The sequence below is a fragment of the Mesorhizobium sp. M0894 genome (assembly GCF_040319725.1).
Taxonomy (GTDB): Bacteria; Pseudomonadota; Alphaproteobacteria; order Rhizobiales; family Rhizobiaceae; genus Mesorhizobium.
Genome location: NZ_JAMYOG010000001.1, coordinates 163062 through 217720 on the forward strand (window position 1 = coordinate 163062; position 54659 = coordinate 217720).

Genomic DNA, 54659 nt, shown 5'->3' on the forward strand with positions numbered 1-54659 from the left:
AGGAAGCGCCCGGCCTGATCGCCGAGGCCATCCGTCGCAATATGCGACGCCGCAGCAGGCGGCTTCGTCCGGGATTCGCCGCTGCGGCGAGCTGATCGGTCTTCGCACAGGCACGGCGGCGGCGCTGGTGCTGCTCCAGCGAACCCTTGCCCACCCATCGATCTCGCAAGTGCATTTTGCCGGCGGCTGTGTTAATTCGGTGTTAACCAAACCCGCGAGGCAACGCCGATGAAGGATGCAGGCGAGAACATCACCCAGATCGATCAGTCGCGAAAACTGTCCGATGCCATTCGCGACGTCAAGAACGCCTTCGCCGACCGCGACGACGTCGTCATCGACATGCGCGAAGCGCATCGCATGCGGCTCGATTTGCTTGCCGCCGAACTCGCCCCGGTGTTCGGCGACGTACCCACCGACATGGACAGTTTCGACTTCGCCGTCTCGTCCGGCCTGCAGCCAAGGCTGTGGATCGACGCCGTCAGCCATGTCGCCATGGGACGCGACCGCCGCACCTACCGCTTTCTCAAGGACACGCGCATCGGCCGCGTCGTGCTCGCCGAGTCGACCGAGATGAAGGTCGTTGCCGATCAGGTGACGCGCTATGTCGCCGAGCGCGTCGTCGAACGCCAAAGGATGATGGAATGCGGCATCGAGCAGGCCGTCGCCGGCCTGAAACGCGCCCTAGTGGTGGAAGCCGAGCCGCCGCTGCATGTCCCTGCGCGCAGCAACGGCTGGTCGGCCTTCTTCTCGGGCCTGGGCCTGATCGCCGCCGGCGCCCTGGTCGGCCTGGCGATTTCGCTCGTGCTGTTCTGGGACCGTATTGTCGCAATGAAAATCAGCTTCTAGAGCCGTTCAGCGTTTCACGGAAACGCTGAACCGCTCTATCTCTTTGTTTTGACGCAATTCCGGACGGAAAACCGTTTCACACTTTTCCTGGAATTGCTCCAGCCATCGACGCCTCGGCTTCGACGCCAAGCTCCATTGTCTGCAGGTCGCTGGGCGGCAATGCCGGCCCGGTCAGGCCGCGGCGCGTCAGCCTGATCCGCCAATTGTCCTTTTCACCGTCGATGTCGAGCAGATTATATTGCGCCGGTGCATGCGAACTGCCGGGGGCCTGCCCGGCGGCGGCGACCCCGACCACCGGGATTTTGGCCTTGCGGGCGCCGATGAAGAAGAGCGACGGCACATGCGAATGGCCGTGCAGCACAAGCTCGGCGCCGTGCCGGTGAAGAACCTTGTGGAAGCGCGAGATGCCAAACAGCCGCTTGTTCTGCGAAACGGCGCCGCGCACCGGCGGGTGGTGGATCATGATCACCCGGAACAGGCCGCGCTTGCCTGTGGCGTCGAGCATGTCGCGCAGCCTTTCCGCCTGGCCTTCCAGAAAGAAGCCGTTGGCCATGAACGGAGCCGTGGCGCGCGCCGTGGAGACGCCGATCAGCGCAGCATCGCCGCGCACGCGCAGATAGGGAAAGGTGTTGCGGTCGACCGGCGTATTGACGCCGTCGCCGGTCATCCATGCTGCCCAGGACCGGCAGGTCTTGTCGAAGGCGCCCGGCACATAGGCATCATGATTTCCTGGCACGACCGACACGTCATTCGGCGAGCCCAGCGTCTCCAGCCAGTGCTTGGCCATCTCGATCTCTCCGTCGAGCGCCAGATTGACCAGGTCACCGGTGATGGCGAGATGGTCCGGCCCGCTGGCCTTCATGTCGGCGACGATCGTGTCGATGACGGCGTCGTGCATGTGGCGGCGGCGGTTACGCTGCCAATTGACGTAACCGACCACGCGCTTGGAGGCGAGATCGCGATAGGTTACATCGGGAAGCGGCCCCAGATGGACATCGGAAATATGCGCGAGCCTGAACATCTTTTCTTCATAGGCGAGGCGCGCGCGGCTTTCCACTCACGGTTTCGCGGACGATGACGCCGGATCCGGAGCAAGCCCTGCGCCAGACCGGCTGGCCAGGCTTCAGGGCAAGGCTGTTTCACCTGTACTTCGTACTGCGGCGGCCGATGACGCTCGGCGTGCGCGGCTTGATCCACGACCGCCCCTCCAATTCCATCTTCCTCATCCGCCACACCTATGTCCCTGGCTGGCACCTGCCCGGCGGTGGCGTCGAGTTGGGCGAGACGATGATCGAAGCGCTGACGCGCGAAGTCTTCGAGGAAGGCAACATCGCGCTGACCGGACCGCCGGTGCTGAAGTCCCTGCATTTCAACCGCCGCGCCAGCCGCCGCGATCATGTCGGTCTCTATCTGGTCGAGGAGTTCGACCAGCCAGCACCCAAGCTGCCCGACCGCGAGATCGCCGAAGCCGGCTTCTTTCCGCTCGACCGCTTGCCGGAAGGCACGACACCGGCGACGCTGCGGCGGATTGCCGAAGTTTTTGAGGGGAATTCGGCATCGCCTTACTGGTAGATCATCTCTCCAACAGCTTTGGCTGCTTCGGTTTAGGCCGGCAACATCCATTGTTCTCCGAGAGAACTATATATATTAGGCGATAAGAGAAAAATGAAACATAGCCAAAACGACAGGTTTAGAATCGTACTATATATCTCACTTTACACGGCAATTACTGTGACAACAATTCTTGCTACAGCCTTAATTTCGACAATGGTCCTTGGGATAGATCCATCAAGGTTGGAAAAAAGTGGAAGAGGCATCCAGTTCGCAATACAACTTTTTGCGGCATTCGTGACATATTTTGTTTTTATAAAGCGACATGCTCGGCTTTTTACTCGCACTGAATTCTGGAAAATGGTCGGCTTCTCAAGCCTGATAGAAATGGGTTTGGGAATGGCCGTGCTTCTGCTGTCGGGATCGTTTCGCGCAATCCCGCTCCAGATGTCGGTCCAGATCGTCATGGTCGGCGGCATCGTGGCGTTCCTGGCAACGTCGCTCGGCTACTCCAATCGATTTGGAAATACCACATTGAAAGCTGATCTCGTCAGAAGGGCAAAGATGGACTCAGAAACCTTCCGCTAGGGCGCCGGTCTCACGCCGCCTTCCTGAACCTGTCGCGGTCGTGCAGCGCGCCATAGTCGAGCTCAGGCCCGACCGGCACGATGCGTGTCGGGTTGATGGTCTCGTGGCTGCCGTAATAGTGCGACTTGATGTGGTGCAAATTCACCGTGCCGGCGACGCCTGGCACCTGGTGGAGGTCGCGCAGATAATTCGACAGGTTCGGATAGTCGGCGATGCGGCGCAGATTGCACTTGAAATGGCCGACATAGACCGGGTCGAAGCGGACCAGTGTCGTGAACAGCCGCCAATCCGCCTCGGTGATGCGGCCGCCGACGAGATAGCGCTGCCTTGACAGACGGTCCTCCAGCATGTCGAGCGTCGAGAACAATTCGCCGAACGCCTCCTCGTAGGCTGGCTGCGTGGTGGCGAAGCCGGCACGATAAACGCCGTTGTTGACCGCGGGATAGACCAGCGCATTGACCGCATCGATCTCGCCGCGCAGCGGTTGCGGATAGAAATCGAGCTTGGCATCGCCCCATTCGTCGAAGGCCGAATTGAGCATGCGGATAATCTCGGAGGATTCGTTGGAAACGATGGTCTGCTCGCGTTTGTCCCACAGCACGGGAACGGTGACCCGGCCCGAATAGCCGGGATCGGCCCTGGTGTAGATCTGGTGCAGGAAATCGAGGCCGTAGAGCGTGTCGCCGGTCGCGCCGTCCTCGGCCAGGAACGTCCAGCCGTCGGCGCCCATGAAATGATGGACGACCGAGACGGAAATCACGTCCTCGAGTTTTTTGAGCACGCGAAAGATCAGCGTCCGATGCGCCCACGGGCAGGCGAGCGAGACATAGAGGTGATAGCGGCCGGGCTCGGCCTTGAAGCCACGTTTTCGCCCTTCGGCCGGGAAGCCGTGGCGGGTCACCCAGTCGCGCCACTGCGACTGCGCCCGCACGAATTTGCCGCCGCTCTCCCCGGTATCGTACCAGCGGTCCTGCCATTGGCCTTCGACTAGCAATCCCATGAAATGTCCTTTCGCGTTCCTGCCTGATGTAGGGCATGAAATGGACCTGCCGAAATCGCCAGCGCTGAACAGATCGTCAACAGCTGCGTCGTCGAGCGCAACCGGCCGATTGCGGCGGCTGAAAATTGGTGCTAGCGGACAATCCGCATGTTCGACTTTGCCCTGATCCGGTTCGACCGACGACGAAAGAGCGCCCGCGCTTGATGAAGCGCTGACTGGCGAACGCTGCCGCTTGCAGCAAACCTTTCCTCGCATACCGGAACGCAAAGACCATGAGCCTTGCCGACGTGAAATACCTGCCGGAAACTCCGGCGCATGATCCTGAAATCGAAGCCATCAATGACGAAGCCTTCGGGCCGGGCCGTTTCGTGCTTGCTGCCTACAGGATCCGCCAAGGTGGCCCGCATGAACGGGCTTTGTCCTTCGTGGCCGTCGACGGCGCAACCGTCGTCGCCTCGGTACGGATGACACGCATCGCCGCGGGCGCCGGCCGCGCGCTGATGCTAGGGCCGCTCGCCGTGCAGCCGGCCTTCAAGAACCTCGGCATCGGCCGCCGGCTGGTGGCAATCGCGCTCGAAGCCGCTGCCAAAGCCGGCGCGCCGGCCGTGATGCTGGTCGGCGACGAACCCTATTACGGTCCGCTCGGTTTCAAGAGGCTGCCGCGTGGGCAGATCTCGATGCCGCGTCCGGTCGACCTCGACCGGCTTTTGGCGCACGAGATCGTGCCCGGCGCAGTGGCAAGGCTGGTGGGCGAGGTTTGCCACGCCGACCAGGCGAGGATTGGCGAGCACATCGCGGCGATGGCGTGACCATGCCGGCGCTGTCGCACGGTGGCTTGGCAGAATAGTCTGGGCTCGGAGGAGGACGTCGAGATGAACCCGAACGGCCAGATTGCGATCGTCACCGGTGGCGGCTCCGGCCTTGGCGAGGCGACGGCGCGCGCTCTTGCCGCCGGCGGCGCCAGGGTTGCCGTCCTCGATCTCGGCATCGAGCGGGCGGCCAAGGTGGCGGCCGACATCGGCGGCATTGCCGTCCGATGCGATGTGAGCGACGCGGAAAGCGGTGCCGCTGCTGTCGCGGAAGTGGCTGAGACGCTCGGCGAGCCGCGCATCCTGGTCAATTGCGCCGGCATCGTTATCGGCATGAAGACGATCGGCAAGGACGGACCACATCCGCTCGACCAATACCGCAAGGTGATCGAGGTCAATCTGATCGGCACCTTCAACATGATCCGCCTGGTTGCCGACCGGACCGCGAAGCTCGAGCCGCTGCAGGGCGGCGAGCGCGGCGTCATCGTCAACACCGCATCGGTCGCCGCCTATGACGGCCAGATCGGCCAGGCGGCCTATTCGGCATCCAAAAGCGGCGTCGTCGGCATGACGCTGCCGGTGGCGCGCGATCTCGCCCGCTCCGGCATTCGCGTCTGCACCATCGCGCCCGGCATCTTCAGGACGCCGATGATGGCCGGCATGCCGCAGGAGGTGCAGGATTCGCTCGGTGCGGCAGTGCCCTTCCCTTCCCGTTTGGGCGAGCCTTCGGAATATGCCGCACTTGCCTTGCACATCATCGAGAACCAGATGCTCAACGGCGAGACCATTCGCCTCGATGGCGCCATCCGCATGGCGCCGAAGTAAACGCGACGGTGGTGCTTTGGACGAACCCAGGAAAGACGTGATCCGCGCGACCGACGCCGAGGCGATCAGGCTGGCAAAGACGCTGATCCGCAGCGCCCGTTTCGGCGCGCTGGCAGTGCTCGAGCCAGGAACCGGTTCGCCGCTGGCCAGCAGGGTCGGTGTCGCCACCGACATCGACGGCACGCCATTGATCCTGGTGTCGATGCTGTCCGCCCATACCGGCGCTATCCTTGCCGACCCGCGCTGCTCGCTGCTCGTCGGCGAACCCGGCAAGGGCGATCCGCTGGCGCATCCGCGATTGACGCTCGTCTGCCGCGCCGTACGGCTCGAACGCGGATCGAACGAACACGCCCGCGCCGAGCGGCGCTACCTCAACCGCAATCCCAAGGCGAAGCTCTATGCCGGGCTCGGCGACTTCTCGATCTTCCGGCTCGAACCGGAGCGCGCCAGCCTGAACGGCGGCTTCGGCAAGGCCTATCTGCTCGAACGCGCCGATCTGGTCGCGACGGGAGCAATCGTTGAAGAGCTTGCCGCCGGCGAGCAATCGGCACTCGACCACATGAACGCCGACCATCTCGATGCGATTGCCCTCTACGCAAGTCATTTCGGCGGGGCCGAGCGCGACGGCTGGATCGTCACCGGCTTCGACGCCGACGGGATGGATCTCGTATCCGGCGACAATGTCTGCCGGGTCTTTTTTCCCAATCCGCTGCAGGCGGCACGCGACCTCAGGCCTGTCCTGGTCGACATGGCAAAGGCTGCCCGATCGGCAAATTGATCACAGCCGCACAGTTAATCGGCTTGCATGGAAAGCAAGCCTTGAGATTTGAGCGAAATGTTCTACCTTTGCGAGTGACGCTGAATCGCTGGCGTGCATCTATAGGGAAAGTCTATGGAATCCGACGCTATTGCCCCCATAGCGGCGGATGAGCAGGAAGGCATGGGGGATCTATGGTCTCGAACAAGCTAGTCGCCAACGCCGGAGCCGCGGCCGCGTTTCTGACGCTGATGGGCAACGAAAAACGTTTGTTGATCATGAGCTATCTGGCCGAGGGCGAAATGTCGGTCGGCGCCATAGCCGAGAAAGTGTCGCTCAGCCAATCCGCTTTGTCGCAGCATCTGGCCAAGCTCAGGGCTTCCGACCTTGTCGAGACTCGCCGCGATCGGCAAATGATCTATTATTCCTGCAAATCCGGCGCGGTGCGCGAATTGCTGCACATGCTGGACGGCATTTTCGGCGAAGGTGAACTGTCGCAGATGGCTCACCGGCTGCGTCGCGCCGGGACCTGAGCGGCCGGAGCGGCCGGAGCGGAGGATGCCCCGCCAAGTCCGTTTGGCCGGCAAGTCCGCTTTGCTGCCAAGTCCGCCTGCTACTCAGCGCGCTCGTCGGCGGCCTGCGCAATCTCGTCCTTGAACTCGATCTTCGTGCCCGGCTGCACCATGGAAGCAAGGTCTTCGCCATCCCAATTGGTCAACCGGATGCAGCCATGCGAAAAGGTCGTGCCGATCTTGCCCGGTTCGGGCGTACCGTGGATGCCGTAGCTTTCGATGGAGAGATCGATCCAGACCAATCCCACGGGATTGTTCGGCCCGGCAGCGATGGTGAAGGGCCGCTTGGTCTTGACCCCCTTGAAAGCGAAGTCCGGATCGTAGTGATAGGTAGGGTTGTGCACCACGCGCTTGACCTCTGCCGTGCCGCTTGGCGCCGGCTTCTCATCGCTCCCAATCGAGGCGGGGTAGACCGCCAGCCATTTGCCGGCACGGTCGAGCACACGCACCAGGCGAGCGCCCTTGTCGATCTCGACGGCGGCAACCCCGGCGGCAGGGTCGCCCCTGCCGACATCAGGCACCACCAACGTCCTGCCTGGTTTCCTGAGACTGGTGCCAGGATTAAGCATTCTCAACAATTGTTCGCTGATATGGAAGCGCTCGGCCAACTTCTCCACCGCATTGCGGTAACCGAGCCGCCGCAAGCGGGCCATCCTCTCCAAGCGGGCCGGAATACGCTTGGTGAAAGGTCCGCGCACGTCCTTGCGCATCACCTCATAGGTCACCAGCACCGGCCTGGCGGAGGTTGCGATGAGTTTGCTCCAGGTCGGTGGATCGAGCTTGCCGTCGGGCGGAAGTCCGTTTGCCGCCTGAAACGCGGCGACGGCCTTGGCGAAGTTCTGGGAAAGACGACCGTCGATCAGGCCCGGCGAGAAGCGGGCGCGATCCAGAAGGATCTGCGCCTTCAGCAGCATCGGATCGACACCCTTCGGTTCGCCGATAGTGAATTGGGCCTGATTGACGGTGGCTGGATCGAGCTTGGCTGCGCGAGCCACGCCGCATGCGAGGGCAAGCGTGGCGGCGAAGACGAGGAGGAGCCTGATCATCGATGTCCTCCCAGGACTGCAGCAGGAGCCCGCTTCTATGACGCGGCATGGCCCTGTGTGGTTCCTTCGCCCGATCGAAATTCTGAATTGAAGCGGCTTGGCCGAAGGGCCGTGCCGCGGGAATCAAGTATTTCTCGTCGCCAGGGGGCCTCGGCCCGGCGTCCAGTGATTGGGCTTGACCGTTCGAACGGCGTGCATCCATTTGGACGCTGAGATACGGTCCGAGCTTCGGATCCGGCATCATGCCTTCCGAAACCGAATCCCGATTCGCGGCCGATGCCATGGTCGGCCGAGGAAGCCATGAATCCGATCCGCATAGACGACCCGCAGGATCCCCGCGTCGCCGCCTATCTCGACATCCGGGAGCGAGATCTTGCCGGCCGGCAAGGCCGTTTCGTCGCCGAAGGCAAGGTGGTGCTCGACACGCTGCTCGCCGCCCGGCGCTTCGAGGCAGAATCGGTGCTGGTACTCGAAAACCGGCTGGCCGGCCTCGATGACGTCCTGCGCAAGGCGCCTGCCGGGCTCCCGATCTATGTCGCATCCAGCGAAATCATGGACAGGATCGCCGGATTCCACATGCATCGCGGCATATTGGCGATCGGCCGCAAAGGTGCGGCCATCTCCGCTGAGGCCTTGCTCGGCGCGCTGCCCGCCCGCGCGCTGATCGTTGTGCTGGTCGGCATCGCCAATCATGACAATATGGGCTCGATCTTCCGCAATGCCGCCGCCTTTGGCGCGGATGCCGTGCTTCTCGATCCGACCTGCTGCGATCCGCTGTATCGCAAGGCAATCCGCGTCTCGGTGGGCGCCGCCTTGAAAGTCCCCTTCGCCTCCTTTGCCGACGCCGCCGGCTGCATCGCCATACTCGACCAGCAAGGCTTCAGCCAATTCGCGTTGTCGCCGCGCGGGCAAATCGACATTCGCGATGCCAAGACAAACGAGCGGCTGGCTCTCTATCTCGGCACCGAGGGCGAAGGCCTGCCGGAAAGCCTGCTTGCTCGCCTGCAGACGCTGCGGATCGGTATGGCGCAGGATTTCGACAGCCTGAACGTCGCAGCGGCGTCAGCCATCGCACTTCATCATTTTTCCGGGGCCTGATGCATGTCGCGCAAAAGTGTGCAGCGGTTTTGCGGTAACGACATGCATCAAAACAAGAACATAAAGCGCGTCGCATGAGGCCGGTCGAACACGACGCGCTTTAGGCCGGGGGCGTCCCGCTCTTGCGCTTGCGGCGTCTCAGTTGGTCGATGCGGCCTTCTGCAGCGCCCGCACCCGATCGGCAAGGCTGCGTCCGCCGCTCTCCGGCCGCGCATCCTCAGGCGCTGCAAGCGCCTGGGCGATCGGCGAATCCGGGCCGTCGAGCTTGGCCGTCAAGGCGACGACTTGCGCTGCCAGATCGTTCATCTCTTCGCGCAATGCCGCGCTGGCGCTGCCGGTATCGTCTCCGGCGTGTGATTTCGATGTTTCGACGGCAGCAAGATCTGTCTTCAGCCTCCTGTTCTCGCGTGCCAGCGATGTCAGCCTGGCCTCCAGCCGCTCGCGGTCGGCATTGAGCTTGGCGCTTGCCTTTTCGATGTCGCCGTTGGCGGTCGCATTGACCTGGCTTCCTGGCATGCCGGCAAGGGCCGCCGCAGGCGGGCTTTCAGCGCCTTTCGCCCTTTCGCGAAGGCGCACCAGTTCCTTTTCGCGGCGCTCCAGCCTGTCCTCGCGATCGGCCAGCGTGGCGAGCAGGCGTTCGACCTTCTTTTCCAAGTCGCCGGTTCTTTTCTTCTCGGCCTTCAGCGCGTCCCGCAAAACCTTGCTTTCGGCTGTCAATTCCTGGCTGCGCCTGTCCGCCTCCTTGCGCTGGCCGCGCAGCAGCGAAATGTCGCTTGCCAGCTTCTGCAGCTCGGATTCGCGCGCCACCAGCTCGATCTGCCGGCTGCTGGACGAAAAACTGGCGTCGTCATACATGTGCTCCAGTTTTCGCAGTTCGAGCCCGCGCTTTTCGAGCGCGCGCTCGGTCTCCGCAAGCCTCTCCGACAGCTGCTGCAGCTGCTCATCGCGCTTGCGAAGCTCCTCGCTCCTGGTTGTGAGGTCGGCGACGACCCGGTTCTTGTCCTGCCGCTCGGCCGCCAATTCCTTCAGGGCTTCGCGGTCGCGGCCGATCTCGACCAGCTGTTCGGCGGCTTTCTCGCGCAATGACTTGATGGTCATTTCGAGCCGGCGTGCCGAAACGGCGAACTCGGCGCGGACGCGATCCTTGTCCGCCTGGATCTCGGCCAGCGTCAGCGGCATCGAACCCTCGACGCGCCTGCGCGTCAGCGCCACCGCCCGCCGCCAGACGGCCGGGGCAATCATCAGCGCCAGAAAGCCCGCGCAGAGAAAGCCGAGGACAAAGAACAGGATCGACTGGACCAAGATGACTATCCGTTATGCATGGCCGGCCGTTATGGGCGGCAGGCAATGGTCAAAGTTCGACTTTGCCATCTTCGCATGACGGAAATCCGGCACCACGGCAAGGGTCTGCCGCGGCAAAGCTCAGACCGTGGGATCACAGGGCCAACCGCAGTGGCGCCATCGTGCAGGTCAGAACGGATTCCAGGTCGCGCGTTGGGTGAGCTTGAGGTAGCCGAGATTGACGCCAAGACGGGCGCCCACGCCGGTACGGATCGGCACGAGCAGCACATTGTTGTTCTTCAGCACGTTGAAACCGACGCCGGCGATGACATAGGCGGAGCCGGCGACGCCGCCAAAGCGGTTATAGAGGCTGCTCACATCGTCGAGATTGTAGACCAGCATCATCACGCGCGAGCCCTCGCCGCCGAAATCCCAGCCGAGCGACGGGCCTTGCCAGAACACTTTGTGATCGCCGGCATTCTTGGTGTAGAGCGTGCCTTCGCCATAGGTCAGGCCACCGATCAGCGCCCCGGACCCCTCTTCGCCGAGCAGGTAGCCGTTCGGCAGGCCATAGGTGGCGAAAATCTTCTCGACGACCGTGGCCAGCCCACCCGATGTCGCGCCGAAGAATTTATGACCGGAATCAACGATCTCCTGGGCGGTGTACTCTTGCGCCCGCGCGGCCGATGTCGAAAAGGCGACAAGGCCGATGAGCGCGATCGTCATTGAGATGACACGGAAAAAAGTCCGGTCGTAGAATCGGGAAACCATGCTTCCAATCTCCGTCAGGGAGCACTTTCGCCGACGCCTCGCACCCGCACGGCTCTTTGGCGGCCGTCAAGGATGACTGTTAGGGGCAAACTATGCCGTAATCCTTTTTCAACCATTAAACTCTCACATGAACATGGCGGTTCGAAGGCTGTTTTCGCATGCCCGCGCAGCACCCAGGCTGCGTGAACACACCATTTTCGACAATGATAATTTTGGATTTGTTGCTGCACGCACAAGCGCTGTGTATTCACAATGCTTGGGAGAGAGGGTGATTCGTGTGGACAGGCGTGATCATGATCGCCCGGTCATTTTGTTGTGAAATTTGCAGGGATTTTTGCCGATGGCCGAGCTTTTCACCCTTTCCGCACCCGACCTGGCAGCGCTGCTGTGCAGCCGGGTCTGCCACGACATCATTTCGCCGGTCGGCGCCATAAACAACGGGCTTGAGCTGCTCGACGAAGGCGGCGCCGACGAAGACGCCATGAAGCTGATCCGCCAAAGCGCCAAAAACGCCTCCGCCCGCCTGCAATTCGCCCGCATCGCCTTCGGCGCCGCCGGTTCGGCCGGCATGCTGATCGACACCGGGGACGCCGAGGCCGTGGCCATCGCCTTCCTGAAGAACGAGAAGCCGGAACTGGTCTGGAACGGAACCCGCGCCCTATTGCCCAAGAACAAGGTCAAGCTGCTGCTCAACCTCATCCTCGTCGCCAACGCCGCCATTCCGCGCGGCGGCAGGCTGGTGGTCACGCTGGAGAACCTCGAGACCGAGCCGCGCTTTGCGCTCGCGGCGAGCGGCCCGATGCTGCGCGTGCCGCCCAAATTCCTGGAATTGCATTCCGGCCACAGACCGGAAGAGCCGATCGACGCGCATTCGGTGCAACCCTATTACACGCTGCTTTTGGCCCGCGAAGCCAACATGACGATATCGATCCATGCGACCGCCGACGAGATCGTCCTTTCCGTAGCCTGAAGTTCTCCAAAAGAGCGCGAAGTATTTCTCCAGGTCATATTTGCGGCACTGTCTTAACATCTGCGAGACGGGCTTGCGGATTGATTGGATGAAGCATTGCGAAAGAAGATTTCGCTTACAACACCTTCAGGAAAATTTTACCTAACGGCTTTTCGGCTTCTTTACCAGATCGGCCTATGTTCCCCGGCAGATGCCACGACGCTGCCGGTTCGCCGCATGGCAAAGAGGGTCCGGGAATGAAACGCTGCATGTTCGTCGACAATTCGAGCGTCATCAGGAAGGTTGCAAAGCGTATCCTGGGCGGCTCCGGCATGATGGTGATCGAAGCCGCCAGCGGCCATGAGGCGATCGAGATGTGCACTGCCGACATGCCGGACATCATCGTCGTCGACGGCGCCTTGCCGGACATGCAGGCGCAGGACCTCATCCGCCGCGTGCGCTCCATGGAAAGCCCGGTATTGCCGCAAGTTCTGATTTCGCTGGTCGAGGTCGACGTCGGGGCGATCATGCGGGCAAAACGCGCCGGCGCCCAGGGTTACCTGCTGAAGCCGTTCAACCGGCCGCAATTGCTCGAGTGCTTCCGCGCCTTGAAGATTGCCGCCTGATCAGGGGTCGTTCCATTCCGATGAAATCGGGATGAGGCTCTATCTTATTGTTTTACTGTGTTCTTTTCCGAAAACCGGCATCCACTTTTCGGGATCAGGCGCTGACGCGGATATCTTCCGGCTCACGCAGCACATAGCCGCGGCCCCAGACGGTCTCGATGTAATTCTGCCCGCCCGATGCGGCGTCGAGCTTCTTGCGCAGCTTGCAGATGAAGACGTCGATGATCTTCAGCTCCGGTTCGTCCATGCCGCCATAGAGATGATTGAGGAACATTTCCTTGGTCAGCGTGGTACCCTTGCGCAGCGAGAGCAGCTCCAGCATCTGATATTCCTTGCCGGTCAGATGCACGCGCTGGCCACCGACTTCAACGGTCTTGGCATCGAGATTGACCACCAGGTCGCCGGTGGTGATGACCGACTGGGCATGGCCCTTGGAACGCCGCACGATGGCATGGATGCGGGCGACCAGTTCGTCCTTGTGGAAGGGCTTGGTCATGTAATCGTCGGCGCCGAAGCCAAGGCCGCGCACCTTGTCCTCGATACCGGCCATGCCGGAGAGGATGAGGATCGGCGTCTTCACCTTGGACAGGCGAAGTGTCCTCAAAACTTCATAACCCGACATGTCGGGGAGATTGAGATCGAGGAGAATGATGTCGTAATCGTAAAGCTTGCCTAGATCGACACCCTCTTCACCAAGGTCGGTCGTATAGACATTGAAACTTTCCGATTTCAGCATCAGCTCGATGCTTTGTGCGGTTGCACTGTCGTCTTCTATCAGCAGAACGCGCATTTCATTCCCCTTTTCTGCTGCCGGACCATTTCACGACCCGTCCAGGACCGGAGCAGTGATTGCCTGAGCAGAGGCTGCCATCGAATGGTTAATAAAACCTAATTCCCCGTCCATGACGGTATCAGATTTTTTAACCCCTTTCTACACCTTGTTGAATCCAATAATGAATCACAGACCCAAACCGTTAATGCAGCACATTAATAAGCCAGACTAAGTGACTCTTCGGACTCGTTGGCCGGGTTTCGCGACGAGTAGCAGAATTTTTACCCGCCCTTAAGTCCTGAGCCGTATGATTAACAATGCCCGTAAACGAATGGTTACCGCCGGCAAAAAACTTTAGGAGTTTGTTTCCCATAGTTCCGGGAAAGCCGGTGGAAACGGGTGAAGCCTGGGCCTTGCCGGGTGAATTGGACGATATGTGCAGGTGTGCGTTTCCGGGAGTACCGAATCATGAAGTCACGTGAAAACCTCGTTCGGCTGAAGCAATTTCAGGTGAGCGAGAAGCGGCGGCAGCTGCTGCAGCTCGACATGATGATCGCCGAGTTCGAGCGCATGGCCGTCGAGCTGGAACTTCAGATCGCGGCCGAAGAGAAGAAGGCCGGCATCACCGACATCAATCATTTTGCCTATCCGACCTTCGCCAAGGCGGCACGCCTGCGCCGCGACAACCTCAGAAATTCGCAAAGCGACCTCGCCCAGCAGCGAAATGTCGCCGAATCATTGCTGAGCGAAGCCGAAGCGGAGCTTTCCAAGGCCGAGATGCTCGAATCGCGCGACACCAAGGCGCGCGACACGGAAGCCGGCGGCCGCAGCGCCATGATCGGCTGAAAACAAGGCTTAACGCGCGTCGCGCTTGAGCGCTATTGCTGTGCACCGAACGGTGCCGGCCTCAGGCATCCAGATCTTCTTGCTGTTCGGCCGCCCGCGCGCGGGCGTCCTTGATGTCGGGCACATGCTGCTCCGACCAGGCCCTGATCTGATTGAGCAGTCCTGCCAGGTTCTGGCCAAGTTCGGTCAGCTCGTATTCGACCCGCGGGGGAATGACCGGGAACACCTCGCGCCGCACCAGGCCGTCGCGTTCCAGGATACGCAGCGTCTGCGTCAGCATTTTCGGGGTGATGCCTTCGAGCTTGCGCGCCAATTCGCCGTTGCGGAGCCGGCCCCGGCGCAACGCACAAATCACCAGGTGGACCCATTTGCTGGCGAGCGTCTCGAGCACCGCGTGCGAGGGGCACGTCCGTCGGAACGCGTCATAACCGGAAGGGAAACAATCTTCGCTATCCATGAGGTGCGTATATATCAAAAAGGTACATACTAGACAAGAGAATATTACTATCCAAATGATAGTGGCATATCAAACCAGCAGGAGAGAGCCTCCCATGCGTGCCATTATCCAGAATTCCTTCGGCGCACCCAACGTCCTCGTCATTGCCGATCGTCCCGCGCCATCACCCGAGGCCGGCGAAGTGCTGGTCCGCATCGAGGCGGCCGGCATCAATCCGGTCGACGGCGCAGTGCGCGGCGGCCACTATCCGCTGCTTGGCGAGCCGCCCTTCATCCTTGGTTGGGACGTTTCGGGAACTGTCGAGGCGCTGGGCTCCGGCCTGTCCGGCCTTAAGGTCGGCGATGCCGTCTTTGGCATGTCGCGCTTTCCCAAACAGGCGGCAGCTTACGCCGAACTCGCCACTGTCCCGGCTGATGAGCTTGCGCCGAAACCTGAAGGCATAGACCACGCCCAAGCCGCCGCGCTGCCGCTGGCCGGCCTGACGGCCTGGCAAGGCCTTGTCCGCCATGGCCGGCTCAATCCTGGCCAGCGCGTGCTGATCCACGCCGGAGCCGGCGGCGTCGGCCATCTGGCGGTGCAGATCGCCAAGGCGCGCGGTGCTTACGTCGTCGCGACCGCCAGCCCGGAAAAGCTCGATTTCGTCCGCTCGCTCGGCGCCGACGAGGTGATCGACTACACAGAGGATGATTTCACCGGAAAGGCTCGCGACATCGATCTCGTTCTGGAGCCATTCGGCGGCGAGCATGCGGAGCAATCGCTAAAAGTGCTCAAGGCCGGCGGTGTTCTGGTGTCGCTGCTCGATGTCAGCGATGCCACCAAGGCAAAGGCCAGGACGCGAGGCATCCGCGTCGAGCGCATGTCCGTGGTGCCCGACCGTGCCGCTCTGGTGGAGCTCGGCAAATTGATCGACGCGAAAAAGCTGGCCGTCCACGTGGCAAAGGCGTTTCCGCTCGAACAGGCCGGTGCCGCCCATGCCTTTCTCGCCACCAGGCCGATCGGCAAGGTGGTGCTGACGGTCTGAAATCCCAGATCGTCGCTCCTGCAAACTTAAGGGCGCCGATCGGCGCCCTTATCGGCCTAATGCCGGTATTGCTGGATGCGCGTGGTGCGCAGCCCGGCAAGGCCGTATTCGTCGATCGACGCTTGCCAGGACAGGAATTCCTCGGTGGTGAGCTTGTAGCGCTGGCACGCCTCTTCCAGGCTCAAAAGCCCGCCACGCACCGCCGCCACCACTTCCGCCTTGCGCCGGATAACCCAGCGACGTGTGTTCGTCGGCGGCAGATCGGCGATGGTAAGTGGGCTGCCGTCAGGCCCGATAACGTATTTGACTCGCGGTCTAATTAGATCGGTCATCGTACTCTCTACAAAAAACTCAAAGACCCAATCCCCACCACATTACCGCCACAGCTTTAAAATTTGGCTAAGCAGACCCTAATGGATAGGTAAGGATCATGAACGCCGCGTTAGTCTTTTCATCGGCATTTGAGATATCTGCCGGCAAGCGCGTTGAACCCGGCTGGAAAAAATGAGCCGGCCTGCAAAGCTGGCGCGGCCGGGACGCTTGACCTATATTCCGGCCATTGGCATTGAAGCGCCGCGCAGAACGAAAGAACCATGAACAGCTTCGATCTTCCCGGACGCCCCGAAAACACCCGTGTCGTCGTCGCCATGTCGGGCGGTGTCGATTCGTCGGTTGTTGCCGGTCTCTTAAAGCACGAGGGCTACGACGTCGTCGGCGTCACGCTGCAGCTTTACGACCACGGCGCGGCAACGCACCGGGCCGGCTCATGCTGCGCCGGCCAGGACATCGACGATGCCCGCCGCGTCTCCGAGACGCTCGGTATCCCGCATTACGTGCTCGACTACGAGGAGCGTTTCCGCAAGGCGGTGATCGACCCGTTCGCCGAGAGCTATGTCGCCGGCGAAACGCCGATCCCTTGCGTCTCCTGCAATCAGACGGTGAAATTCGCCGATCTTCTGGCGACCGCCAAGGAACTCGGCGCCGATGCGCTGGCCACCGGCCACTATATCCGTTCCGGCGCCAATGGCGCCCACCGCGCGCTTTACCGGCCGGTCGACGCCGACCGCGACCAGAGCTACTTCCTGTTCGCCACCACCCAGGCGCAGATCGACTATCTGCGTTTTCCGCTCGGCGGCCTGTCGAAGCCTGAGGTTCGCGCCATCGCCGAGGAGATGGGACTGACGGTCGCCGCCAAGCAGGACAGCCAGGACATCTGTTTCGTGCCGCAGGGCAAATATTCCGACATCATCGCCAAGCTGAAGCCGGCTGCCGCCAATCCGGGCGACATCGTCCATATAGACGGGCGCGTGCTTGGCCGCCACGAAGGCATTTTGCGCTACACCGTCGGTCAGCGCCGCGGCATCGGCATCGCCTCCGGCGAGCCGCTCTACGTCGTCCATCTCGACGCCGACCGGGCCCGCGTCGTCGTCGGCCCGCGCGAGGCGCTGGAAACCCACAAGATCTTCTTGCGCAACATGAACTGGCTGGGCGATGGCCCGCTGACCGAGATCCCGGCGGCCGGGCTTGAGCTTTTCGCCAAGGTGCGCTCGACGCGGCCGCCGCGCCCGGCCGTGCTGCATCACCGCGCGGGCGTCACTTCGGTGGAGCTGGTCGACGGCGAGTCCGGCATCGCGCCCGGTCAGGCTTGCGTGCTCTATTCCGACGACGGCAACGAGGCGCGCGTGTTCGGCGGCGGCTTCATCGAGCGCTCCGAGCGCGGCGCCGAAGCCGAGGCGATGCTGACGCGGCTTGCCGTCCAGCCGGCGCGGGTTCCCGCCGAATAGACGGCGCTTTTCGCTTAGGGCCTGGTGTGGGCGACGGTGCCGGCGGTCAGGATGCGCAGCACTCGGATGGCTTCCTCGCCGCTGGTGCGCGGTTCGGCCCGCGTCTCGATGCAGTGGATGAAATGCTCCAGCTCGCGCGTCAGCGGCATGCCCTCGCCGACCGCCACATAGGACGGCTCGTTGGCGGTGAACGCCCATTGGCCGCTGTCCTGCCACACCGCGTGGCGGTAGACGGCAAGCTTGCGCTCCCACGGCTCGACATCGTCGAACACCGCCATCGCCTTGGTGCCGACCACGGTCAGCCGCCGTTCGCGGTAAGGGTTGAGCCGCGAGGCGAACAGATGGCCGCGCAGGCCGTTGGGAAAGCGCATGTGCAGATGCGCGAAGTCGCTGAGATTGTCGAGAAGGGCAGCGCCTTCGCCGCGCACCTCGACCGGCTCGGTGCCGGTGATGGCGAGGATCATCGACAGATCGTGCGGCGCCAGATCCCACAACGCGTCGTTTTCGGTGTGGAACTTGCCGAGGCCGAGCCGATGCGAATGGATGTAGCGGACCTCGCCGAGCTCGCCATTGTCGATCAGCGCCTTCAGCGTCTCGAAGGCGGGATGGAAGCGCAGCACATGGCCGACCATGAAGACACGGCCATTGTCGGCGGCAGCCTGCACCGAGCGCTCGGCGTCGGGCACCGTCAGCGCGATCGGCTTCTCCACCAGCACGTCCTTGCCGCCGAGCACGGCGCGCACCGCCATGTCGGCATGGAACTGCGGCGGCAGCGCCATGACAATGGCGTCGACATCGTCGCGGGCAAACAGCGCCTCCGGCTCGATCGCCAGGCAATCCTGCTCGCTGGCAAAACCTTCCGCACGCGCAGGGTTGACGTCCGAAACCGCGTGCAGCGCGCCGAGCGCCTTGAGGGTGCGGATGTGGTTGCTGCCCCAGTATCCGCAACCGAGGACTGCAATGCGCGGTTTCATCAATTTCTGACCATGGCTTTCGTGGGCGAGACATAGCGACGTGCCTCGCCGAACTCAACCCCGGCCTGTGCGCCCAAATGTCTGCCCGGCAAAGCTTTAGGCGCCAGCAATATGCCGGCGCGGCAGCCACTTCGATGCTTGACAGGCTTGGCCTCGCAACCTTATATCCGCGCGACCTTGGCGAACGCGCCGATATGCCTGCCGATTTAAGCTGGATTTCGGGCCTTCGCCGCCCTGGCGGGGTAGCTCAGTTGGTTAGAGCACGGGAATCATAATCCTGGGGTCGGGGGTTCAAGTCCCTCTCCCGCTACCAGCCTACCTATAAGCTATTGAAATCACAACAAAAACATGAACCTTTGGTAGCGTCCTGTCCAAAAAATCTTCAATGATTTCAGGGCCAAGCCTGCTACCTTGTGGTGCCAACGAACGTCGCCAAGGCGCCAGACGCGGTCTTTGCCAAGGAGATGTTCTGATGTCGCCTTTGGGGCCGACAGCTGACTGACAGCTTTGGTGGACAGACACCACAAAGCTGCCATTTCTCACGCTGGCGCCGAACGACAGCTATTGGCCATAGCCGAGGTGGAGCACCGCACCCCAACGTGGAGGCTTCCGATCGCGGCTAAGCTATCCTCAATCAGCCGGTCGCCAGTTGAGCGTCGAGGGCCCGCTTGTAGGCGGGCCGCGCTTCGCCACGGGTCACATAGGCGGAGAGGTTCGGATATTCGTCCAGGATACCCGACGCTCTTAACCTGAGCAGCACCGAGACCATCATCAGGTCGCCCGCACTGAACGCACCATCGAGCCAGTTGGCCTTGTCAAGACGTCGGGACAGTTGGACAAGCCGATTGCGGATGCGATCCTGGACGAGAGCCAGGCGTTGCGCGGCCCAGGACTTGCCGCCTTCAAGGGACTTGGCGGTTACAAGTTCAAGGATCGGCGGCTCCAACGTATTGAGCGCGGCGAACATCCAGGTGATGGCGCGCGCCCGGGCATTGGCATCGTCCGGCAACAGGCCCGAATGGCGTTCCGCGATATGGAACACGATCGACCCGGTCTCGAACAACCCGAGATTGCCTTCTTCGTAGGTCGGAATTTGCCCGAAAGGATGAAGCGTCAGATGCACCGGCTCCTTCATCGCCTTGAACGAAACGAGGCGAACCTCGTAAGGTTGGCCCGCTTCCTCCAGCGCCCAGCGAACGCGCATGTCACGCGCCAGTCCCTTGCCGCCATCGGGCAACCGTTCAAAGGCGGTAATGGTGGCGGTCATCGTTTCTCTCGATATCTTTGTTTCCATCCCAAGGACGAACGACCGGCGCGTTTCACGATACTGACCCCCGAACTTTGCGGCTCGACCGCTACGCCAAGCCTCCACAAGCATTTCATGGTGTGTCCTGTTCCAATACGTTTGGGAGGACGACCTTGGGATGACCGCCCATCAACAGCTAAGACGGACCAATCCAGCGAAAGGATACGTCGCCGGCATCAGGATCTGCGCCGCGTGCTTGGATAGGCCCGAGGCGGACGGGAGCCGAAATTCGGGCGAGCACGGTTATGACAGAATTGCGGACGGATCGGATTTAGTTACATTCAACTTGCCCGAACGTGGTCCGGCATTTGGCAGTGGCCTCCTCGAGCCAGTTCTCCCGTTGCTCCTCGGAACTGCCGACAACTGGCCTGAACACATGTCGTTCATGTTCCAGAACCCCGCAATATGGGAGGACGCATCGTCCCCAGATCAGTCCGAGCGGATCACCGAGGTCATTCACCTCTCGCGTCGCATCGGTATCGGAAGTATTGAAGATAATGGCTTTCTTGATCGATAGGAGGCCTTCGGGCAACCCATCCGCGGTTTTCAGGCGATAGGCAACACCAGGAACCAGAACGCGATCGAGCCAGCCCGCCAGAATCGCAGGTGGCTTCCCCCACCAGTTCGGGTGGACGATCAGTAGACCATCCGCATTCGCGACTTGCGTCCGGTGCTGGAGCAAAACGCGATCCTCGGCGCGTGAAAGCGCTTTTTCCAGCGTGTCGCCGAGCGTGTAGGCCTCTTCCGCGGTTAGGCACGGATCGAAGCCTTCCATATAGAGATCGTGATGTTCGATTGCGTGGCCGTCGCCGATCAGCGCGTTGCGAACGCGTGCGGAAATTGCGTGGCAAAAGCTGTTGGCACGCGGGTGGGCTATGATGGAGAAGATGCGCACCGTTTACTCCTCGGCTGAGAGGCGCAGGAATTGAGGGACGGGCAACCCGAGCTACCTCGCCTTGGTTGCCGTGCCGACATTGTCGATACCGCACGAGAGAACGACAGATAAATGTTCATTTATGGCCAATGACGGCAAGGGTCAAAGGTTGCGCTGCAGTTGCCGCCAGGATCGGATCGGTGCAGATCCGCGCATCTGCCGGCGACGTATCCTTTCGCTCAGTTCGTCCGTCTTAGCTGTTGTTGGGCGCGGTCATCCTGAACGTCGCCCTCCACAACGAATTGGAGCGTGACAATGAACAGCAAGCAGAGTTCAGCGAACAAGATACACTACGAAAAGCTCGCCGAGGCCTGGCGCAACGGTCGGGAATTGCCGCCGGAAGTCTCCGAGTGGTCTGTCTTGACGGCAGAACCGGGCGGCGTCGATTACATCGAGACCAAACTCGGCGACAAGACCGCGCTTTGGGTTCAGCCAAAAGCGGCGGCCAAGGATCGGGTCATGCTTTACCTGCACGGCGGTGGCTATGTCGGCGGATCGATCTGGACCCATCGCAAGATGGTCGGACACCTCGCCAAGGCGATCGGCTGTTACGCTCTGCTCGCCACCTACGACTTCGTTTTCCAGAGCAAGTTTCCGCGCCAAATCGAGCAGGCCGTGACCGCGTTCGAGTGGCTCGCCGAGCAAGGTATCGCGCCGAAGCACACCATAGCTGCAGGCGATTCCGCTGGCGCTGGCCTGATCGTTGCGGCCGCGATGAAACTCCGCGATGCGGGACGTCCGCTGCCCGCAGCTATCCTCAGCATCTCTGGCTGGCTCGATTTTTCGGCGAGCGGGCTCTCTTATGAAGCCAATCGCGAGAAGGACGCCTTCTTCCAGAAGGCGGCCGTGGATATGCTGGCATCGCAAGTCCTTGCAGGGACCGATCCCAGGAATCCACTCGCCAGCCCGATCTTTGCCGATCTGAAGGGCCTGCCGCCGATCTATCTGCAAGTGGGTGGAGACGAAACCCTGCTCGACGACAGCCGGGCGCTTGCCGACCGCGCAAAAGCCGCCGGCGTCGAGGTGCGCCTGGACGTATTTCCGGGGATGCTGCACTCCTTCCAGATGATGGCCGGCCGCGCTCCCGAAGCCGACGACGCGATAGCGCGGTTGGCACAATGGGTTCGCCCCAAGCTCGGTCTGGCCGCAACCGCGGCAACACGCGCTGAAGGTCAGGAGGTTGCATGACTCGCAAATTGAAAGTGGGGAGCTTCGTCTCGCTCGACGGCGTGATCGAGAACCCGATGACGATCGCGGGGTCGTATTTCGATGAAGAGGCGAAGGAATATTCGTACGAAGCTTTGGTCGATGTCGAGTTCCTACTGCTCGGTCGTGTTGCTTACGAGATGTTCGCCTCGCGTCCGGAGACGAGAGGTGACAAATACGCAGATCGCCTCAACGGCATGAAGAAGCTCGTCGCCTCCCGAACGCTCAAGAAGACGGCGTGGAACGCCTCGTTGATAAGGGGCGACGTTGCTGCCGAGCTTGCAAGGATCAAGCAACAGCCGGGCGGCAACATCGTGAAATACGGCATCACCAACCTCGATCGGACCCTCCTCGCCGCGGGCCTTGTCGATGAGTATCAGATTTGGGTGATCCCCAAGGTGGTCGGCGAGGGCAAGCGCGCATTTGAAGACGTTGACAACGATCTCGTCCGCCTGAAGCTTGTCGATACGCATCGCTTCGAGAATGGGGTCATGGTTCTCACCTATGTTCCTCAATGACGCTAATATGTGGCAGGTGAAGGACATGCCTGGGCGACCGATCGGCCTATTCGACGCGCAGTATCGAGCCTTCCTCGAGACAGTGTCGGGCGTCCGCGCGCAACTGCATCGCTATTGCACCCGCATGACCGGCTCGCGGCTCGACGGCGAGGATCTCATGCAGGAGACGCTGTTCGAGGCCTACACGAAGATCGAGACCCTCGACGATGTCAGCAGGCTGAAACCCTGGTTGTTTCGCATCGCTCACAATCGCTGCATTGACTTTGTGAGGCGGCGCCTTGCGCGCGAGCGAGCGGAAAGCGCCTATTCGGACGACATCGGCGTCATCGCTGCAGAGCCAGCGACCACTGATGCCCATCGCGCCGTCGAACGGCTGGTCGGTCACCTGCCGCCCAAGGAGCGCGCCTGCGTGCTCTTGAAGGATGTGTTCGACTACTCGCTGGAAGAGACCGCAGAACTCGTGGGCTCGACGGTCGGCGGCGTCAAATCCGCGCTCTCCCGTGGACGGGTGAAGCTCGCCGGCTTGCCCGCTGAACCTGCCGGTGAACCGAGCCGTCCGCTTGATCCCGACACCGCGCGGCTCTTGCAGCGCTATGTCGACCTCTTCAACCGCCATGACTGGGATGGCGTGCGGAGCCTCACAAGTGCCGATGCCCGGTTGCGGGTCGCCGACTGCTTCGATGGCCTGCTCAGAAGCTCTCCCTATTTCGTCGAATACGAGCAAAATCCACAGACGTGGACCATGACGTCGGGGGCGATCGACGGAGAACCTGTCCTGTTCGTGCTCTTCCAGCGAGGCGACCAGTGGCAGGTCGGGTGGCCGGTTCGTGTCCATGTCGCCGGCCGCCTCATCGACCGCATCGAAGACTATTATGCCTGCCCGTGGGTCGTTGGAAACGCCTCGGAGTCCGACTTGACGCTCACGCTTGGGCCAGTTGTCTTGCGAGGAGCATGAGGCGACGATTCCTCACTCTGGCTCGGCGGAGTTATTATGATGAGTCCTCAACGGAAAATAGTGGCCTGCCTCGGATCGAGCAGCACGGCGGGCAAGGGCCAGGCATTCGATTGGATCGCAGAGCTCCGCCGGCGGCCGGGCTACGGGCAATTTGAGTTCCGGAATTTCGGCGTCGGCGGCGACCTGGCCTATAACGCGCTGCAGCGGCTGCCGGACGTGCTCGGCAAGGTCATCGTCTGGGTCGGCGGGAACGACGTTCTCGCGCTCGTGTCCCGCAAAGTGCGGCGGTTCTTTTCGTTATGGAAGCGCCTTTCTCGCACGCCGTCGCCTGATTGGCTCCACGAGAATCTGGCCGAGACAGCACGCAGGCTGAAGCGCGGGACGGCGGCGGACATCGGCCTTTGCTCGCTCCCTCCGATAGGAGAAGCGCCGGATTCGGACGACCCGGTCCAGAGCGAGCTCAACCGGCGGATCAAGGAATATTCTGCGATCTGGCGGCCATCGCGCACAAGGAACGCTGCGGCTATGTCCCGCTCCATGAGGCGCTCACCGAGGCGGTTCGCGCCTCGCCTGGCCGGGCCTACACGGCGTTCAACCTTTCTTCCATTCTATCGCGATGCTTTTCGCGTACTGGTGCTGCGGCAGCGTCCGGATGATGTCGCCCGCGTAAATGGCTGGCTATTTCACACCGACGGCGTGCACTTGAACAGCCGGGCAGGGCTGATTGTGGCGGATCGCCTACAGAAATTCGTTCAGGCCTGAACCCTGAGCGGCAAGGCTGTATCCGATTTGCGCACCTATCTGAATGTCTTATCGCGCAGGCTGGCGGCCGGTTTATCGACCTAGCAACATCGCCACGCGCGATGCCAGAAGTTTAACGACGAACCCTGGAGGATAACCCCGGTGGCTCGGCACGTCGTCAGGAATGACATCGCTGTCCGACTTGAACTTCGTGCAAATCCGCAGCTGCGGTGGCGGGAGTTCTCCATGAAACCGCGCTCTGTATGCCGAGACCCAATGCGGACCTCTATCGAAGTTCATGAACATCGCTGAATTGCAGCACATGGCGATGACCCTGTTCGTGGCTGAAGTTTCCTTAAGTTTATAACCCCTCAGCAATTCGGCCCCCTTGGAGCACTCGATGCGGTCCTTTCGATAGAGGATGTATGCGGTGCCGCCATCGGGATCGCGCACGGCGCCAGCACCTGGCAAAGCTTCGATCTGGTCAGCTCCCTTCTGGCAGTCGTCGCAGTAGCAGACACTGCTCACGATTGGCCTGCCGAACGCTTTGAGTTCGACGCCACCGCAAGAGCATGTTGCGGTCATGATAGGTAAGCGCGTCATCTGCTCGTGATCATCATGCGATTGCCCTCGCTGTCCCGAAACTCCGCGATCGTGCGCGCCGGTTGCCATGGCGCGGGGCGCGGTTCTGCTATGATCTCGGCGCCTCGCGATTTGAGTCTCTGAACGGTGACTTCGATTTCGTTGTCAACCAGCACGAGGACGGGCCCCTCAGATGGTGTTTCGTCCTTGCGCCTTAGGAAGTGGAGGGTGGTTTCGGCCCCTGGAAATCCGAGTTCGATCCATCGCCACCTATCATTGCCCATTGGCTGATCGGCGACGACGCGGCAGTTCAGGTGATCGATGTAGAACGCCTTGGCGCGTTCCTGGTCGAACACTGGAAGCTCCGCGAACTGGACGTGCATCGTCGATCTCCCCATTGCATCTCGGGCCAAATCAAACTAGACGGTCCAGTACTATGAGTCAATCGGCAGCAGACACGCCAGGAGCATGACCACGACGCGTTCAGCAGGTGCTTCACAAGAACTAGAACCGCACGGACGGTCGGCGAAAAAGCGGCGGGCCATCCTCAATGCGGCTACAGAGATGTTTCTGCAAAAGGGCTATCTGGCCACCAATATGGACGAGATCGCGGCGCTTGCGGCGGTGTCGAAACAGACCGTCTACAAGAACTTTCCGAGCAAGGAGACGCTGTTCGTAGAGATCGTAAGCAGCGTGACCAATCGAGCCAGCGATAGGGTCCACACTGAAATGCCGGACCTCGCCGAGGGCGAAGATGTTGCCGAATATCTTCGGCGCTATGCGTACCGACAGCTTGCCACCGTGCTCACGCCGCGCGTCATGCAGCTACGCCGTTTGGTAATCGGTGAGGTCGGCCGCTTCCCGGAACTGGCAAAGGCGCTCTTCGATGGCGGACCCAGGCGCGCAATGACGGCGATGGCAGTGTTGTTCGAGCGTTTGGCTGATCGCGGCCTGCTTGCGATCGATGATCCGGCCGTCGCCGCTTCCCAGTTCAATTGGTTGATTATGGGCGAGCCATTGAACAGGGCCATGCTGTTGGGTGACGAATCGATTCCGAAACCGGCGAAGCTTCGACGGCACGCCGCAGCCGGCGTGCGGGTGTTCCTTGCGTCATACGGCAAGTGAGGCACGCCACGCCGGCGGGCGAATGCCGGGCGCAACCGTGCGCACCGCTCGGGGGTGCTTGACGGTCGTTTTCGGTCCAGCGGGTCGCGGCTTGTTGCGGCGGCTGGCCCTGAGCGGACGTACTCTGAAGCGCGCGTGTTGCGGTGACGCCGCCGGCATTTCTCCCCAGGTCTCTATCGACGGGGTCGCGGGTGCAACAATCTGTTGCACAACTCTGCTATCTGTAACGCCCATGCCTGACCCGAACTTCCTCACTCCTGAAGAAGTCATCGCTCGCTATCGCGGACAGGTAAGCGAAGGGACTTTTCGAAACTGGCGTTGCTTGCGGATCGGGCCATCCTTCCTCAAGATCGGCAAAGCAATCCTCTATCCGAGCGGCGAGTTGGATCGCTGGGAAAAATCGATCCTCGTCGTCTGCAAACCCACACGCGACCTGCCGCAGGAAAAGACGGCACCGAGGCGGTTCATTCGGCCCGAGAGCCGTTGGTTAGAGAAATATGCGTTCGGAATCCGTGGTTGGTGACTCGATACATGCGCCAGTTAACGGCACCACCTTTCCGGAAGACGTTACAAGCGATTGATAAATAAGATGAATATGGCCACAGTGGTTCGATGCATAAACATCCCGCTCGACACCCTACGACCATTGTGGATCACGACTGCTCACGCCTCGATCCAATTTCCACCGTCAGCCCGAAGCCGCCCGGACCGGTTGGCTCTTCGGCTGGCGCGCTGAAAGTAGGGCAACGAATTGATCCACGGCCTGCCCGGCCCGCGCCAGAACCAGCGAATCTACGAGCTTGCCGTCGGCAAAGTCGCTGTCACTGCCATAGACGGCGCTCGGCACCGTCAGGGCGGAGTAAAAGCCAAACAGCGGGCGAAGCTGATGTTCGACCACCAGCGCGTGGCGCTGGCCACCACCCGTCGCGCCGATCAGGACCGGCCGGTCGACGAGCGCCAGTGGGTCGATGAGGTCGAACAGATGCTTGAACAGGCCAGCATAGGAGCCGTTGTAGACCGGCGTCGTGACGATCAGCGCGTCGGCCTGTTCGACCGCGTTTACCACATTCAGCGCCTCCGGCGTCAATTCCTTTCGCGTAAACGCAGCACCCAGACCACGGCCGGCATCGACAAGATCGAGGAAATTTACCGTGACGGACAATTTTTCGCGCAGCGCCTCGCCGAGATGATGCGCCAGCGTCCGCGACTTCGACGGCCTGTGAGTGTTGCCCGAAAGCACGACGATGTTCTGGCGCAGCCGTTCGACATGGAAATTCATGGGCTCTCTCATCTGTCCGAAACGATTGGGAAGTCGTCGGGCGGGGCCAACCGCAGCGAAGCCCCGCCGTTCCTCGGCTGACCGTCATGCGGCGCGCAGAGGCCGCGTCAGCGGGATGGGTGCTGCCGTCTCCGAACGCGGCACACGGCCTTCGACCGGATGGCTCGGATCATTGAACCCATGCGTCGAGGCATGGCCGGCGGCAACGAGACGGTCGACAAAGGCCTCATCCTCGGCGCTCAGCTTGAAGTCCAGTGCCTTGGCGTAGCTGTCCCACTGTTCCTCGGTACGCGGACCGGCGATCGCCGCTGTGATCAACCGGTTGTTGAGCACCCAGGCCAGCGCGAAATCGGCCGCCGCGACGCCGCGCGACTTTGCGTGCGCCGCGATCTGCCTGGCGATCTCGATCGATTCCGGACGCCACTCGGTCTCGGCGATGCGCTTGTCTCCACGCCCAGCCCGCGTGTCGGCGGCAGGCGCCTGGTTCGGCTCGTATTTGCCGGTCAGCACGCCGCGCGCCAGCGGGCTGTAGGAGACGACGCCAAGACCATAGTAGGCAGCTGCCGGCAGCTGCTCGGCCTCCGCGGTGCGGTTGACGATGTTGTAGAGCGGCTGGCTGGCCACCGGCCGGTCGATGCCAAGTTCATCGGCCAGATGCGCGACTTCGGCGATGCGCCAGCCACGGAAGTTCGAGACGCCGAAATAGCGCAATTTGCCCTGGCGGATCAGGTCGGCGATTGCCCGCACCGGCTCCTCAAGCGGCGCATCGAAGACGGCACGGTGGAAGTAGAAGAGGTCGATGTAATCCGTTCCGAGGCGCCGCAGGCTGTTCTCGACCGTCTGGATCACCCATTTGCGTGAATGGCCGCCGAGATTGGGACCTTTGTCATGCGAGTTGACGAATTTGGTCGCCACAACCCAATGATCGCGCGTCGCCTTGATGCCGCGGCCGACGACTTCCTCGGACTTGCCGTTGTGGTAGACGTCGGCGGTGTCGATGAAATTGATGCCTTGCTCACGCGCCTTGTCGATGATGCGGTGCGCGACATTTTCTTCGGTCGGCCCGCCGAACATCATCGTGCCGAGGCTGAGCGGCGAAACCTTCAGCGCGCTGCGGCCAAGATAGCGGTAGTCGGACATTGTTCTGCTCCGTTGAACTTCAGTTGAGGATTGGTTCGGCGTAGTGGCAGGCGACCTGGTGTCCCGACCCGATCGCCCGGAATGCCGGCTCCTGCGAACGGCAGAGATCAGTCGCCAGCGGGCAGCGCGTGTGAAAGCGGCAACCACTCGGGATGTTCTGCGGGCTTGGCAGATCGCCATGGATCGGCGCCGCCTGACGCCGGCGCGCCGGGTCGGGCACGGCGTCCATCAGCGCGCGCGTGTAGGGATGCTTGGGCGAGGTCCACAGCGTCGCGTTGTCGGCGCTTTCGACGATGCGGCCGAGATACATGACCAGCACCCGGTCGGCGAAATAGCGGACCACCGACAGATCGTGCGAGATGAAGAGATAGGACAGGCCGAGCTGCCGTTTCATGTCGACCAGCAGATTGAGGATCTGCGCCTGGATCGAAAGGTCGAGCGCCGACACCGGCTCGTCGCAGACGACCAGTTCCGGATTGAGGATCAGCGCCCGGGCAATGCCGATGCGCTGGCGCTGACCACCGGAAAATTCATGCGGGTAGCGGCCAAGCGAATCCCTTGGCAAACCGACACGCTCGATGATGTCCTCGACAATCTTGCGCCGCTCGGCCTTGTTGCCGATGCCATGGACTTTCAGCGGCGCCGTCAAGATGTCGCCGATCATGTGGCGCGGGTTGAGCGACGCGAACGGATCCTGGAAAATCATCTGGATGTTGCGCCGCGCCGCCTTCAGCCGGCGCGCGTCGAGAACGGTGATGTCGGTGCCGTTGAATTCGATCTTGCCACTAGTCGGATCGACCAGCCGCATGATGGTCTTGCCGAGCGTCGATTTTCCGCAGCCGCTCTCGCCGACGAGGCCAACCGTCTCGCCGCGCCCGACCTCAAGGGAAACGCCGTCGACGGCGCGCAGTGCACCGCCTTGGGATTGGAAATGCGTGGAGAGGTCAAAGACCGAGAGCAGCGCCATGCGCAACCTCCCGAATGAAGCTGTAAGGGCAGGCGACGAGTCGATCTTCGCTGACTTCAACGAGATCAGGCACGAAATGGGCACAGCTGTCGCGTGCCACCGCGCAGCGCGGCCGGAAGGGGCAGCCCTTCTCGCCGGCGGCCGAGACGATGCTGCCGGGGATCTCCGTCAGCCTGGCGTCGCGATAGTGGAGATTGGTTTTCAACCGCGGCGAGGCAGCCAGCAGGCCGCGCGTGTAGGGATGAAGCGGTGTTCTGAACAGTGCGCCGGGCAGCGCCTGTTCGACCTTGCGCCCGGCATACATGACGACGACCTTGTCGGCCCATTGCGCGACGACGCCGAGATCATGGGTGATGAGCACGACAGCCATCGACAGTTCGCGGCGCAGCGTGTCCAGCAGGTCGAGCACCTGCGCCTGGATGGTCACGTCGAGAGCCGTCGTCGGTTCGTCGGCGATGAGCAGGCGCGGCCGGCAGGCAACGGCGATGGCAATCATGACGCGCTGGCGCATGCCGCCGGAAAGCTGATGCGAATAGTCGTCGATGCGCCGCTGCGGATCGGGAATGCGCACCAGATTGAGAAGCTCGATGGCACGGTTCCGCGCAGCCTTGCCGCGTATACCTTCGTGCAGCGTCAGCACCTCAGTGATCTGCCGGCCAATGGTCAGCACGGGATTGAGCGAGGTCATCGGCTCCTGGAAGATCATGGCGATCTCGCGCCCGCGCAAATTGCGCATCGCCTTCTGGTCGAGGCCGAGCAGATCCCTGCCGGCGAATTCGATCCTGCCATTGGGGATTTTCGCCGAGCGCGGCAGAAGCTGCATCAGGGCAAGTGCTGTCAGCGACTTGCCGGAGCCCGATTCACCGACGATCGCCAGCGTCTCGCCTTCGTCGACCTCGAAGCTCAACCGGCTGACCGGCTCGGTGGTCGGAAAACGAACCGTCAGATTGTCAACCTTGAGCAAGGCAGCGGCCATCTCTAGCGCTCCTGCGAGAAGCGCGGATTGAGCGCGTCGTTGAGGCCGTCGCCGATCAGGTTCAGCGCCAGCACGGTGAAGACGATCGCAAGTCCCGGCAGTGCGGTCAGATACCAGGCGGTGCGGATCAACTCCCTGCCCGCTCCGATCATCGAGCCCCAGCTGACGACATTAGGATCGCCGAGGCCCATGAAGGACAGCGCCGATTCCATCAGGATCGCAGTCGCCACCATCACCGACGAGGTCACGATCAGGGGCGGAAGCGCGTTGGGCAGGATTTCGCGGAAGATGATGCGGGCATGGCCATAGCCGAGGCTACGGGCGGCCATGACGAAATCCTTCTCGCGGATGGCGCGGAATTCGGCGCGCGTCAGCCGCGCCACGGTCGGCCAGGTGATGACGGCGATCGCCACCGTCACGACCAGCGCGGTCGGCTGCGCGATCGCCACCATGACGACCAGAAGCACGAAGCTCGGTATGGTCTGGAAAATCTCGATCAGGCGCACCAGCAGGTCGTCGATCCAGCCGCCGAAATAGCCGGCGGTGGCGCCGACAAGGATGCCGAAGCTCAGACCGAGCGCTGTCGCCACCAGGCCGACGAACAGCGAAATCCGCGCGCCATGCAGAATGCCGGAAAGCACATCGCGGCCCATGGAATCCGTGCCCAGCAGAAAGGCTGGATTCTGGCCCGGCCACAGGAAGGGCCGCGCCACCATCGACAGCGGATCGGCCGGATAGAGGACGGGCGCGAGCAGGGCCGCTAGCACCACCAGCGACAGGAACACCACACCGAACATGGCGTTGGGATTGCGCACGAAAACCCTCAGCGCGCGCCCGCCGGCGGCAACCGGCACCGACGCCGCCGAAGCAGATCGCGCGTCGGGCGCGTGGAGATTGCTCCAGCTTTTTGTCTCGGGTTCAGGCGGAACCGCAGCCTCGCGTCCATCGGCATAGAGACGACGGGAGCGGGCATCGCCCGCGGCGAAATCGGTGGAAGCCATCAGCGTACTCCGATGCGGGGATCGAGCCAGGCGTGCAGCAGATCGACCGTCGCGTTGGCGACGATGACCAGCAGCGACGACAGCAAGAGAATGCCGAGCAGCACCGTGAAATCGCGACCCATGACCGCCTCGAAGGCGAGCCGCCCGAGGCCGGGCCAGGAATAGACGGTTTCGACAACCACTGCGCCGCCGAGCATGCCGCCGACATGCATGCCGGCCATGGTGGTGATGGGGATCAGCGCGTTGCGCAGGACATGGCGGATGGTGATGATGGTCGGCGACAGGCCCTTGGCTGCGGCGGTGCGCACATAGTCCTGCGACTGGACTTCCAGCATCGCCGCCCGGGTCAGCCGCGCATAGATCGCCACGTAAAACAGCGCCAGCGACAGCGCCGGCAGGATCATGTAGCGCACCTTGTCCCACAGGCCTGCAAGGCCAGTCAGGTCGCTGCCGATGGTTCCCGAACCGCCGCTCGGTAGCCAGCCAAGCTTGACCGAGAACAGCACGATCAGCATCAACCCGATCCAGAAGCCCGGGATCGAATAAAACAGCAGCGAAATGACCGAAAGCAGGCGATCCGGCAGCCGGCCGGAAAACACCGCCATCAACGATCCGAGGACGAGACCGAGCGCAATCGCAATGGTCAGCGCCACCGCCATCAGCAACAGCGTGCCCGGCAGCCGCTGGCCGATCAGGTCGGCAACCGGCATGCCGTAGCGCGGCGAAAAGCCGAGGCTGAAATGCGCCAGATTGTAGAGATAGTTGAACAGCTGGACGAGCAGCGGATTGTCGAGGCCAAAGCGCTCGCGCAGCGCCGCCATGGTTTCCACGGTGGCCGAGCCAGCCTCGCCGGCCATGACGTCGGCGGCATCGCCGGGCGCAAGCTGCAGCAGAAAGAAGTTCAGGATCACGATGCCCAGAACGGTCGGCACCGCCTGGATCGCGGTGCGCCGAAAGGTTCTGCCAATGCGCGTCAGGGTCGACATCGTTTTCGCTATCCCGGCTGTGGCTGACGATGCGGGTTTGCTGTTTCCCGGAAGTTCCGTGCTTTTTAGTTGACAAGATTTATAGACATTGTCAAACCTGATTTAAGAAATTTTGTTCTGCAAATGGCAGCATTGCAGAATAGAATTTTATTTCATGCTACGAAATTAGCTGTTTGAAGCATGAAATCTTAAGTGCGGGAGCGCAGCGGCCAAATCTTTTCACAAACGGGCCGGCTCTTGGAACGTTGCATTTTTCACCCGCTGCCGACGACCGGCCGATTGATGCCGGCAGCAAAAAAGGACCAGGGCGCCATGTCTCATTTCCTCACTCCGAACCGCCGCAGGTTCCTCGGCCTGTCGGCAACCGCGCTCGGAGCGACCCTGTTGCCTGCATCACGCAACGCCTACGCCGCCGAGCCGAAGCAGGGTGGGACGGCGACGCTGCTGCTGTCCGCCGAGCCGCCGGTGCTGACGACGATCGCCCACACGGCGTTCAATTCCGTCTACGTCTCGGCCAAGACCACCGAGGGCCTGCTGACCTATGATTTCGATCTCACGCCGCGCCCGTCGCTGGCCAGGCAATGGTCGGTCAGTGACGATGGGCTGCAATACACCTTCAAGCTGCGTGAAGGTGTGAAGTGGCATGACGGTCAGCCATTTACCGCCGCCGACGTCGCCTATTCGATCGCCACGATCAGGGAGGTTCATCCGCGCGGCCGCAACACCTTCCTCAACCTTGTCGACATCCAGACGCCGGATCCGCTGACCGTGACACTGGTCCTGTCGAAGCCGGCGCCTTACCTGATCACGGCGCTGGCCGCAGCCGAGACCCCGATCGTGCCCAAGCACCTCTATGACGGCACCAAGGCAGCCGAAAATCCGGCCAACGTCGCGCCGGTCGGCACCGGCCCGTTCGTGTTCAAGGAATGGATCCGCGGCAGCCACATCGTCTATGAACGCAATCCTGACTACTGGGATGCGCCGCGCCCCTATCTCGACCGGCTGATCGTGCGTTTCATCCCGGACGCTTCGGCGCGCGCCTTGGCGCTGGAGACCGGCGAGATCGATCTGGCGCCGGCAACACCGATCCCGTACAGCGATTTGCAGCGCTTCGAAACGCTGCCGCATATCGGCTTCGAGAAGCAAGGCTACCAGTATTCCAATGGTGTCAGCCGGGTCGAGTTCAATCTGGAGAAACCCTATTTCGAGGATGTTCGCGTCCGCCGCGCCTTCGCCCATGTCATCGATCGCAACGTCATCCGCGAGACGATCAACTATGGCTATGGCGAAATCATTCCCGGCCCGATCAATCCAAACCTGAAGAAATGGTTCGTCGCCGACCTGAAGACCTATCCGGTCGACACGGCCGCTGCCGAGAAACTGCTCGACGAAGCAGGCTTGCCACGGGGCGCCGACGGCACCCGCCTCAAGCTTGTTCACGACTATGTCCCGAGCGGCGAGACCTACAAGCGCGGCGCCGACTACATCAAGCAGGCGCTGGCCGCGGTCGGGGTCGGGGTCACCGTGCGCAGCCAGGATTTCGCCACCTACACCAAGCGCATCTACACCGACCGCGATTTCGACTTCACCTTCAACGGCATGAGCAATCTGTTCGACCCGACGGTCGGTGTGCAGCGCCTCTACTGGTCGAAGAATTTCAAGCCGGGCGTGCCGTTCTCCAACGGTTCGAAATACAGCAATCCAAAGGTCGATGAACTTCTTGACGCGGCCGCCGTCGAGGTCGATCACGAAAAGCGCTTCGAGCAGTGGGCCGCGATCCAGCGGATCCTTGTCGAGGACCTGCCCGACATCGGCATCGTCAGTCAGCCGGAAATCACCCTCTATAACAGGCGCATCGCCGATCACACGGTGGGCGCAGAGGGCAATGCCGGCTCCCTCGCTTCGGCCCATATCATCACCTGATCCGCCGCCCCATGCGCGGTCCTTCGCGCATGGATTCTCTTCTCCTTCCCCGAGAGATTCCAACATGACGCTCGCCCACAAGCCTGGTTCCATCGTTGGCACGCCCTTCTTCAAGGCGCCGACCGACTATCCGGACAGCCCGCTCTCAAAAGCGCTTCAGCAGCCAGTGCTGCTCGGTCTGTTCCTGCCGATCCAGGCCGGCGGCTGGACCAACTCGACACTGCCGCGCTCGACCGACTGGCGCTTCGATTACAACCGCGACCTGACGCTCAAGGCCGAGGAGCTTGGCTTCGACCTCGTCTTCGCGCTCAGCCAATGGCTGCCCAAGGGCGGCTATGGCGGCGTTTTCAACGGCCAGGCGCTGGACAGTTTCGTCTCCGTGGCGGCCATGGCCGCGATCACCAAGAAGATCATGCTGATTTCGACCATGCATGTTCTCTACGGCCCGTGGCACCCGCTGCATCTGGCGAAGTTCGGCGCCACGCTCGACCATATCTCCGGCGGCCGCTGGGGCATCAATGTCGTCACCGGCCATCGCGCTGTCGAGCATGAGATGTTCGGCTGGAACCGCATCGAGCATGACCGCCGCTATGAACTTGCCGCCGAATTCGTCGAAGTGCTGCAGCGGCTGTGGCAGGACGACGAGAATTTCTCCTTCTCCGGAGAATCGAGCTGGAAGCTCAATGGCGGCTTTGTCACGCCGAAGCCGAATTACGGCCGACCGATCCTGGTCAACGCCACCGGCTCCGATGCCGGCATTTCCTTTGCCGGCCGCTATTCCGACATCGTCTTCGTCACCAGTCCGGCCGGGTCCGACATCGCCAGCGCGCTGGAAGCACTGCCGGCGCATACGAAGAAGGTGAAGGACGCGGCCCTCGGTGTCGGCCGCACCGTGCGCACGCTGCTCAATCCGCTGGTCATCAGCCGGCCGACCGAGAAGGAAGCCTGGGCGGTCGCCGACCAGATCGTCGCCCATGCCGACAGCCGCACGCCAAAGGGGTTCCAGACCTTCAACAGCGACGCCCAGGCCTGGAAAGGTCGCGAAGGCCGCGACGACCCTTACGCCAAGGTCGGCGGCAACATCTACCTCATCGGCACCCCCGAACAGATCGTCGACCAGTTCGTCAAGTTGAAGGACGCCGGCATTGACGGCCTGCAGCTGTCCTTCTTCGACTTCAAGCCGGACCTCGAATTCTTCGGCGAGAACATTTTGCCGCTGATGAAGCAGGCCGGCCTGCGCAACGCCTGAGGCCAATCATGACCACAACCGCGATCTCCGAAATCTGGTACACACGCTGCCCGGTGCCGACGCCAGTCGGGCTCGCCGCACAGCTTGGGCTTTTGGACGAAACCTTCCGCAAGGAAGGGATCGAACTGAAGTCGATCATCGATTCGCCCAACCGCGACATCCGCCAGAGCCATTTCAACCACACGCTTGACTGGTCGTTCCGCCACGGTGGCAATGTGCCGCCGATCCGTGCCCGCTCCGAAGGGCGCAAGACACGTCTCGTCGGCATCACCTGGACCGATGAGTTCCAGGCGATCATCACCTTGCCGGGCACCGGCATCAGAACGACCAAGAACCTGAAAGGCCGCCGCTTCGGCATCGCCCGGCATCCCGAAGGCATCGTCGACTTCATGCGGGCGACGGCGCTGAAGGGCCTGGTCTCGGCGCTCTCGCTCGAAGGCCTCAGCCATGCTGATGTCGAGATCGTCGACATCGCGCTGGCCGACAGCGTGCTCGACAGCCAGGAAGGACCATCGCTGTTCGGCCTCAAGCGCAAGCAGGCCTATGGCGAGGAAGCCGCCGCGCTGATCCGTGGCGAGGTCGACGCCATCTATGTCAAGGGCACGGCCGGTATCAACGTCGCCAATCTGATCGGCGCCATCCAGGTCGCCGAATTCGGCTTCCACCCCGACCCCAACATCCGCATCAATTCCGGTTCGCCGCGCGTGCTGACCGTCGACGATTTGCTGGCCGAAGAACGCCCCGATCTGCTCGCTCGGCTGATCGAGACGATCCTGCGCGCCAGCGCCTGGGCCGAGGCGCATCCCGACGAGACGCGGCGCTTCGTTGCCCGCGAATCCGGCGCCACCGAGGAACAGGTGCTGGCCGCCAACGGCCCGGATGTCCACAAGCATCTCGGCCTCGGACTGCAGCCTGAGCTCATAGCGGCGGTTTCCCACTACAAGAATTTTCTGCGCGACTGGGGTTTTCTCGCCAGCGATTTCGATGTCGAGGCCTGGGTCGATCGCCGGCCGCTCGATCAGGTGAACATTCGCGCCGCCGCCTGAAAGGACGCCAGCTTCATGACCTCGACGATCCCCGAGTTTCCGCAACTCCTCGACACGGTAGCAAGCCTTGCAGACGACTTCGCGCTGACCGCCGCGCATCACGACGCGACCGGGGAATTCCCCTTCGCCAATTTCGACCGGCTTCACCTGGCCGGGCTGCTTGGCCTGGTTACGGCACGCGAGCATGGCGGCCTTGGCGGCGGGCTGACGGAAGCCCAGGCGGTGATCGCCGAGATCGGCCGCGGCGAGCCGTCGACGGCGCTGGTGCTGGCCATGCATTACAACAGCCAGTATGCGCTGCGGAAATCCGGGAAATGGCCGCGCCATCTGGTGCAGCGGATTGTCGAGGCCGGCCGTCTCGGCCCTGCTTTGATCAACGCCGCGCAGGCGGAGCCGGGGATCGGCTCGCCCGCCCACGGCAAGCCGCCCGAAACCATTGCCCGGCGCGACGGCAATGTCTGGCGGATATCCGGCCACAAGAACTACGTGACCGGCATTCCCATTTTGAAATGGGTGAACTTGCTGGCGCTGACCGACGAGCCGCAACCGCGCCTGGCTTCATTCCTGGTGCCAACCAATGCGCCGGGATTGCGTGTCGAAAAAACATGGAACGCCGCCGGCATGCGAGCCACCGCCAGCGACGACGTCATCCTGGACAATGTCACCGTGCCTGCCGAGGACATAACCGAGGCGCAGCCAGCGTCTGAACCGCTGAGACGTGAAGAAGGATCGACGGCGTTCTTCTTTTCGCTGATCGGCGCCGTCTACCATGGTGCGGCTCGCGCTGCCCGCGACCGGCTGGTCTCCTTCGTCACCACGCATGCACCGGCGAGCCTCGGCGCGCCGCTGTCGACCGTGCCGCACATCCAGGCAGGGCTGGGCGATATCGAGGTCCGGCTTGCGACCAGCACGCGGTTGCTGCGTTCGCTTGCCGAAGATGTCGATGCCGGCCGGTCGGTCGGAACCGACGGCATGACGGTCAGGCATGTCGTCATCGACAATGCCGTTGCCGTCACCTCGCTGGCGCTGGAGCTTGCCGGCAATCCAGGCCTCAATCGCGACTTCCAGCTCGAGCGTCACCACCGCGATGCGCTGGCCGCCCGCTCGCACGCGCCGCAGAACCATATGATCCGGACGAACGCTGCCAAGGCGGCGCTCAGCCGCCACGCCGCTGGCCAACTGGCCGAACCGCCGGCTGTCGCCGCTGGCAAACCCAGGCTTGCGGCGGTCGGTTGAGCTCAATGACAACGGAACATGTCGACGTCGCCATCATCGGCGGAGGTCCCGGTGGCCTGACACTGGCGCAGGGCCTGAAGAAGAACGGCATCAGCGTCGCGGTCTTCGAGAAGGATCGCGCCCGCACCGATTATGTCCAGGGTTTCCGCCTGCGCATCCGCCAGCGCGGCATCGATTCGCTGATCGCCAATCTGCCGCCGGAACCCTACGAGGCTTTTGTCGCCACGCTCGGCCACGCGCCTGATCGCAACATCCTGCTCGACGAGAATTTCGAGACGTTAGGCGAGGACGCCTGGGGCGGCGGCAACGCACTCGGCGAGCCCGACGATACCCATATCGAAAAATCGGTGAGCCGCATCACGCTGCGCCAGGTGCTGCTGTCCGGCCTCGACGGCGTCGTGTACTACGGCAAGGTCTTTTCCCGCTACGAGGAGCAGCCGGACGGTTCGGTGATCGCGCATTTCGAGGATGGCTCGACAATCCATGCCGACGTGCTGGTCGGTGCCGACGGCGCCCGTTCGCGCGTGCGCCAGCAACTGGTGCCGCATGCGCGAAGCTTCGACACCGCGTCAGGCGCCTCGCCGGCAAGATGACGCTGCATGCCGCAGCCCTACACCAGATTTCGCCGCTGCTGCTCGACTACAATGCCGGCGTCAGACCGACGGAAGGTCATGGGCTGATGGTCACCAGCCACCGGGTCAATGTCGAGGCATTTCGGAAGCATGGACTGATCGGGCTGGACGACGACACCCACAAGGATATTTCCGGTTTCCATTTCAACAACACCACCAGCTATGTCTGGTGGAACACCGCATACGAGAGGGACGAGCTGGCCACGGATGACGTGCTGGCAAAGCTCTCCGGCTCAGAGTTGCTCGACCTGCTGCTGTCGAAGATCGGCCACTGGCATCCGGAGATCCTCAATCTCATCCGCTACACAGATCCGTCGACGGTCGCCCTGCTTAACGTCCACAGCTCGGAGCCTGTCGAGCCATGGCCGACGAAACGGGTGACACTGCTTGGCGACGCCATCCATGCCATGACCTATTTTCGTGCGCTCGGCGGCAACACCGCGATCTACGACGCCGGGCTGCTGGTGCCGGAACTGGTGGCCACCAAACGCGGCGACAGGCCGCTTCTCAAGGCGCTGTCGGTCTATGAGGCAAAGATGCTGGAGCACGGCGCCGATGCGGTACGATCTTCGCTGACGGCGATGCGGAAGAATGTGCTCTCGAGCCGCCGCCGCCAAAAGGAAGCCGCCGAATAGCGGCTCCCTAAGTCGTCTGACAGTTCTCCTGCCTCTACGCCGCTTCCACCAGACTGGACGACTGGAAGTCATGCAGGAGGATGGCGATCTCGAAGCCGCGCCGCTGCAGCCAGTGCGCCGTCGTCGCCGCGCGGATGCCGAGCAGATCGTCAATCAGCACGACGCGGGCGCCACGCACGGCAATGGTGCGATAGGCGACACCGAGCAACTGCCCGCCCTCCGACGCGATCGAGCCCGGAATATGCGCTTCGGTGAATTCCTCCGGCGTGCGCACATCGAGCAGGTAGGTCGTGCGCCTCTCGTCCCTCGCCCAGGCTGCGGCCGTCGCTGCATCGATGCGCGGGAAGCCGTCGCCTTCGGCAAGCTTTGCGATGTGTTCCGCGGCGAAACGCTTCGCATTCTCGCTGGCCGGACCATAGGCGGCGGTCCTGCCGGTCTCGAGTGCAAGACCGGCCTCTCGCCATGCCTTGGTGCCGTCGTGCAGATAGGGGACCTTGTTGGGCACACCGGCGTCGATCAGCGTCTGCGCGCCGATGATGGCGCGCGGCAGGCCGGCGCAGGAGACGACCACCTGCGTGTCAGGTGAAGGCACCAGGTCGATGAAGCGCAGCACCAGCTCGGCGCCCGGCACGCTGATGGCGCCCGGCACATGATCCTTGTCGAACTCCGCCACCGTTCGGCTGTCGAGCACGATTACATTGGCGCCTTTGCCCCTGAGGACTTCGAGTTCTTGAACGGTGATGACTGGCGTTCTCTTCTCGTCGCGGATCGCCAGCGAAAAATCGACGCCCGGCGTGTCGAAAGTCGGCAAGCCTTCCACACCGTCCTTTGTCCATTCCGGAATTCCACCCGCCAGTGCGAACAACTGGCTGCGGCCGCGCTCGGCCAGCCGTTCGACAAGTTGCTCGGCAGCACCGCTGCCGTCATCCGCCAGGACGGTGCGCACCGCCTTGCGCGGGACAAAGCGGTCGATCTCCAACTCGACCTGAGCCGCGGGCAGATTGGTGGCAAACAGCGGCGATGCGTATCCGACAGTCGCGCTGTCGCGGATATCCAGCACCGCCAGTTCCTCGCCATCCGCCAGCCATTGGCGAAAAATCTTCTGGTCGATCGTCCTGTCGCTCATGATGCTTTCCTCTCTTGCTGTTCGGCGGCGCCACGGGCCGGACGCGCAAGGCCGAGATTCTCGCGCAACGTGCTGCCCTCGTAGGCGGTGCGGAACAGGTGCCGCCGCTGCAGCTCCGGGATGACGAGGTCGACGAAATCGGTGAGGCCTGTCGGCAGGATCGGCGGCATGACGTTGAAGCCATCCGCCGCCCCGCCGGCAAACCACTCCTCCATCATGTCGGCCACATCCTTTGGCGTGCCGACAATCTGGAAATGGCCGCGTGCGCCGGCAACGGCGAGATACAATTGCCGGATGGTGAGGTTCCGGCTCGTGGCAAGCTCGGAAACAACCTTCAGGCGGCTCTTCACCGAATCGGAACTGCCGAGTTCTGGCAACGGTCCATCGAGTGGATGACCGGAAAGATCGACGCCGCCGAGCAGTCCGGAGACCAGCGCGACGCCGACCACCGGATCGACCAGCCGCTGGATCGCGTCGAACTTGTCCTCGGCTTCCGCGCGTGTCGGCGCGACGACCGGGAAGACGCCGGGCATGATCTTCAAGGAGTCGGCAGAGCGACCAAAGGACCCCAGCCGGCCTTTCAGCTCGTTGTAAAAACCGCGCGCCGACTCGATGGTCGGATGGGCGGTGAAAACCACCTCCGCCGTCCGCGCCGCCAGTAGTTGCTGGCCGGCATCGGAAGAACCGGCTTGGACGATGACGGGATGGCCCTGCGGCGGGCGAGCGACGTTGAGCGGCCCTTTGACACGGAAATGCCGGCCGGCATGGTTCGCAGCATGGATGCCGTGCCGGTCGATGGCGATCCCCGAAGTCTTGTCGGCGACGAAGGCGTCGTCGTCCCAGCTATCCCACAACTTCTGGGCGACTGCGACGAACTCCTCCGCCCGGTCGTAGCGGTCGGCATGAACGGGATGCTGGTCGCGGCTGAAATTCGCCGCCGCCGGCGCATCGGCCGAGGTGACGACATCCCAGCCAGTCCGGCCGCCGCTCAGATGGTCGATCGAGGCGAACAGCCGCGCCAGATGGAAGGGCTCCCAATAGGTGGTCGAAGCGGTCGCGACGAGCCCGATCCTCTGCGTTATGGTCGACAGCGCCGATAGCAGCGTCAGCGGCTCGAAATGCACGACATGGCCGGTGCGTTCGAAAGTCTCGATCGGCTGCTCGCCATTGCGCGCGCTGAGACTGTCAGCGAGGAAGACCATGTCGAAGAAACCGCGCTCGGCGGTGCGCGCGGCGTCCGCATAGTGTTGAAAACTCAGGCCCGGATTGGCCGGCACGTCGGGATGGCGCCAGGCGGCGACATGATGGCTAGGTCCGCGCACGAAGGCTCCCAGCCGTATCTTTCGATCTTCAGTCATCAGCGGCTCTCGGCCTCGTCGCAAGGGGCTTTCCTATCTAGCGCCTGCCGAACCCGCTGAGCGAAAGAATGCCTTTCGCCAGCTGGCAATTATTGTTTTTTGACATCGGCTTGCGGCAAAGCACGATGGTCGACGCCGAGGCAGAGCCACGCCGCCGGCGTCGCAAAGGTTCTTGATGCTTCACACCCCCTCCTCCCCGCCTTCGATCATCCCTGCGCGTTCGATCCTTCGCTCAATCATCATTGTCGGTGGTGGCTTTGCCGGCGCCCTTACCGCGATCAAGCTACTCGACCGTTCGACCGAGCCGCTGGCGATCACCATCATCGAGCGTCGGGCCCAGCTTGGTCGTGGCGTTGCCTACGGCACCGCCGATCCGCAACACCTCGTCAACGGCGCGGCGCGCATCTTCTCGCTGCATCCGGACGACCCCCATCACCTCGTTCGCTGGCTGTTGGCGAATGTGCCGGAGCAAGGCTGGACACCGCCCGCGGATGTGCCTGACTCCAGCCCGCCGCGTTGGCTGTTCGGCAGCTATGTCCAGTCGGAACTGACCAGAGCGATCCGAGAAGCTGACGGGCGTTCGTCACTGCGCCACATCGAGGCATCCGCCGTCGATATGCTGACCGGTCCATCCGGAGTCTGCGTCGGCACCAGCGACGGCCAGCAATTGCTGGCGGATGAGGCCGTGCTGGCTACAGGGGTTTTTCAGAGCGAGCCAGCGGCGGCAGAAGCACCCGTCATCAGCGATCACCGCTACGTCGCCAATCCCTGGGATCCGGCGGCACTCGACCGGCTAGCCGGCAGCAAGCAATTGCTGCTGATCGGCTCCAATCTCAGCATGGTCGACGTCGTCGCCAGCATGGAAGCGCGCGGCTTCGAGGGCAGCTATCGCGTCGTGTCGCGCCGGGGGCAGATCGTCGAGCCACGACGCAACACGGAGGCGTGGCGCGACTTCCTCGCCGGGCGGCCGTTGCCGAAAACCACCAGGGCGCTTCTTGCCCTGGTCAAGGCCGAACGCCGGGCCATCGAGGCCGCAGGGCTGGACTGGCAAGGGCTGCCGCTGACGATCCGGCCATGGATCCTGGCCTTGTGGCAAGGCGCAACGGACAGGGAGCGCTTGAAGTTCACACGCCATCTGCGCGCCTTCTGGGACGTCACCGCGCATCGGGCGGCACCGCCGAGCTTTGAGCGCGTGGCACTGGCGCAGAAGCAAGGCCGTTGGACGGCTGGCGCGGGACGGGTGCTGGCACTCCATCCGGAGGCAAATGGCATCGTCGCCGAGATCCGCTGGCGCGATACCGGCGCGGTCGAACGCCTGCGTTTCGACGCCGTCGTCAACTGCCGCGGCCATCAGGAGCATGACTGGCGGCGGATCGCCGATCCGTTCGTTCACAGCCTGCTCGAAAACGGCATCGTCAGGCCGCACGCAACCGGTTTCGGCATCGACGCCACGCATGACGGCCGGGTGATTTCCCGTGACGGCAGGACCCATGGCAATCTGTTTGCCATCGGCCATCCGCTGCGCGGTGTCGCCTGGGAATCGAGTTCCATCGGCGAACAGCTGGCGCAGGCCATCGCCCTTGCCGGCCTTCTGGTCAGCGCCAGTCCGAGGCTGCGTGCTCTGGCCTGAGATTGAAGCCCAACAAAACGACAGAAACGGAAAAGGGCCGCATCTCGAAGCGGCCCTTTCCTCGCGGTCGTCCGCAGGGTTCAGGCGTTCGGATCGATATAGGCGTCGGCGAAATTGGCCGACAGGCCTTCAGCACCCGGCGCATAGTTCTTGACCGTTTTGCGGGCGATGATGATGGTTGGCGGCGCGATCAGATTGATGATCGGCAACTCGTCGGCGATGATCTCCTGGAACCTGAAGAACAGCTGCTTGCGCTTGGCCTCGTCGAGCTCAACGGAAGCGGCTTCCAGCAGCTGGTCGACCTCCGGATTTTCATAATGCGCGCCGTTGGAGAACGGCAGCCCGATCTTGATGTTCTTTGACCAGTAGAGCCGCTGCGCGCCGGCGCTGGGGTCGAAGATGTTGCCGCAGGATTCGGTCGACAGGTCCCAGGTGCGATCGGTGTAGATGGTTTTGACATAGGTGCCGAAGTCGAATTTCTCGATCTCGGCATCGATGCCGATCTTGGCCAATGCCTGCTTGAGGAAGTCGGCATAGCCCCACGGATTATAGGGATTGTTGGTGAGCCTGAGCTTGAAGCGGATGCCGTCCGCTTCCCGCTTGAAACCGGCCTCGTCGAGCAGTTTTTCCGACAGCGCCGTATCGAACGTCGCGGCCTTCACGTCGGGATCGAAGTACTTCTTGTTGACGACGCTGATCGGCGTCGGCGACACCTGGCCATAGCCATAAAAGACAATGGCATTCACCGCGTCGAGGTCGATCGCATGCGCGATTGCCTGTCGGACCTTCTTCTCCTTCAGGATCGGGTTTTCGAGATTGATGATTAGCTGATGCAGCGGGCCGCTATAGGCGAAGACCGTGCTGTCGACGACGAATTGCGGCAGCGCCTTGAACCTCTCCAGATCGGCGAACGCCACCGGGTTCGGCCCGATGTCGACCTCGCCCGTTTCGAGCGCCGCGGCGCGCGCGCCGGGATCGGTGATGAAGCGGAAGATGATCCGGTCGAGATAGGGTTTCGGTGCATCCCAATAGGTCGGATTCTTTTCGACGAGGATGTGGCTGCCCTTTACCCATTCCTTCAGCACGAACGGCCCACTGCCGATGATCTGCTCGAAGGACGGATCGTCGGCCGGCTTCAGCTTCTCGTAGATGTGTTTGGGCACGACAGGCGATTCCGTCGCGGCCAGACCCGAGATCAGCGCGGCGGACGGTTTCGACAGTTTGATCTTCACGATATGCGGATCCGACGTGTCGATGTCGGTGACGTTCTGGAAGGTGATGCGCCCACGCGGATGTGCTTCGCGCAGCCGCGAGATCGAAAAGGCCACGTCCTCGGACGTCAGATCATGGCCATCGCTGAACTTCACCCCCTGGCGCAGCTTGAAGACATATTCGAGCCCGTCGTCGCTGATCGACCATTCGGTGGCCAGTTGCGGCCGCGGATTGAGATCGTAATCGTAGGCAAGCAGCCCGTCGAAAATCTTCGGACCGATGGTGGCCGGCCCGCCGGCGCTGGTGTTGATGGAAACGATCTGGTTGGGCTCGGGGTAGTAGACGAAATTGAGCGTGCCGCCGGCCACCGGCTTTGCGTCTTCGGCGAATGCTCCAGCGGGGAGCGCGGTACTCGCGCCGGCCAGCAGCAGGAACTGATTGAACAGGCGTCGGTTGATGGTCATGGTCGGTACTCCGCATTTGCGCGATTGTCTTTTCATGGAAGAGAAGTCGGGATCGGTGTCTTCACAACCGATCCCAGCCAAGGGAATCCAAACACCTAGGCGGTTGGCGCGAGCCAGATCTGCGCGAAGCTGTTGTTGATGCCTTGCGCGCCAGGCGCAAAATCCCGGACCTTCTTGTTGGCGACGATCTGGGCGCCGGCAGCGACCAGATCGACCGACACCACGTCGTCATGGATGATGTGCTGGAATTTGTACCAGAGCTCGCGCCGCTTGGTCTCGTCGGGCTCGATCGCGGCGGCTTCGAGGATCTGGTCAACCTCGGGATTTGCATAGTGGCTGGCGTTGGAGAAGACGAGGCCGATCTTGAAGTTCTTCGACCAGTAGGCGCGCTGGACGCCGAGCGTCGGATCGAAGGTATTCGACAGCGATTCGACGACCAGATCCCAGGCGCGGTCGGTGTAGACGGTCTTCAGGAACGTCGACAGATCGAGCTTCAGGATCTCCGCATCGATGCCGACCGCTGCCAGCGACTGCTTGATGAAATCGGAATAGGACGCCGGCAGGAACGCGTTGTAGGCGAGCCGAAGCTTGAAGCGCTTGCCGTCGGCGCCCCGCGGGTAGCCGGCATCGTCGAGCAGTTTCTCCGCCAGTTTGGGGTCGGGCTCACGCGCCTTGATGCTCGGGTCGTACCATTTGGGCAGGGCGGTGCTGATTGGGCCTGGCGATACCTGGGCATAGCCGTAGAGCGCAATGTCGACCAGCTTCTGCAGGTCGATCGCATGGGCGATGCCCAGGCGCACGTCGCGCTTGGTCAAGATTTCGTTTTCGTAGTTGAAGAACAATTGCTGCTGCGGGCCGGAATAGGCGTAGGTGTTGGTGTCGACGACCAGAGCGGGGTTTGCCTTCAGCCGCTCGATATCGGCCAGCGGCACGGGATTGGCGCCGATGTCGATCTCACCGGTTTCAAGAGCCGCCGAGCGCGCAGCCGGATCGAGGATGACATGCAGGACGACACGGTCGAGATAGGGCCTTGGCGCGTCCCAATAGTCCGGGTTGCGATCGAAGATCAGATGGCTGCCGGGCACCCATTCCTTGAGCACGAAGGGACCGGTGCCGATCGTCTGCTCCAGCTTTGGCTGTTCCGCCGGCTTGAACGTTTCGTAGACATGCTTCGGCACGATCGGCGATTCCGAACTGCTCAGCGCCGTGATCAGATAGGGCGCCGGCTTCGAAAGCACGATGATGGCGGTGTGCGGGTCTGGCGTCTCGACCGCGGTCACGTTCTGGTAGGTGATGCGGCCGCGCGGATGCGCCTCCTTCAGCCGCAAGATGGTGAAGGCAACGTCCTGCGATGTGAAATCCTTGCCGTCATGCCACTTGACACTCTCGCGCAGCTTGAAAGTGTAGCGCAGCCCGTCATCGCTGATCGACCACTCCGTCGCCAGCAGCGGTTTCGGGCTGAGGTCATAGGCGAAATCAAGCAGGCCTTCATTGACCTTGGGACCGATGGCCTGGCCGGTGCCCGACGAGGTGTTGATGGCGATCAGCGACGTCGGATCGGGATAGTAGGCCCAGTTGAGCGTACCGCCCTGAACCGGCGTGCCTTCGGCGGCAAAGGAAAGACCGGGCAATGCGAAGCTCGCACCGCCAAGCAGCAAGAGCTGGTTGAAATGACGACGATTGACAGACATGGTCTTGGGCTCCGGAAAACGGATTGCATCCGGCGGCCGAACGCACTCCGGCGCCTCGACGCAATGATCCCTGCCGTGCCGCAAAATCGGAAGAATGATTTTCTATCGTCTGCCGAAAGCGCCGCTTCGCACGACGGTTTCATTCCAGGATCCGGCTTGGGATCCGGCGAGGCTGGTCGCCGCCCAAATCAGCATCCCCGACCTTATTCTACAAGAATAGTAGACATTGCGATTTCTTAGATTTCCGTTCCCGCTGAGGCAACGCTGCGGCAAACGAAATTTTCCGCTGCGTGCTTTGGCGCAAAGCCCGCCCTCGTCGCGCCGCGCCTGAACGTGTTGAATGCGCCTCATGGTTGATCTCATTCGTGCAAAACCGAGGAAGCTGCGACCGACGCTGGCGAGACTTCCGCCGCTGACTTCGCTTCGCGCTTTTGTCGCAACCGCCCGCCACCTAAGCTTTACGCGGGCGGCCGAAGAACTCCATGTCACGCCCGCCGCCATCGGCCAGCAGATCCGCCTGCTTGAGGATCATCTCGGTCAACCGCTGTTTCAGCGAAACCGCGGCGAGCTTCTGCTGACCTCGGCCGGCCAGGCGCTGATGCCCGGTCTCACCGAGGCCTTCGACGTCGTTGTCGAATCGGTCGCACGCATTTCCGGCGACGAGGAGGACGCGCCGATCAAGGTGTCGGTCGCGCCCTCCTTCGCCAGCAAATGGTTGATCCCGCGTCTCGATGCGCTGCGCGATGCGGTACCCGGGCTCGAAGTGCTGGTCGATGCATCGATCAGGCTTGCCGATTTTGCCAGTGAAGACGTCGACTGCGTCATCCGCTACGGCTCGGGCGCCTATAGCGGCCTCGTCACCGAACGGCTTTTTTCGGAAGCGGTGCTGCCTGTCTGCAGTCCGGAATTTGCCCGCGCGCACGGCCTCTATCGGGGGCCGGAGGGCCTGCGTGAAGCGCCGATCCTGCATGAGGACGGACCGGAGCGCGATCCAAGCTGCCCGGACTGGAAGGGCTGGCTGAGGTCCAACGGCCTGTCCGGCCGCCTTGTCGAAGGCGGCATACGGCTTAGCCAGTCCTCGCTGGTGCTCGACGCGGCTGTGGCCGGCAAGGGCATCGGTCTCGGCAAATTCCGGCTGGCCGAGCCTGACCTTGCCGCAGGGCGGCTGGTCAGTCCGTTCGGCTCGCCGCAGCCGGTCGAGTTTTCCTATTATTTCGCGACGACACCGCACAAGGCGAAGCTGGCGACAGTCGAGCGCTTCCATGGCTGGCTGAAGGCCGAGGCGCGGAGGCTTGGCGCGCTCGACTTCACGCCGCCGGCGGCGCTGCCGGCGCGCATCGCCATCATCGCCGCCGAATAGCCCCGCCTCGGTCCCGCAGACAAACAGGGCTCGGCTATTTCAGCTTGAAGCCCAGCGCCTTGAGCGCATCGCCCAGGCGATCACGGCCTTTCAACGCTGCCGTGCTACCGATGCGGTTCGACATCAGCTCGGTCCAGTCGACCACAGGCATCGCCTGCTCCTGCTGGAATGAACGAAGCGTCTGGTTGTAGGCAGCGAGATCGCCCGGATCGAGGTCTGCCTGATATCGCTCGCGATGAAGCACCACAGTCTGTGGCAGTCTGGGCTTGATGTCAGTCGCAGACAGGAGATCGGGATAGACGACGGTCAGGCCGAACACCGCCACGGTTTCCGGCGGCAGACCGAGTTCGCGTGCCACCTCCTGCGGATGATTGCGCATGGCGCCGATGTAGCAGGAGCCGAGCCCGAGCGCATCGATCGCCACCACGGCATTCTGCGCGGCAAGTGCGGCGTCGATCACGGCCAGCAGAAAACTCTCCTGATAATCGAGCCCCTCGCCCTCCCGGCCGTTTGCCTCGGCAATGGCGCGCAGCCGCGACAGGTCGGCCAGCCAGACCAGCAGCAGTGGCGCCTGCTCGATATGGCGATTGATCGCCGCTAGTCCGGCAAGCCGCGCCTTGCGCGCCGGATTCTCGACGGCGACGACACTCCACGCCTGGAGATTGGACGAGGTCGGTGCCGACTGGGCGGCCGCGATGATCAGTTCGAGCGTCCCTTCGGGCAGAGGCCTGGCGAGATAGTTGCGGACCGAGCGATGCGAAAGGATCGCCTCGAGGGCTTCGTTCCAGTTTCCGGTGTGCGCATGTTGCGGCGCCCGATAACGCCGCCGTAGCGCCGCTTCACCACGCAGGTCGGCGTCTGACGGACGGGTGCTAAAGGCGGCCGGCTGTGACATCGTCTTCCCTATTTGGCGATCTGGCTTCCCTCGCCGGCCCTTGCCGGTTCAAGAAGCGCGGCTTAGGCCCCATTGCGCAATAGCGGAAGCAACTGATCGCCTTGCCGCTTGATCTCGGAAAGGTACGGCGTGTCCGAGAGCACGAAATGCGTGATGCCCAGATCCCGGTACCTGCCGAGCGAGCGGGCGACATCGGCGGCCGAGCCGACCAGCCAGGTGGTACCGGCACCGCCGCCGCCATATTTGCCCGGCGCAGTATAGAGGTTGTCGTCCAGCACCTCGCCACGCGCGTGCAGATCAAGCAGACGCTGCTGGCCCACCGCTACCGCCCGACCGTGATCGTTCCAGCCGGCGCCTTGGCCCTTGGCCATCTCCTCGACCTTCGCCTCGGCGTCCGCCCAGGCCTGGCCAGTGGTGTCGCGGACCAACGTGGTGACCCGCAACCCGAATTCCAGTGGCGGGAGGTCTCGGTCGAGTTCGCTGCTCAAGGCTTTGAGCCGCTCGATCCGCTCCCGGACGCCGTCGAGCGGCTCTCCCCAAAAGAGCTGGACATCCGCCTCGCTGGCCGACACAAGCTCGGCTGCCTCCGATGCGCCGCCGAAATAGAGCCTGGGATGGCGACGATCGCCACGCACAGGAATGCGGGGCATGACGGTAGACCCGGTGACCTGGAAGTGCTCGCCGGCAAAGGTCACGTTCTCTTCGGTCCAAAGTCTGCGGACCAGCCGCATGAACTCTCCGGTGCGGGCATAGCGATGGTTCTGCTCGCCTTCGCTGTCGCCATACGCAGCGAGGTTGTCCTTGCCCGACACTATGTTGATACGCACGCGCCCGGCGGTCAGCTGGTCGAGCGTAGCGACCGCGGATGCGAAGTGCGCCGGCTGCCAGTAGCCGGGGCGGATCGCGATGAGCGGTTCGAAGGAGGTGGTCCGCGCGGCGAGCGAGGCGGCGACGGTGAACGTGTCGGGCCGCCCCCAGCCGGTACCGATCAGCGCGCCCTTCCAACCGTGTTCCTCAAGCGCCTTCGCGTGGCTGGTCAGCGTCTCAAGGCTGTTGTGGTCCTCGACGGCCGGCTCGCCGCGATGACCGGGATCGACCTGGTTCGGGATGTACCAAAGAAACTCGGTATCAGCGCTCATTGTCGGGCCTGTATTTTTGTCGGGCATGGAGGTCAATGGCTGGACCTTCCGCTCAGCTGCATTTTGATGGTCATTCAAAAGGCTGCCCCTAGCAGCCTTGGCGCCTTGCGCGGCTGCGGTGCAAAGCGGCTTTCGGGCCTGATAAGGCCGAGGTGGTCGCGCAGCGTGCGCCCTTCATATTCGCTGCGGAACAGGCCCCGCCGCCGCAGGATCGGCACCACCGTGTCGACAAAGACCTCCAGTCCGGTCGGCAGGACGTCCGGCATCAGGTTGAAACCGTCGGCGGCGCCGGCGACAAACCATCTTTCGATATCGTCAGCGATCTGCTCGGGCGTGCCGACGATGGTGCGGTGGCCAGTGCTGCCGTTCAGCGCCCGGATCAGCTGGCGAACGGTGAAATCGTTGTTGCGGGCAAGCGCCAGCGTCGCGCGGAAAAACGTGTGGCCGCCATTGGCCGGCAGCGGGATGGCATCAGGCAACTTCTCATCGAGCTTCAGCCGCTCGCGGTCGATACCAAGCACGCCGGACAGCCGCGTCAGGCTATAGTCGAGCGGTATGCGGTCCCACAGTTCTTCTTGCCGCCGACCCGCTTCCGCCTCGGTGCTGCCGATGATGGTGGCCAGACCGGCGAGGTTGAGCGGCACGCCGCCGGTGCGGCCATAGGCGACGGCTCGCGCCTTCAGTTCCCGCGCATAGCCGAGCGCTTCCTCGAAAGACTGCGATGCGGAAAATACCGCTTCGGCGTGGCGGGCCGCGAGGTCCTTGCCGTCATCGGAACCGCCGGCCTGGACGACCACCGGATGCCCTTGCGGCGAGCGCGGCACATTGTGCGGCCCGTGCACCGAAAAATGTGCGCCCTTGTGCTCGATGGCGTGAACCTTGGCGGCATCGACGAAGCGCCCGCTGGCGACATCGCCTATGAAGGCATCGTCCTCCCAGCTGTCCCACAATGCCTTGACGATGTCGGTGAATTCCGCCGCGCGCTCGTAGCGCCGGCCATGATCGATGGCACCGGCGAGGCCCAAATTGCGGGCCGAGGCCGGGTCGGCCGTGGTCACGATATTCCAGCCGATACGCCCACCGCTGACATGGTCGAGCGTCGCGAACCGCCTGGCGATGTTATGCGGCTCGTTGAAGCTGGTTGAAGCGGTAGCGATCAGGCCGATGCGCTCGGTTGCGGCGGCTACCGTCGCCAGCACAATCGTCGGCTCCAGCGAGGTGATCGGACGATAGTCGATGCGGTCTGATATCGCCGCTTGGTCGGCAAGGAATACGGCGTCGAGTTTGGCGCGCTCGGCGATCTTCGCCACCTGAACATAGTGGTTGACGGTGAAGGCGGCATAGGGGTCGACGCCGTCCATCCGCCACGCCGCCGGTGAGAAGCCGGCATGCAGGATGTTGACGTTAAGATGGAGCTGCGGGCCGCTCATCGAAAGACGCCGGGCTCGGGATAAGCGCCGGTCAGATACCAGGTGCCGACGGTTCGGGTCTTGTATTCGGCTGGGTTGTGCAAGGTGTGAATGCGTGCGTTGCGCCAGAAGCGGTCGAAGCCGTATTTGCGCACCGCCGAGCGGGCGCCCATCACCTCGAAAATCTCGGTTGTGACTTCGAGCGCGACATCGCCCGCCAGCACATTGGCCGCCGCGACCGCAACCGCCGCTTCGCCGCGCTCCTGCTCGGTCAGCGCCTTGCCGCGCGCGATCGATTGATCGATCGCCGCCGCCGCGCGATCGGCCAGAACTGTCGCTGCCCGCGTCTTGATCCAGAGTTCGCCGTACTGCCGCTTTATCCACGGATCGTCGATATGGCGCTCGACGCCGGAATACATCCACGGCCGCGAACTGTTGAGCGTGTAGTCTCGCGCTGCCAGGAGCGCGCCCTGAGCAGTACCGACGAAGACATTGAGCAGCACGCTTTGCTGCTGCAGCGGGCCGATGGTGCGGATCGGCAGCGACGCGTCGACCCAACCGCGCACCAGCTCGCTGTCGTGGATCCTGACATCCTTGTAAGCGACCTTGCCGCTGCCGGTCTGCGTCTGGCCGATGCCGTCCCAGTCATCGAGAATGGTGATGCCTTCACGGTCCGCGGGGATGGCCGCGAATTTCCTCTCGCCGCTGACCTCGTCTTCCCACGAGGTCGAGAGATAGTCGGCGACATGCGAGCCGGAGGCGAACGGCTTGAAGCCGTTGACGATCGTCCACTCGCCATCCTTGCGGCCGAACAGCGTTTTGGAAAAACTGTTGCCCGTATTGCCCCACAACCAGTCGCCGGCCGCCGAGCGCCGCAAAAGGTCGGCCGAACGCGGTTCTTCCGCATTGAGCCTAGCGGCGATCAATGCGCTGAAATGGTAGCCATAGATATGGCCGATTGAGCCGTCGACCTTGGCGAACTCGCGACCGATCTTCAGCGCCGTCGAATAGGGTTCACCGGCGCCGCCGAATTCCTTGGGAATGACGATGGTAAGCAGGCCGCTTTCCTTGAGCAGGCGGATCTGTTCGGTAGGCCTGCCGCCAAGCTGGTCGCGCTCGACCGCGTCACGGGCAAAGATGTCGCGCAGCTCGACCGCCTTGGCGATCCATGGATTGGAGATATCGGGATCGAAGGTCATCGTGTCACTCATGTAGATGCGGGAAGCCGTGGCGCTCGGCAAGCAGCGCAAGAATGCGCCTGGTGTCGTCGGCGAAGACCTTGCCTTTGGCCGTCGGCAGGCCGGCGGGCGGATCGCTGCCGATGATCAGCACCGGCAGCGACTGGTGCCGTTCGCCGAGCGCGTCGATCACCTTGCCCCTCGGCCTCGCGAACGGGACGCGCTCGACGTCCAGTCTGGCCGCGAGATCGGGAAAAGCAGCGAGCAGTCCTTCAACCTGATTGCAATAGGGACAGACGAATGTCCGGCGTGGATGTTTCGCGTCGGAGAAACCCGGCTGAATGAGAAAGAGCGTATCGCGCGCCATTGACGGCCTATTCCGCGGCTGCTGCGGCATGCCGCGAAAAACGGTTTGCCGGCCGCTTCAGGCCGAGATTGTCGCGCAAGGTGCTGCCCTCATACTCCTGGCGGAACAGGCCGCGGCGACGAAGTTCCGGCACCACCAGCTCGATGAAATCCTTCAAGCCGCCGGGCATGATCGGCGCCATGATGTTGAAGCCGTCGGCGCCGTAGTTCTGGAACCTCTCTTCCATGGTGTCGGCGATCTGTTGCGGCGTGCCGACCACCTGCCAGTGGCCGCGGGCGCCGGCGATGCGCAGATAGAGCTGCCGGATCGTCAGATTCTCGCGCCGCGCCAGGTCGATCACCAGCGCCTGCCGGCTCTTGCCGGCATTCGTCTCCGGCAGGTCCGGCACCGGCCCATCGAGCGGGTATGAGCTGAGATCGAAGCCGCCAGCCAGCGCCGACACCAGGCCGAGGCCGACTTCCGGCTGGATCAGGTCCTGCAGCTGTTCGAACTTCTCCTGCGCCTCGGCTTCGGTGCGGGCGACGACCGGGAAGATGCCGGGCAGGATTTTCAGATCGTCTTCGGAACGGCCGTATTTGCCGAGCCTGCCCTTGACGTCGGCATAGAACGCTATGGCTTCGTCGAGCGTGATCTGCGCGGCGAAAATCGCTTCCGCCGTGCGTGCCGCTAGCTCCTTGCCGGGGCCGGACGCCCCGGCCTGGACGACGACGGGATGGCCTTGCGGCGTTCGCGGCGTGTTCAGCGGACCGCGCACCTTGAAGTGCTGGCCCTTGTGGTTCAGCACGTGAAGCTTGTCCTTGTCGAAATAGCGTCCGCTCGCCCTGTCGCGCGGGAAGGCGTCATCCTCCCAGCTGTCCCACAGGCCGAGCACAACATCGGCGAATTCTTCGGCGCGGTCGTAGCGGTCGCCATGCTGGATATGCGTGTCGTGGCCGAAATTGAATGCCGCGTCCGGATCGGAAGAGGTGACCAGATTCCAGCCTGCGCGCCCGCCACTCAAGTGATCGAGCGAAGCGAACTGGCGGGCCAGATTGTAGGGATCGGAATAGCTGGTCGAAGCCGTGGCGATGAGGCCGATGTTCCTGGTCACCGCCGACAGCGCCGACAGCAGCGTGATCGGCTCGAACGGATACACGCCGCTATGCGCCTTGCGGCTGGCAGCCTCGAGATTGCTCAGCCGCGCCGCCACGCCGTCGGCAAAGAAGATCGCATCGAATTTGGCCGCTTCCGCCAGCCGGGCAAGTTCGACGTAGTCGCCGAGGCTGGTCCCTTCGCCTGCCGCTGGATGGCGCCAGGCCGCCACATGGTGGCCGGTGAAGAGAAGAAACGCTCCGAGCTTCAGCTTGTCCTTGCGCCTGGCCATGTCTTTCGCCTCCTCAGCGATACAATCCGCCGACCGGGAATTCTCCGGTAAGCAACCAGGTGCCGATGGTGCGCTTCTTGTATTCGGCCGGATTGTGCAGCGTATGCGTGCGCACATTGCGCCAGAACCTGTCGTAGCCGTTGGCCTTGGTGGCCGAGCGAGCGCCCATCACCTCGAAAACCTCGCTCGACGCATCGAGGCCGATTTGCCCGGCGTAGACATTGGCGGTCGCGAGATCGATCGCCGTCTGCCCGCGCTGCTCCAGGGTCAAGGCCTCGCCCTGGCCGTAAGCGGCGTCGAGGCTTCGCGCCGCGATATCAGCGAGTTCGGCCGCGGCAAGCGTGCGGATATAGAGATCGCCATATTTGCGCTGCACGAACGGATCGTCGGTATGGTTCTCATAGCCGGAATAGACCCAGGGGCGTGATTGCGAGACCGTATAGTCGCGTCCCTCGCT

At 62.7% G+C, this 54659-nt stretch carries 58 protein-coding genes and 1 tRNA gene (2 of these 59 cut by a window edge); 29 read left to right on the forward strand and 30 right to left on the reverse strand.

Going from position 1 to position 54659, the window contains the following annotated elements:
- Positions 1-95 carry the 3' portion of an alpha/beta fold hydrolase gene (locus tag NKH91_RS00890; RefSeq protein WP_352846532.1) on the forward strand. It extends 709 nt beyond the left edge of the window, so the window shows 95 of its 804 coding nt (coding positions 710-804); its start codon lies beyond the left edge, outside the window; the stop codon is at positions 93-95.
- Between the two features lie 133 nt (positions 96-228).
- Positions 229-846: a hypothetical protein gene (locus tag NKH91_RS00895; RefSeq protein WP_352846530.1), complete on the forward strand. Its 618-nt coding sequence runs from the start codon at positions 229-231 to the stop codon at positions 844-846.
- A 76-nt stretch (positions 847-922) separates the two neighbouring features.
- On the opposite strand, the gene NKH91_RS00900 is transcribed toward NKH91_RS00895, so the two are convergent.
- Positions 923-1867 (reverse strand): metallophosphoesterase family protein, encoded by a 945-nt coding sequence (locus NKH91_RS00900; protein ID WP_023719261.1) that lies wholly within the window; start codon positions 1865-1867, stop codon positions 923-925.
- A 53-nt stretch (positions 1868-1920) separates the two neighbouring features.
- Between NKH91_RS00900 and NKH91_RS00905 the strand changes: the two genes are divergently transcribed.
- Positions 1921-2418, forward strand: a complete 498-nt coding sequence (locus NKH91_RS00905) for an NUDIX domain-containing protein (protein WP_023719262.1) — start codon at positions 1921-1923, stop codon at positions 2416-2418.
- Between the two features lie 93 nt (positions 2419-2511).
- Positions 2512-2985: an ABZJ_00895 family protein gene (locus NKH91_RS00910; protein WP_352846527.1), complete on the forward strand. Its 474-nt coding sequence runs from the start codon at positions 2512-2514 to the stop codon at positions 2983-2985.
- A gap of 10 nt (positions 2986-2995) precedes the next feature.
- On the opposite strand, the gene NKH91_RS00915 is transcribed toward NKH91_RS00910, so the two are convergent.
- Positions 2996-3985 (reverse strand): glutathione S-transferase family protein, encoded by a 990-nt coding sequence (locus tag NKH91_RS00915; RefSeq protein ID WP_352884451.1) that lies wholly within the window; start codon positions 3983-3985, stop codon positions 2996-2998.
- 272 nt (positions 3986-4257) lie between these two features.
- Here NKH91_RS00915 and NKH91_RS00920 point away from each other — a divergent pair, with 272 nt between their 5' ends.
- From NKH91_RS00920 to NKH91_RS00935, 4 genes are all read left to right on the forward strand, one after another.
- Positions 4258-4794: a GNAT family N-acetyltransferase gene (locus NKH91_RS00920; protein ID WP_352482039.1), complete on the forward strand. Its 537-nt coding sequence runs from the start codon at positions 4258-4260 to the stop codon at positions 4792-4794.
- 63 nt (positions 4795-4857) lie between these two features.
- The gene (locus tag NKH91_RS00925; protein ID WP_352642757.1) at positions 4858-5619 is read left to right on the forward strand and encodes a 3-hydroxyacyl-CoA dehydrogenase; all 762 of its coding nucleotides are present in this window, start codon (positions 4858-4860) and stop codon (positions 5617-5619) included.
- Positions 5591-6397: a HugZ family pyridoxamine 5'-phosphate oxidase gene (locus tag NKH91_RS00930; RefSeq protein WP_198030492.1), complete on the forward strand. Its 807-nt coding sequence runs from the start codon at positions 5591-5593 to the stop codon at positions 6395-6397. Before NKH91_RS00925 ends, NKH91_RS00930 begins: the two co-directional genes overlap by 29 nt.
- Before the next feature lie 173 nt (positions 6398-6570).
- A complete protein-coding gene (locus NKH91_RS00935; RefSeq protein WP_023719268.1) occupies positions 6571-6909 on the forward strand; it encodes an ArsR/SmtB family transcription factor in 339 nt (112 codons plus the stop codon).
- A gap of 80 nt (positions 6910-6989) precedes the next feature.
- Here the strand turns inward: NKH91_RS00935 and NKH91_RS00940 are convergent, their stop codons facing one another.
- Positions 6990-7994, reverse strand: coding sequence for a L,D-transpeptidase (locus NKH91_RS00940; protein ID WP_352846521.1), 1005 nt, complete (start codon positions 7992-7994; stop codon positions 6990-6992).
- A 300-nt stretch (positions 7995-8294) separates the two neighbouring features.
- On the opposite strand from NKH91_RS00940, the gene NKH91_RS00945 reads away from it, so the two are divergent.
- Positions 8295-9092: a TrmH family RNA methyltransferase gene (locus tag NKH91_RS00945; RefSeq protein ID WP_352846519.1), complete on the forward strand. Its 798-nt coding sequence runs from the start codon at positions 8295-8297 to the stop codon at positions 9090-9092.
- 138 nt (positions 9093-9230) lie between these two features.
- On the opposite strand, the gene NKH91_RS00950 is transcribed toward NKH91_RS00945, so the two are convergent.
- Both NKH91_RS00950 and NKH91_RS00955 read right to left on the reverse strand, forming a co-directional pair.
- Complete coding sequence (locus NKH91_RS00950; RefSeq protein WP_352846517.1) at positions 9231-10394, reverse strand: coiled-coil domain-containing protein; 1164 nt, start codon at positions 10392-10394, stop codon at positions 9231-9233.
- 168 nt (positions 10395-10562) lie between these two features.
- The gene (locus NKH91_RS00955) at positions 10563-11099 is read right to left on the reverse strand and encodes a DUF1134 domain-containing protein (RefSeq protein WP_245278600.1); all 537 of its coding nucleotides are present in this window, start codon (positions 11097-11099) and stop codon (positions 10563-10565) included.
- 385 nt (positions 11100-11484) lie between these two features.
- Between NKH91_RS00955 and chpT the strand changes: the two genes are divergently transcribed.
- Together chpT and NKH91_RS00965 are read left to right on the forward strand one after the other, a co-directional pair.
- Positions 11485-12114, forward strand: a complete 630-nt coding sequence (chpT, locus tag NKH91_RS00960; protein ID WP_023719273.1) for a histidine phosphotransferase ChpT — start codon at positions 11485-11487, stop codon at positions 12112-12114.
- Positions 12115-12350: 236 nt separating this feature from the next.
- Entirely contained in the window at positions 12351-12719 is a 369-nt protein-coding gene (locus tag NKH91_RS00965; protein WP_023719274.1) for a response regulator, read from the forward strand.
- Positions 12720-12813: 94 nt separating this feature from the next.
- On the opposite strand, the gene ctrA is transcribed toward NKH91_RS00965, so the two are convergent.
- The gene (gene ctrA, locus NKH91_RS00970) at positions 12814-13509 is read right to left on the reverse strand and encodes a response regulator transcription factor CtrA (protein ID WP_006203583.1); all 696 of its coding nucleotides are present in this window, start codon (positions 13507-13509) and stop codon (positions 12814-12816) included.
- 450 nt (positions 13510-13959) lie between these two features.
- On the opposite strand from ctrA, the gene NKH91_RS00975 reads away from it, so the two are divergent.
- Complete coding sequence (locus NKH91_RS00975) at positions 13960-14337, forward strand: flagellar export protein FliJ (protein WP_023719275.1); 378 nt, start codon at positions 13960-13962, stop codon at positions 14335-14337.
- 61 nt (positions 14338-14398) lie between these two features.
- On the opposite strand, the gene NKH91_RS00980 is transcribed toward NKH91_RS00975, so the two are convergent.
- On the reverse strand, positions 14399-14794 hold the full coding sequence (locus NKH91_RS00980; protein ID WP_023719276.1) for a winged helix-turn-helix transcriptional regulator: 396 nt from the start codon (positions 14792-14794) through the stop codon (positions 14399-14401).
- 94 nt (positions 14795-14888) lie between these two features.
- Here NKH91_RS00980 and NKH91_RS00985 point away from each other — a divergent pair, with 94 nt between their 5' ends.
- The gene (locus tag NKH91_RS00985) at positions 14889-15815 is read left to right on the forward strand and encodes an NADP-dependent oxidoreductase (RefSeq protein ID WP_352846516.1); all 927 of its coding nucleotides are present in this window, start codon (positions 14889-14891) and stop codon (positions 15813-15815) included.
- A 56-nt stretch (positions 15816-15871) separates the two neighbouring features.
- Here NKH91_RS00985 and sciP read toward each other — a convergent pair whose 3' ends face one another.
- Entirely contained in the window at positions 15872-16147 is a 276-nt protein-coding gene (gene sciP / locus NKH91_RS00990; protein ID WP_023679563.1) for a CtrA inhibitor SciP, read from the reverse strand.
- A gap of 261 nt (positions 16148-16408) precedes the next feature.
- Between sciP and mnmA the strand changes: the two genes are divergently transcribed.
- On the forward strand, positions 16409-17599 hold the full coding sequence (gene mnmA / locus NKH91_RS00995; protein WP_352846514.1) for a tRNA 2-thiouridine(34) synthase MnmA: 1191 nt from the start codon (positions 16409-16411) through the stop codon (positions 17597-17599).
- A 14-nt stretch (positions 17600-17613) separates the two neighbouring features.
- Here the strand turns inward: mnmA and NKH91_RS01000 are convergent, their stop codons facing one another.
- A complete protein-coding gene (locus tag NKH91_RS01000; RefSeq protein ID WP_352482033.1) occupies positions 17614-18573 on the reverse strand; it encodes a Gfo/Idh/MocA family protein in 960 nt (319 codons plus the stop codon).
- 236 nt (positions 18574-18809) lie between these two features.
- Here NKH91_RS01000 and NKH91_RS01005 point away from each other — a divergent pair.
- A tRNA-Met gene (locus tag NKH91_RS01005) sits at positions 18810-18886 on the forward strand.
- A gap of 321 nt (positions 18887-19207) precedes the next feature.
- Here NKH91_RS01005 and NKH91_RS01010 read toward each other — a convergent pair.
- The gene (locus tag NKH91_RS01010) at positions 19208-19840 is read right to left on the reverse strand and encodes a glutathione S-transferase family protein (protein WP_352565091.1); all 633 of its coding nucleotides are present in this window, start codon (positions 19838-19840) and stop codon (positions 19208-19210) included.
- A gap of 310 nt (positions 19841-20150) precedes the next feature.
- The gene (locus NKH91_RS01015) at positions 20151-20774 is read right to left on the reverse strand and encodes an NAD(P)H-dependent oxidoreductase (protein WP_352845685.1); all 624 of its coding nucleotides are present in this window, start codon (positions 20772-20774) and stop codon (positions 20151-20153) included.
- Between the two features lie 294 nt (positions 20775-21068).
- Here NKH91_RS01015 and NKH91_RS01020 point away from each other — a divergent pair, with 294 nt between their 5' ends.
- From NKH91_RS01020 to NKH91_RS01035, 4 genes are read left to right on the forward strand one after another with little or no spacing between them, the layout of a single operon-like run.
- Complete coding sequence (locus NKH91_RS01020) at positions 21069-22001, forward strand: alpha/beta hydrolase (protein ID WP_352565088.1); 933 nt, start codon at positions 21069-21071, stop codon at positions 21999-22001.
- A 14-nt stretch (positions 22002-22015) separates the two neighbouring features.
- Positions 22016-22537 carry a dihydrofolate reductase family protein gene (locus tag NKH91_RS01025; protein WP_352565086.1) on the forward strand — a complete coding sequence of 174 codons (522 nt, stop codon included), beginning with the start codon at positions 22016-22018 and terminating at the stop codon, positions 22535-22537.
- Between the two features lie 25 nt (positions 22538-22562).
- The gene (locus NKH91_RS01030) at positions 22563-23492 is read left to right on the forward strand and encodes a sigma-70 family RNA polymerase sigma factor (RefSeq protein WP_352845683.1); all 930 of its coding nucleotides are present in this window, start codon (positions 22563-22565) and stop codon (positions 23490-23492) included.
- A gap of 36 nt (positions 23493-23528) precedes the next feature.
- Entirely contained in the window at positions 23529-24254 is a 726-nt protein-coding gene (locus NKH91_RS01035) for an SGNH/GDSL hydrolase family protein (protein ID WP_352884446.1), read from the forward strand.
- A gap of 72 nt (positions 24255-24326) precedes the next feature.
- Here the strand turns inward: NKH91_RS01035 and NKH91_RS32310 are convergent, their stop codons facing one another.
- Together NKH91_RS32310 and NKH91_RS01040 are read right to left on the reverse strand one after the other, a co-directional pair.
- Entirely contained in the window at positions 24327-24905 is a 579-nt protein-coding gene (locus NKH91_RS32310; protein ID WP_502898961.1) for a GFA family protein, read from the reverse strand.
- On the reverse strand, positions 24833-25198 hold the full coding sequence (locus NKH91_RS01040) for a VOC family protein (protein WP_352565081.1): 366 nt from the start codon (positions 25196-25198) through the stop codon (positions 24833-24835). The genes NKH91_RS32310 and NKH91_RS01040 overlap by 73 nt, the downstream gene beginning before the upstream one ends.
- Before the next feature lie 85 nt (positions 25199-25283).
- Here NKH91_RS01040 and NKH91_RS01045 point away from each other — a divergent pair, with 85 nt between their 5' ends.
- Both NKH91_RS01045 and NKH91_RS01050 read left to right on the forward strand, forming a co-directional pair.
- Positions 25284-25940 carry a TetR/AcrR family transcriptional regulator gene (locus NKH91_RS01045; RefSeq protein WP_352565079.1) on the forward strand — a complete coding sequence of 219 codons (657 nt, stop codon included), beginning with the start codon at positions 25284-25286 and terminating at the stop codon, positions 25938-25940.
- A 232-nt stretch (positions 25941-26172) separates the two neighbouring features.
- Complete coding sequence (locus NKH91_RS01050; RefSeq protein WP_352565078.1) at positions 26173-26463, forward strand: DNA-binding protein; 291 nt, start codon at positions 26173-26175, stop codon at positions 26461-26463.
- Positions 26464-26628: 165 nt separating this feature from the next.
- On the opposite strand, the gene msuE is transcribed toward NKH91_RS01050, so the two are convergent.
- The 6 genes from msuE to NKH91_RS01080 form a co-directional block, all read right to left on the reverse strand.
- A complete protein-coding gene (gene msuE / locus NKH91_RS01055; protein WP_352845680.1) occupies positions 26629-27219 on the reverse strand; it encodes an FMN reductase in 591 nt (196 codons plus the stop codon).
- 84 nt (positions 27220-27303) lie between these two features.
- On the reverse strand, positions 27304-28359 hold the full coding sequence (locus tag NKH91_RS01060; protein WP_352565074.1) for an aldo/keto reductase: 1056 nt from the start codon (positions 28357-28359) through the stop codon (positions 27304-27306).
- A 19-nt stretch (positions 28360-28378) separates the two neighbouring features.
- Positions 28379-29326, reverse strand: a complete 948-nt coding sequence (locus NKH91_RS01065) for an ABC transporter ATP-binding protein (protein WP_352565072.1) — start codon at positions 29324-29326, stop codon at positions 28379-28381.
- Positions 29304-30302 (reverse strand): ABC transporter ATP-binding protein, encoded by a 999-nt coding sequence (locus NKH91_RS01070; RefSeq protein ID WP_352565071.1) that lies wholly within the window; start codon positions 30300-30302, stop codon positions 29304-29306. Before NKH91_RS01070 ends, NKH91_RS01065 begins: the two co-directional genes overlap by 23 nt.
- 2 nt (positions 30303-30304) lie before the next feature.
- On the reverse strand, positions 30305-31303 hold the full coding sequence (locus tag NKH91_RS01075) for an ABC transporter permease (protein ID WP_352565069.1): 999 nt from the start codon (positions 31301-31303) through the stop codon (positions 30305-30307).
- The gene (locus tag NKH91_RS01080) at positions 31303-32289 is read right to left on the reverse strand and encodes an ABC transporter permease (protein WP_352565068.1); all 987 of its coding nucleotides are present in this window, start codon (positions 32287-32289) and stop codon (positions 31303-31305) included. Before NKH91_RS01080 ends, NKH91_RS01075 begins: the two co-directional genes overlap by 1 nt.
- A 312-nt stretch (positions 32290-32601) precedes the next feature.
- Between NKH91_RS01080 and NKH91_RS01085 the strand changes: the two genes are divergently transcribed.
- The 6 genes from NKH91_RS01085 to NKH91_RS01110 all read left to right on the forward strand — a co-directional run bounded on the left by NKH91_RS01085 (position 32602) and on the right by NKH91_RS01110 (position 39010).
- Positions 32602-34212: an ABC transporter substrate-binding protein gene (locus NKH91_RS01085; RefSeq protein WP_352565172.1), complete on the forward strand. Its 1611-nt coding sequence runs from the start codon at positions 32602-32604 to the stop codon at positions 34210-34212.
- Between the two features lie 64 nt (positions 34213-34276).
- Positions 34277-35461 carry an LLM class flavin-dependent oxidoreductase gene (locus tag NKH91_RS01090; protein ID WP_352565066.1) on the forward strand — a complete coding sequence of 395 codons (1185 nt, stop codon included), beginning with the start codon at positions 34277-34279 and terminating at the stop codon, positions 35459-35461.
- 8 nt (positions 35462-35469) lie between these two features.
- The gene (locus NKH91_RS01095; RefSeq protein WP_352565064.1) at positions 35470-36507 is read left to right on the forward strand and encodes an ABC transporter substrate-binding protein; all 1038 of its coding nucleotides are present in this window, start codon (positions 35470-35472) and stop codon (positions 36505-36507) included.
- 15 nt (positions 36508-36522) lie between these two features.
- The gene (locus NKH91_RS01100; RefSeq protein WP_352565062.1) at positions 36523-37743 is read left to right on the forward strand and encodes an acyl-CoA dehydrogenase family protein; all 1221 of its coding nucleotides are present in this window, start codon (positions 36523-36525) and stop codon (positions 37741-37743) included.
- A gap of 5 nt (positions 37744-37748) precedes the next feature.
- Complete coding sequence (locus NKH91_RS01105) at positions 37749-38336, forward strand: FAD-dependent oxidoreductase (RefSeq protein WP_352565060.1); 588 nt, start codon at positions 37749-37751, stop codon at positions 38334-38336.
- Positions 38333-39010: an FAD-dependent oxidoreductase gene (locus tag NKH91_RS01110; protein WP_352845677.1), complete on the forward strand. Its 678-nt coding sequence runs from the start codon at positions 38333-38335 to the stop codon at positions 39008-39010. Before NKH91_RS01105 ends, NKH91_RS01110 begins: the two co-directional genes overlap by 4 nt.
- A gap of 34 nt (positions 39011-39044) precedes the next feature.
- Here the strand turns inward: NKH91_RS01110 and NKH91_RS01115 are convergent, their stop codons facing one another.
- Both NKH91_RS01115 and NKH91_RS01120 read right to left on the reverse strand, forming a co-directional pair.
- Positions 39045-40136, reverse strand: a complete 1092-nt coding sequence (locus tag NKH91_RS01115) for a rhodanese-like domain-containing protein (RefSeq protein WP_352845675.1) — start codon at positions 40134-40136, stop codon at positions 39045-39047.
- Positions 40133-41494, reverse strand: a complete 1362-nt coding sequence (locus tag NKH91_RS01120; RefSeq protein ID WP_352565054.1) for an LLM class flavin-dependent oxidoreductase — start codon at positions 41492-41494, stop codon at positions 40133-40135. Before NKH91_RS01120 ends, NKH91_RS01115 begins: the two co-directional genes overlap by 4 nt.
- 175 nt (positions 41495-41669) lie before the next feature.
- Here NKH91_RS01120 and NKH91_RS01125 point away from each other — a divergent pair, with 175 nt between their 5' ends.
- Positions 41670-43124, forward strand: coding sequence for an FAD/NAD(P)-binding protein (locus NKH91_RS01125; RefSeq protein WP_352845735.1), 1455 nt, complete (start codon positions 41670-41672; stop codon positions 43122-43124).
- A gap of 80 nt (positions 43125-43204) precedes the next feature.
- Here the strand turns inward: NKH91_RS01125 and NKH91_RS01130 are convergent, their stop codons facing one another.
- Positions 43205-44800 carry an ABC transporter substrate-binding protein gene (locus NKH91_RS01130; protein ID WP_352565051.1) on the reverse strand — a complete coding sequence of 532 codons (1596 nt, stop codon included), beginning with the start codon at positions 44798-44800 and terminating at the stop codon, positions 43205-43207.
- A 95-nt stretch (positions 44801-44895) separates the two neighbouring features.
- Positions 44896-46491 carry an ABC transporter substrate-binding protein gene (locus NKH91_RS01135; protein WP_352845673.1) on the reverse strand — a complete coding sequence of 532 codons (1596 nt, stop codon included), beginning with the start codon at positions 46489-46491 and terminating at the stop codon, positions 44896-44898.
- 349 nt (positions 46492-46840) lie between these two features.
- Between NKH91_RS01135 and gcvA the strand changes: the two genes are divergently transcribed.
- On the forward strand, positions 46841-47851 hold the full coding sequence (gene gcvA, locus NKH91_RS01140; protein ID WP_352565048.1) for a transcriptional regulator GcvA: 1011 nt from the start codon (positions 46841-46843) through the stop codon (positions 47849-47851).
- Between the two features lie 34 nt (positions 47852-47885).
- On the opposite strand, the gene NKH91_RS01145 is transcribed toward gcvA, so the two are convergent.
- From NKH91_RS01145 to NKH91_RS01175, 7 genes are all read right to left on the reverse strand, one after another.
- Positions 47886-48746, reverse strand: a complete 861-nt coding sequence (locus NKH91_RS01145; RefSeq protein WP_352845671.1) for an NADPH-dependent oxidoreductase — start codon at positions 48744-48746, stop codon at positions 47886-47888.
- A gap of 62 nt (positions 48747-48808) precedes the next feature.
- Complete coding sequence (locus NKH91_RS01150) at positions 48809-49885, reverse strand: LLM class flavin-dependent oxidoreductase (protein ID WP_352565045.1); 1077 nt, start codon at positions 49883-49885, stop codon at positions 48809-48811.
- Between the two features lie 74 nt (positions 49886-49959).
- On the reverse strand, positions 49960-51315 hold the full coding sequence (locus NKH91_RS01155; protein ID WP_352845669.1) for an LLM class flavin-dependent oxidoreductase: 1356 nt from the start codon (positions 51313-51315) through the stop codon (positions 49960-49962).
- Positions 51312-52493: an acyl-CoA dehydrogenase family protein gene (locus tag NKH91_RS01160; protein WP_352565043.1), complete on the reverse strand. Its 1182-nt coding sequence runs from the start codon at positions 52491-52493 to the stop codon at positions 51312-51314. The genes NKH91_RS01155 and NKH91_RS01160 overlap by 4 nt, the downstream gene beginning before the upstream one ends.
- Positions 52494-52497: 4 nt before the next feature.
- Positions 52498-52839, reverse strand: coding sequence for a DUF3088 domain-containing protein (locus tag NKH91_RS01165; RefSeq protein ID WP_352565041.1), 342 nt, complete (start codon positions 52837-52839; stop codon positions 52498-52500).
- A gap of 7 nt (positions 52840-52846) precedes the next feature.
- Positions 52847-54202: an LLM class flavin-dependent oxidoreductase gene (locus NKH91_RS01170; RefSeq protein ID WP_352884438.1), complete on the reverse strand. Its 1356-nt coding sequence runs from the start codon at positions 54200-54202 to the stop codon at positions 52847-52849.
- A 13-nt stretch (positions 54203-54215) separates the two neighbouring features.
- A protein-coding gene (locus NKH91_RS01175; protein WP_352565037.1) for an acyl-CoA dehydrogenase family protein crosses the window boundary here: on the reverse strand, positions 54216-54659 show its end. The gene runs 732 nt beyond the window's last position; only the last 444 of its 1176 coding nucleotides appear in the window; its start codon lies off the right edge, out of view — the gene reads right to left on this strand; it ends in the stop codon at positions 54216-54218.

Bases quoted from the DNA above. Each gene is read 5' to 3' on its own strand.
- NKH91_RS00935 (WP_023719268.1), top strand. From the start codon at position 6,571: ATGGTCTCGAACAAGCTAGTCGCCAACGCCGGAGCCGCGGCCGCGTTT.
- NKH91_RS01160 (WP_352565043.1), bottom strand. From the start codon at position 52,493: ATGACCTTCGATCCCGATATCTCCAATCCATGGATCGCCAAGGCGGTC.
- NKH91_RS01105 (WP_352565060.1), top strand. From the start codon at position 37,749: ATGACAACGGAACATGTCGACGTCGCCATCATCGGCGGAGGTCCCGGT.
- NKH91_RS01065 (WP_352565072.1), bottom strand. From the start codon at position 29,326: ATGGCGCTGCTCTCGGTCTTTGACCTCTCCACGCATTTCCAATCCCAA.
- NKH91_RS00905 (WP_023719262.1), top strand. From the start codon at position 1,921: ATGACGCCGGATCCGGAGCAAGCCCTGCGCCAGACCGGCTGGCCAGGC.
- NKH91_RS01070 (WP_352565071.1), bottom strand. From the start codon at position 30,302: ATGGCCGCTGCCTTGCTCAAGGTTGACAATCTGACGGTTCGTTTTCCG.
- chpT (WP_023719273.1), top strand. From the start codon at position 11,485: ATGGCCGAGCTTTTCACCCTTTCCGCACCCGACCTGGCAGCGCTGCTG.
- ctrA (WP_006203583.1), bottom strand. From the start codon at position 13,509: ATGCGCGTTCTGCTGATAGAAGACGACAGTGCAACCGCACAAAGCATC.
- NKH91_RS01095 (WP_352565064.1), top strand. From the start codon at position 35,470: ATGACCACAACCGCGATCTCCGAAATCTGGTACACACGCTGCCCGGTG.
- NKH91_RS01125 (WP_352845735.1), top strand. From the start codon at position 41,670: ATGCTTCACACCCCCTCCTCCCCGCCTTCGATCATCCCTGCGCGTTCG.
- NKH91_RS00955 (WP_245278600.1), bottom strand. From the start codon at position 11,099: ATGACGATCGCGCTCATCGGCCTTGTCGCCTTTTCGACATCGGCCGCG.
- NKH91_RS01010 (WP_352565091.1), bottom strand. From the start codon at position 19,840: ATGACCGCCACCATTACCGCCTTTGAACGGTTGCCCGATGGCGGCAAG.
- NKH91_RS00915 (WP_352884451.1), bottom strand. From the start codon at position 3,985: ATGGGATTGCTAGTCGAAGGCCAATGGCAGGACCGCTGGTACGATACC.
- mnmA (WP_352846514.1), top strand. From the start codon at position 16,409: ATGAACAGCTTCGATCTTCCCGGACGCCCCGAAAACACCCGTGTCGTC.
- gcvA (WP_352565048.1), top strand. From the start codon at position 46,841: ATGGTTGATCTCATTCGTGCAAAACCGAGGAAGCTGCGACCGACGCTG.
- NKH91_RS01130 (WP_352565051.1), bottom strand. From the start codon at position 44,800: ATGACCATCAACCGACGCCTGTTCAATCAGTTCCTGCTGCTGGCCGGC.
- NKH91_RS01045 (WP_352565079.1), top strand. From the start codon at position 25,284: ATGACCACGACGCGTTCAGCAGGTGCTTCACAAGAACTAGAACCGCAC.
- NKH91_RS00925 (WP_352642757.1), top strand. From the start codon at position 4,858: ATGAACCCGAACGGCCAGATTGCGATCGTCACCGGTGGCGGCTCCGGC.
- NKH91_RS01110 (WP_352845677.1), top strand. From the start codon at position 38,333: ATGACGCTGCATGCCGCAGCCCTACACCAGATTTCGCCGCTGCTGCTC.
- NKH91_RS00900 (WP_023719261.1), bottom strand. From the start codon at position 1,867: ATGTTCAGGCTCGCGCATATTTCCGATGTCCATCTGGGGCCGCTTCCC.
- NKH91_RS01100 (WP_352565062.1), top strand. From the start codon at position 36,523: ATGACCTCGACGATCCCCGAGTTTCCGCAACTCCTCGACACGGTAGCA.
- NKH91_RS01030 (WP_352845683.1), top strand. From the start codon at position 22,563: ATGCCTGGGCGACCGATCGGCCTATTCGACGCGCAGTATCGAGCCTTC.
- NKH91_RS01090 (WP_352565066.1), top strand. From the start codon at position 34,277: ATGACGCTCGCCCACAAGCCTGGTTCCATCGTTGGCACGCCCTTCTTC.
- NKH91_RS00965 (WP_023719274.1), top strand. From the start codon at position 12,351: ATGAAACGCTGCATGTTCGTCGACAATTCGAGCGTCATCAGGAAGGTT.
- NKH91_RS01080 (WP_352565068.1), bottom strand. From the start codon at position 32,289: ATGTCGACCCTGACGCGCATTGGCAGAACCTTTCGGCGCACCGCGATC.
- NKH91_RS00985 (WP_352846516.1), top strand. From the start codon at position 14,889: ATGCGTGCCATTATCCAGAATTCCTTCGGCGCACCCAACGTCCTCGTC.
- NKH91_RS01000 (WP_352482033.1), bottom strand. From the start codon at position 18,573: ATGAAACCGCGCATTGCAGTCCTCGGTTGCGGATACTGGGGCAGCAAC.
- NKH91_RS01155 (WP_352845669.1), bottom strand. From the start codon at position 51,315: ATGAGCGGCCCGCAGCTCCATCTTAACGTCAACATCCTGCATGCCGGC.
- NKH91_RS00940 (WP_352846521.1), bottom strand. From the start codon at position 7,994: ATGATCAGGCTCCTCCTCGTCTTCGCCGCCACGCTTGCCCTCGCATGC.
- NKH91_RS01115 (WP_352845675.1), bottom strand. From the start codon at position 40,136: ATGAGCGACAGGACGATCGACCAGAAGATTTTTCGCCAATGGCTGGCG.
- msuE (WP_352845680.1), bottom strand. From the start codon at position 27,219: ATGAATTTCCATGTCGAACGGCTGCGCCAGAACATCGTCGTGCTTTCG.
- NKH91_RS01075 (WP_352565069.1), bottom strand. From the start codon at position 31,303: ATGGCTTCCACCGATTTCGCCGCGGGCGATGCCCGCTCCCGTCGTCTC.
- NKH91_RS01170 (WP_352884438.1), bottom strand. From the start codon at position 54,202: ATGGCCAGGCGCAAGGACAAGCTGAAGCTCGGAGCGTTTCTTCTCTTC.
- NKH91_RS00895 (WP_352846530.1), top strand. From the start codon at position 229: ATGAAGGATGCAGGCGAGAACATCACCCAGATCGATCAGTCGCGAAAA.
- NKH91_RS01120 (WP_352565054.1), bottom strand. From the start codon at position 41,494: ATGACTGAAGATCGAAAGATACGGCTGGGAGCCTTCGTGCGCGGACCT.
- NKH91_RS01150 (WP_352565045.1), bottom strand. From the start codon at position 49,885: ATGAGCGCTGATACCGAGTTTCTTTGGTACATCCCGAACCAGGTCGAT.
- NKH91_RS01040 (WP_352565081.1), bottom strand. From the start codon at position 25,198: ATGCACGTCCAGTTCGCGGAGCTTCCAGTGTTCGACCAGGAACGCGCC.
- NKH91_RS01145 (WP_352845671.1), bottom strand. From the start codon at position 48,746: ATGTCACAGCCGGCCGCCTTTAGCACCCGTCCGTCAGACGCCGACCTG.
- NKH91_RS00930 (WP_198030492.1), top strand. From the start codon at position 5,591: ATGGCGCCATCCGCATGGCGCCGAAGTAAACGCGACGGTGGTGCTTTG.
- NKH91_RS00945 (WP_352846519.1), top strand. From the start codon at position 8,295: ATGAATCCGATCCGCATAGACGACCCGCAGGATCCCCGCGTCGCCGCC.
- NKH91_RS00980 (WP_023719276.1), bottom strand. From the start codon at position 14,794: ATGGATAGCGAAGATTGTTTCCCTTCCGGTTATGACGCGTTCCGACGG.
- NKH91_RS00910 (WP_352846527.1), top strand. From the start codon at position 2,512: ATGAAACATAGCCAAAACGACAGGTTTAGAATCGTACTATATATCTCA.
- NKH91_RS01035 (WP_352884446.1), top strand. From the start codon at position 23,529: ATGATGAGTCCTCAACGGAAAATAGTGGCCTGCCTCGGATCGAGCAGC.
- NKH91_RS01165 (WP_352565041.1), bottom strand. From the start codon at position 52,839: ATGGCGCGCGATACGCTCTTTCTCATTCAGCCGGGTTTCTCCGACGCG.
- NKH91_RS01060 (WP_352565074.1), bottom strand. From the start codon at position 28,359: ATGTCCGACTACCGCTATCTTGGCCGCAGCGCGCTGAAGGTTTCGCCG.
- NKH91_RS01085 (WP_352565172.1), top strand. From the start codon at position 32,602: ATGTCTCATTTCCTCACTCCGAACCGCCGCAGGTTCCTCGGCCTGTCG.
- NKH91_RS00975 (WP_023719275.1), top strand. From the start codon at position 13,960: ATGAAGTCACGTGAAAACCTCGTTCGGCTGAAGCAATTTCAGGTGAGC.
- sciP (WP_023679563.1), bottom strand. From the start codon at position 16,147: ATGACCGATCTAATTAGACCGCGAGTCAAATACGTTATCGGGCCTGAC.
- NKH91_RS01020 (WP_352565088.1), top strand. From the start codon at position 21,069: ATGAACAGCAAGCAGAGTTCAGCGAACAAGATACACTACGAAAAGCTC.
- NKH91_RS00920 (WP_352482039.1), top strand. From the start codon at position 4,258: ATGAGCCTTGCCGACGTGAAATACCTGCCGGAAACTCCGGCGCATGAT.
- NKH91_RS01135 (WP_352845673.1), bottom strand. From the start codon at position 46,491: ATGTCTGTCAATCGTCGTCATTTCAACCAGCTCTTGCTGCTTGGCGGT.
- NKH91_RS01050 (WP_352565078.1), top strand. From the start codon at position 26,173: ATGCCTGACCCGAACTTCCTCACTCCTGAAGAAGTCATCGCTCGCTAT.
- NKH91_RS32310 (WP_502898961.1), bottom strand. From the start codon at position 24,905: ATGGCAACCGGCGCGCACGATCGCGGAGTTTCGGGACAGCGAGGGCAA.